This window comes from Saccharopolyspora galaxeae (genome assembly GCF_016526145.1).
Taxonomy (GTDB): Bacteria; Actinomycetota; Actinomycetes; order Mycobacteriales; family Pseudonocardiaceae; genus Saccharopolyspora_C; species Saccharopolyspora_C galaxeae.
Map to the genome: position 1 here is coordinate 172205 of NZ_JADDUE010000003.1, position 56246 is coordinate 228450.

Genomic DNA, 56246 nt, shown 5'->3' on the forward strand with positions numbered 1-56246 from the left:
CGCCGGCGGCCGCGCGCACCGCACGGTCTGCGAGCGCCGGCCCCTCCCCGACCTGGAGGCGCCCGTCCGGCGAGTACAGCGCGACCCTGGTCTGCTCGCCCGCGTCGGGCAGCGTCAGCGGCTGCTGGTGCCCGAACAGCTCGTCGGCCGCGGAGAGCGCGGCGGACTCGGCGGCCTGCTGCAGCTCGGCACGCGCGTCTTCGGCGAAGTACCGCTCGGCGCCCACCGCCAGCGGAAGGCCGAACAGCACGGTGGCCAGCACTGCGGCCAGCACCGTGAGGGTCACGATGCGTCTACGCACGGTCCTGCCTCTCCCGGGGCGACATCCCGCTCGTGGTGCTCGATCGCCGGGGCCCGACGCTCGGGGCCTTCTTACCGGAGCCTCCGCCCGCACCGCGGCAGCCGGTGGCGTGTCGCCGGGTGGGCGGATCGGCACGTTGCTCGCGCAAGGCAACGAGTTCACGCGCCGGTGTCGGTCGTCGGCGGGACGATGTGGGCATGTGCCGAAGCATCAGAACTCTCCGCCCGCCGTTCGTCGAGCAGCTGACCGAGCAGGACGTGCAGGCGGCAGCGCTGCAATACGTCCGGAAGGTCTCCGGGTTCCGCAAACCGGCCGCGCACAACGCGGCGGCGTTCGACAAAGCGGTCGAGACGATCACCGCGGCCACCGCCGAGCTGCTGGAAAGCCTGGAAGTGCGCGGTTCGCGCGGAAGCCGACCCGCTCAGGAACCGGTCGAGCCCGCTTCCAACGCCAGCAGCGAGCGCTTCGCCTCCGGCCCGCCGAGGTAACCGCCGAACGAACCGTCCGAGCGCACCACCCGGTGGCACGGCACGACGACCGGCAACGGGTTGCGCGCGCAGGCGGTGCCGACCGCGCGCACCGCCTTGGGGCTGCCTGCTGCGGCGGCGACCCGGGCGTAGCTGGCCGTCTCGCCGTAACCGATCTCCGGCAGGTGGGTGAGCACCGCCCGCCGGAAACCGTTGGCCAGCCGCAGGTCCAGCGGCAGTTCGAACCGGCGCCGCCGTCCGGCGAAGTACTCGTCGAGCTGCTCGCTGGCCGCCTCCAGCCGCTGCGGCGCGGACAGCACCCGCGGGCTCACGGTTTCGGCCAGCGACTCGAGCACCGCCGCATGGCCTTCACTCGCGTAGGCGACCCGAAGCAGTCCTTGCTCGGTCGCGGCGAGCAGCAGCGGCCCGACCGGGGTGTCCAGCGTGCGGTAGGCGATGTCCAGGACGCCTTCGCGCTCGGCTCGCGCGGCCAGCTGCGCGCGGAGCCGCTGCGGGACCTCCGGCGGTGTTGCGAACGGTGCGGTCATGGCGCTTCTCCTTCCGCGACCGGGTAATTGCTGCGCAGCTTCGCGATGCCGTCCGCGGCGGCGCGGCGGGCGGCGTCCGCGTTGCCGCCGATGATCGCGGCGACCTCGCGGTAGGGCAGCCCGGCCAGGTGGTGGTAGGCGACGGCCTGCCGTTGCCGGTCCGGCAGGTCCCGCAGCGCGTGCCACAGCTCCGGGTCGGGGTCGCGCGGAATTCCTTGCGTGCTTGGCCGTTCCGGCACGTGCTCGACGCTGACCGGACGCCGTGCCCGCGCGCGCAGCGCGTCGATGGCCTTGCGGTGCGCGATCGTGACCAGCCAGGCGCGCACGTCCGCGTCGGCGTCCAGCCGCGGGTAGGCCCGCAGCGCCGCGAGGAACGTCTCCGACCAGGCGTCCTCGGCGTCGGCCGGGCCGAGGACGGCTCGGCACACCCGCAGCACGACCGCGCCGTGCTCGCTCACCACCTGCTCGAACGGCCGCATCGGATCAGAACAGCCTGCCCGCGTCCGCAGGCGCCGGTTCCTCCAACGCCAGCAGGTAGCGCTTGCGCTCCAGTCCTCCCGCGTAGCCGGTGAGGGTGCCGTCCGCGCCGATCACGCGGTGGCACGGCACGATCACCGATATCGGGTTGCGGCCGTTGGCCGCACCCACGGCTTGCGCGTAGTTCACGTCACCGAGCATCCGGGCCAGCTCGCCGTAGCTGCGGGTCGCGCCGTACGGGATTTGCCGCAGCAGCTCCCACACCTTCAGCTGGAACGGCTCGCCGTGCGGGGCCAGCGGCAGGTCGAACTCGGTGCGCGTTCTGGCGAAGTATTCATCGAGCTGGCGGCGCGCCTCGTCCAGCACGAGTGTCGTGCCGCGCTCGCCGAGTTCTTCCGGGGCGTGCCTGCCGTCGGCGTAGTGCAGCGCCGTGAGGCCGTCGTCGCCCGCGACGAGCAGCAGCTCCCCCATCGGCGAGTCGATCAGCGTGTGCTTGGTGCTCATCGTCGGCTCCTGTCTGTCGCTTCCCCACTATGCAGACGTCTCGGGCGCCCGGAACGTGAGACCGGGCGGCGGTTCCGGCCACCGCAGTGTGGCTTGCGGGCTGCTGACCGCTGAGCTGGGCGGTCCGCAGCGCGGCCGCGCCCGCCGACGGCGCCGGGGACGGCGAGGACCGGCTGGAATACTCCTGACCATGACGACGGCACCACCAGCCCGCCCGGCCAAGCGCGGCAGGCCCGGCTACGACCTGGAGTCCCTGCTGGCGGTGGCGGTGCAGCTGTTCAACGAACGCGGGTACGACGGGACCAGCATGGAGGACCTCTCCCGCAAGCTCGGCATCAGCAAATCCGCGATCTACCACCACGTGCCCAGCAAGGAGGAACTGCTGCGGCTGGCCGTGGACCGGGCGCTGGACGGGCTGTTCGCCACCGCCGCGCAGGCGCGCGAACTGCCGGGCAGCGCGCTGACGCGGCTTGAGCACCTGGTCCGCGGCAGCGTGCTGGTGCTGGTCGAGCGGCTGCCGTTCGTCACGCTGCTGTTGCGCGTGCGGGGCAACACCAAGGTGGAGCGGGCGGCGCTGGCGCGGCGGCGCGAGTTCGACCAGCTCGTCACCGACCTGGTGGCGGAGGCGGTGCACGACGGCGAGCTGCGCCCGGAGCTCGATCCGGCGACCACCAGCCGCCTGCTGTTCGGCATGGTGAACTCGTTGATCGAGTGGTACCGGCCGCAGGGCGGCTCCGGCGGTGAGGAGCTGGCGGAGGCGGTGGTCGCGGTGGCGTTCGACGGGCTGCGGGTGCGGCCGCAGAATCCCGCTTGACGGCAACGATTTTCAACAGCTCGAGGTCGGATTCCGGAGGTGGGGGCCGGATTTCCCGGCCCCCACCTCCGCCCCCAAGGGGAAAGCGGGTCGGCGGCCGGTTCGGGGTCTCCGGCGCCGGTCGCGGCCGCGTGCGCGCCGATTCGGGGTCAGGCGCAGCGGCGGATCCAGCGATCCGCTTTCCGCATCGGCAGATCGTCGCTCCGGGACTGTCCACTCGCAACACGCAACGGGTGTGTCCGGCGAAAATTCCCCCGCTCATCACACCAGCGAGCGTCGCGAGACCGAATTGGGGCGCGCACACTGGGACCTGGGACGCGTACAGCCGGTTCTTGGAGCTGTGATGGGAAGGTTGCGCCGGAGTTCCGTCCGGGACTGCGCCATCGCGCTGGCGGTCGCGGCGATGACCGTCCAATGCGGCACGCAGCCGCCGCCTCCGGAACCGGCTTTCACCGCCGGCGTGGGGGAAGTGACCGCGCAGCGGCTGGGACCGAGCTGGCGGCCCGGGTGCCCCGTGCCGCCGGAACAGTTGCGGCTGCTGACGCTCACGCACGTCGGCATGGACGGCCGCGACCACATCGGAGAGCTCGTGGTGCACCAGGACCGGGTCGGGCCGACCATCGACGCGTTCCGGGAGCTGCACCGGATGCGGTTCCCCATCGAGCGGATGCGCACGCCCGAGCACTACCCGGGCGCTGACGATGAACTGTCCATGCGGGACAACAACACGTCCGCGTTCAACTGCCGCGAGATCAGCGGCAGCGGCAACTGGTCCAACCACGCCTACGGCCGTGCGGTGGACATCAACACGCTCATCAACCCGTACGTGAGCTCGGACGGACTGGTGCAGCCGGCGACGGCCGGGCCGTACCTGGACCGAACCCGGCGCGATCCCGGGATGTTCCACGCAGGCGACCCGGCCGTGCGGGTGTTCACCGACAGGGGCTGGACTTGGGGCGGCTCGTGGCACGATCCCAAGGACTACCAGCACTTCGAGCTGGAGTGACCGGCTTTCCGCCTCGATCCTCCGGATAGGACTCGCGGACCGGCGGGGGAACTACTTGTTCAAGTGCGGTTCGAGCTGCTCGGTCACGTAGTCGATGGCCGTCGTGCCCCCGGGCAGGAAGCCGACGAACTGGAAGAAGCCGTGCATCTGCCCGGAGAACCGGCGCAACTGCACCGCAACGCCCGCCGCGCGGAGCTTTTCCGCGTACGCCTCACCTTCGTCGCGCAGCACGTCGTGCTCGGCGGTGAGCACGATCGCTGGAGGCGAGCCCGCCAGATCCGCGCACCGCAGCGGCGAAGCGTCCGGCTCGGCGCGCGCCGCGATGTCCGGCACGTAGTGGTCCCAGAACCAGACCATCGTGTCCCGGGTGAGCATGAGCTGGTTGTCCGGATCGGTGTAGGAAGCGTTGTCCAGATCCGCATCGGTGACCGGGTAAACCAAGACCTGTGCGGCGATCTGGGGGTCTCCGGCGGTTTTCGCCCGGTTGGCCAGCACCGCCGCCAGGTTGCCGCCCGCGCTGTCTCCGGCCACGACGAGCGGACCGCCCGCGCCACCGGTCAATTCCGCCACGTGCTGCGCGCTCCAGCGCAGCGCCGCCCAAGCATCGTCGACCGCAACCGGGTACCGGTGCTCCGGCGCCAGCCGGTATTCCACCAGCACGACCGTGCACCCGGTCCGCTGCGCCAGCACGCGACCGAGGGTGTCGAACTGGTCGACCGACCCGATGACCCAACCGCCTCCGTGCAGGTACACCAGCACACCGCGACTGCGTTCGGCCGGTCGCAGGACGCGCACCGCGATCTTCGCGCCGTCCGCGGCGAAGACCGCGGTGTCGCGAACCTCGTGCAGTTGCGGTCCGGGACCGCTGAGGTCCGTCATCGCCGCGGACATCTCCCGCGCCTCCTGCGGCTGAAGGGTGTGCATCGGTGCAGCACCGGTTTCGGCCATTTGGGCCAGGAAATCCGCCGTCGCCTTGTCCAGCGCCATGTTGTCGCTTCCCCTTGTCCGTTCGGATGTGCGTTGGTGGCTATTTGACGACGAAGCCGCTGTAGCCCGCGGCCGCGACTTCCTCGCACTTCTGCTCGTACAGCGTCAGACCACCGACGTAGGGCATGAAAACCCGTTGTTTTCCGGGAACGTTCGCACCCAGGTACCAGGAGTTCGCCCGCGGGAACAAGGTCTCCGCGGCCATCTCGTTGACGTGCGCGACCCACTCGCGCTCGGCTTCCGCCTCGGCCTCGATGGTGCGGTAGCCGTTGGTGTCCAAGTACTCGATGCAGCGGGCGGTCCACTCCACGTGCTGCTCGATGGAGGTGACCATGTTCGTCAGCACCGACGGGCTGCCCGGCCCGGCCAGGATGAACATGTTCGGGAATCCCGCGACCCCGAGCCCGAGGTAGGTGCGCGGGCCCGCGTCCCAGCGCCGCGCGAGTTGCTGCCCTCGCCTGCCGCGCACGTCGATCCGGTTGAGCGCACCGGTCATCGCGTCGAACCCGGTGGCCAGCACCAGCGCGTCCAGCTCGTGTTCGGTGCCGCCCGCGCGCACACCATCGGCGGTCACCGTCTCCAGTGGACTTTCGAGCAGGTCGACCAGGCTCACGTCGTCCCTGTTGTAGGTCTCGAAGTAGCCGGTTTCCACGCAGATCCGTTTCGCGCCCAGCGGGTGATCACGCGGTAGCAGGCGTTCTGCGGTGTCCGGGTCGTCGACCACCTCGCGGATCTTGTCGCGGACGAACCCGGCGACCGCGTCGTTGGCGCGCTGGTCCAGCATCAGGTCGGCATAGGCACCGAGCAGGCTGAATCCGCCCTTGCCCCAGCGGTTCTCGAACTCCTGCCTGCGCTCGTGCTCGTCCACGTCGACCGCGTTCTGCTCGGTGTCCCCGCGGTCCACACCGGACGGACTGGCGCGAGCCTTGCGGCGGCGTTCCGGGTACGTCTCCTTGACCTGGCGCAGCGTCTCGGGATCCAGCGGCCCGTTCACCGCCGGGACGGAGAAATTGGGCGTGCGCTGGAAAACCGTCAGATGCCGAGCCTGCTCGGCGAGCACCGGGATGGCTTGGATCCCGGAGGAACCGGTACCGACGACACCGACCCGCTGACCGGAGAAGTCCACACCGGACTCCGGCCACGTCCCGGTGTGGTGCACCGGACCGCGGAAGTCCGCCAAACCGGGCAGGCGCGGGGTTTGCGGTACCGAAAGACAACCGGTGGCCATGATGCAGAACCGGCTGACCAACGGGTCTCGACCTTCGCGGTGCACCGTCCACCGCGCGGTGTCCTCGTCGTAGTGCGCCGCGGTCACGCGCGTGTCGAAGGAGATGTCGCGGCGCAGGTCGAACCGGTCGGCGACGTGCGCGAGGTAGCGCTGGATCTCCGGTTGCGCCGGGTAACGCTCGGTCCACTCCCATTCCTGCTGCAGCTGTTCGTCCCACGAGTAGGAGTAGTCCACGCTCTCCACGTCGCAGCGGGCGCCGGGATAGCGGTTCCAGTACCACGTCCCGCCCACGTCGGAGCCGGCTTCCAGGACCCGTACCGACAGCCCCTGCGCGCGCAGCTTGTGGAGCATGTACAGCCCGGAGAATCCGGCGCCCACCACGACGGCGTCGAGGAGTTCCGGAGCGGTCGAAGGGGAGTTCGTCATCGCATGTCACCCGTCCACGCTGTTGACCGAAGGAGCCGGATTAGTTGGGAGCCGCAACTAAAAATCTAACGCAGCCGTCGTTCGGCAGCGATGAATGTCACTGACCTGGCCGAGTCCGCACAACTCGGCGTGATCAGCTCCCGCCAGCCGTCTGCGTCCTTTTCCGGTGCCGCGCGCAGCGCTTCCAGATCCGGGAACCACAACTCGCGCGCCGCGTCGAACTCCGGTCGCGCACCATCCACATAGGACTCCGGAATGCTCCGGGAACGGACGTGCCGCAGCGCCCCGACCGCACGCCCGCGGTCGCGGTCCGCGGAGTCGGCGAATCGCCGGTCGAAATCGTCGCCCGACAGCCCTTCGTCCGCGCGCAGCAGCCGGACCAGCTTCACACCGGTGGCCTCGCCGGGGCCGTCCGAACCGTCCACCGCGGACTCGGCGGTGATCAGGAAGCGCAGCTTCGGGATGTCCATGAAGTGCACCTGGTCCGCATCCGCCTCGGCGTAGGCCGGATCGTCCTGCAACGCCAGCGCGGATCCCGGATCGTCCAGCCACACCTCGGGAATCCCGTGGTACGGCGCGTCGATGAGGTCGTCGGCCGCTGCCAGCCGGGAGTTCTGCACCGCGTGCCGGACGATCGAGATCGCCAGGGTGAGCGGGTCGCCGTGTGGGCGGTGCCAGTGCGCGTCGAACTCGGCCAGCGACAGGTCCGGCCGCTTGGTCAGCAGTGCCATCGTTTTGATCACAGTTCGCTCCCCTGTGGAATCGCGCGAGCGCGCGTCGTCGGATTCCGCTGCTCATGCGCGGATCGGGCGTGCTGCGGCGGATCAGGCGTATTGGATGAGCTTCGGTTCCAGGTAGGCGCGCAAGCCCTCAACGTTGCCTTCGCGGCCGATTCCGGACTGCTTGAACCCGCCGAAGGGCTGCACGACGCACATTTCCCAGCCGTTGATGGAGATCTGGCCGGTGCGCACCCGCCGTGCCACGCTTTCGGCGAGCTCGCCGTCGGCCGCGTAAACCGCGCCGGAGAGCCCGTAGTCGGAGTCGTTGGCGATGTCGACCGCTTCGTCGATGTCGTCGAACGGCAGCACGCACAGAACCGGCCCGAAGATCTCCTCGCGCGCGATGCGCATGTCGTTGCGCACGTCTGCGAACACGGTCGGCTGCACGTAGAAGCCCTTGTCCAGACCGGGCGGACGGCCACCCCCGGTGACCAGCCGCGCGCCTTCCGCGCGGCCGATGCGGATGTAGTCCTCCACCCGATCCCGCTGCCGTTCGGCCGCCAACGGACCGAGCGCGGTTCCGTCGTCCGTCGGGTCGCCGATCGCCATGCCTTCCAGCGCGGGAACCATCGCTTCCAGCAATTCCTGTTGGCGCGCACGAGGGACGAGGATCCGGGTCAGCGCCGCACAGACCTGCCCCGAGTGCCCGACCCCGGCGGGCAGCAGCGAGGGCAGCACCTGTTGCACCGGGATGTCGTCGGCGATGATGCCCGCGGATTTCCCGCCCAGTTCCAGCGAAACGCGGGTGACCCGCTCGCCGCACAGGCTCATGATGCGACGTCCGGCCGCGGTGCTGCCGGTGAAGGCGACCTTGTCCACGCCCGGGTGAGTCACCAGGTGTTCACCGGCTTCGCGCCCGGCGGGGAGCACGCTGATCACCCCTTCCGGAAGCCCGGCCGCTTCCAGCGCCTCGGCGAGCAACAGCGTGCTCAGCGGGCCTTCCGGGGCGGGTTTCAGCACCACCGTGCAGCCGGCCGCGAGCGCCGGGCCGATCTTGAGCGAGGCGGTTGCGACGGGACCGTTCCACGGGATGACGCTGGCGACCACGCCGACCGGTTCGTGCACCAGCTTGCCCCGCCCGCCGTTCCAGTCCCGATCCTCCTCGAAGCCGAAACGGGTGTGCAATGTGGACACGTCGTCCCACATCTGCAGCGCGTTGTGGTGGAAAGCGCGGCTCACCGCGAGCGGCGCGCCGATCTCGGCGGTGAAGGCGGCGACCATGTCGTCGTAGCGGGCGGCGACCTCGCGCCCCACCCGCGCCAGCGCCTCGCCGCGCTCGGCAGGCGTCATCCGCGGCCACGTACCGTGATCGAACGCCGCGCGTGCCGCGGACACCGCAGCGTCCACATCGGACTCGGTGATTTCCGGAACCGTGGCCAGCACTTCCTCGGTGCTGGGCGAGACGACTTCCAACCGGCCGGTGCCGCCGGGTTCGACCCACCGGCCACCGACGAACACCTGCGAGTAGCTCTTCAGCGCGGTACCGCCGAGCGCGGCGCTGCTGCTCATCCGGGCCTCCTGTCCCACCACCGGGCAACGGCGTCGGCCGGAGCGCGCGATCCGCGGTGACCGGCGACACAGTCACCTTGGCGGCGGGACATCCCCGCAGTCAATGAATTCCCTTATATTCATGCTCATCAATACGGAGCGTGATGCCACTCCGGGCCTGCGGGCGGACCCGGCGGGCTCACGCCGCGGAAGCCGGGTCCGCAGGTCTACCGCGCCCCTCCTGCGGGTCCAACCCCAGCATGTCCAGCAGTTCCCGCAGCTCATCGGCGTCGCGCGCGTGGTGGCCGACCGCGCGCACCGCGTGCGCGCGCTCCTGCGGCGTCGGCTCGTGCGCGTCGGCGGACTGCGGTGTGGGTTGCGGTTGCATCGGCGAAGATCCTTTCCCCCTTGCGTGCTGTGCGGCAGCGATCCTGCCAGCCGCGCGCGAGGACACCACGGCCGAAAGTCCCGGCCCCGCCGCGGTTCGCGCCGCGACGTCGACGGCGCGGCGCCGCACGGTCCCGCCGTCGAAGAGCCGCACGAGTGAAGCCCGCGGGTGTGGTTTTACCGCCGCCGCGCCCGGGAAGGCCCCAAGGCGACCGGCGGAAGGAGATCAGGGCGTGGCGCAGCGAACGGGATCCGGACGACGGCCGATCCCCCGATTCCGGCGTCCCAGCAGGAAACGAAGCCAGGACCCGATCGTCATCGACGAGCGGAAGTCCCGTCGGGCCGTTGCCGCGGCCGCCATCGGCAACACCATGGAATGGTTCGACTTCGGCGTCTACAGCTACCTGGCGGTGACCATCGGCCAGGTCTTCTTCCCCTCGAACAGCCCGACCGCGCAACTGCTTTCGACGTTCGCGACGTTCGCGGTGGCATTCCTGGTGCGGCCGCTGGGCGGGTTCTTCTTCGGACCGCTGGGCGATCGCATCGGCAGGCAGAAGGTGCTGGCCACCACGATGATCACGATGGCGGCGGGCACGGTGGCGATCGGGCTGCTGCCCGGCTACGCCCAGATCGGGATCTGGGCGCCGATCCTCCTGCTGCTGGCGCGGCTGGTGCAGGGCTTCTCCACCGGCGGGGAGTACGGCGGGGCGACGACCTACGTCGCGGAGTTCTCCCCGGACCGCAGGCGCGGTTTCATGTCGAGCTGGCTGGAGTTCGGCACCCTGGTCGGCTATTCGATGGGCGCCGGCAGCGTCACGGTGCTCAGCGTCGCGCTGCCGGACGGGGCCTTGAGCTCCTGGGGCTGGCGGATCCCGTTCCTGGTGGCAGGCCCGCTGGGACTGGTCGGGCTGTACCTGCGGCTGAAGCTGGAGGACACCCCCGCCTACCAGAAGAGCTCCGAGGGCGAGCAGCCGCAGCAGGCGGCGACGCTGCGCAGCCTGGGCACGTTGTTCACCCGCTGCTGGCGCCCGATGCTCAAGTGCATCGGGCTGGTCATCGCGTTCAACGTCACCAACTACACGCTGACCGCCTACATGCCGACCTACCTCACCGCCGAGCTCGGGTTCGGCCACACCAAGGCGCTCACCCTGGTGCTGGTGGCGATGTTGCTGGTGATGACGTTGATCGTGGTGCTTGGCCGGTACTCCGACAAGATCGGCAGGCTGCCGATCGCCGGTGCGGGCTCGGTGGCGCTGATCGTGCTGTCGGTACCTGCGTACCTGCTGCTCGGTCTGGGCAGCGTGCCCGCCGTGCTCGGCGGGTTGCTGGTCCTGGGGCTGACGTTGATCTGCTTCAGCAGCACGATGCCGGCGGCGCTGCCCGCGCTGTTCCCGACCGACGTCCGCTACGGCGGCGTGTCGGTGAGCTTCAACATCGCGGTAGCCCTGTTCGGCGGCACCACTCCGCTGCTCGCGGAGGCGCTGCTGGCCGGGACCGGCGTGCGGATCATGCCTGCGGTGCTGCTCATCGCGGCCGGCGTGGTCGGGCTGGTGACGGTGTACTTCACCCGCGAGTCGGCGGGGCGCAAGCTGCCCGGTTCTCCGCCCACCGCCGCCTCGGAGCAGGAAGCCGCCGAGCGGCAGCAGGAGCAGCGCGGTGAGGCTTGACGGCCCGCCGCGGACGTCGGCGGACAAGTTTGCGCAGCCGGCCGGAAGGGTTAACCAACGGACATGGCAGCGGACCGCTCATCGCAGACCCCCGGGCCGGATCCCGAGCGAACTCCGGGGCTGGAATCCGGCGGGTCGGTCCCGCCCGGCGACACACCGCCGGGCGAGGCCGGGGCCACCGACGCCGTCTCGCATCCGCAGCGCGCCGAGCCGCGTCCGGCGAAATGGCTGTGGCTGGCGGGAATCGCCGTGGTGGTCGTACTGGTCGCGCTGTTCTTCGCCGCGTATGCGGGAGGATTGCTCAGCTAAGCGTTTCCGGGCTGCTCGCCCGTCGATGCAGGCGAGCGGCCCGTGCCCTGCGAACGGGCGCGCTCGAAGATCCCAGCGGGACGATCCTCAGCTCGCCATGCGGGTGCGCAGTTCCGGGAGGAAATCCAGGTCCTCGTTCTGCACACCTTCGAGGTCGATGTCGTGCGGCAGGGCGGTGGACGGCGTGCGCTGCAACAGGTACTTCACCGATTCGACGACGAAGCGCTGCTCGTCGGGTTCGGGCATGTCCAGCGCGTCGAGCACGCCCTGCGGGTAGCTCACCCGGTGTTCGGTGGTCTGCTCGCCCTCGTGCACTTCCGCGGCGAACTCGTGCTCACCGAGCTGCAGGACCTTCACGTCCTCGGCCATGGTCGCCTCCTGCTGGGTGCGTGCTCTGCCGCACCGGTGTTCCACGTCGCTTCGGGCGGCAAACCTTCCGTCGTGGCAAGGGTTTTGCGCGGGCGTGTTCGGCTACTCGCAGCGTCAAGTCGGCGTCTTCGCGATAGGCGCGGGGAAATCTCTCGTCGAGCGTCGATCAATGCCGCAGGCCGATAAGCCATTTCCGCTGTGATCCACCACGCGTCCGCGAGGCTCGTCGTGCAGTTCTCCCGGCTGTCGTCGGGATGACGACGGCGCGATCCAACGTGCTCACCAGGCGATCGCTGCGCGACGCACCACGAACGGGCCGAGAACGAGCAGATCGATCGGCGAGGAACCGAAGCACTCCAAGGCGTCCGCGGGCGAGTCCACCATCGGCCGCCCTGCGGTGTTGAAGCTCGTGTTGATCACTGTGGGCAACCCGGTCCGTTCCGCGAATTCCCCCAGCAACCGGGCGAGCAACGGCTCGTCGGCCCGGTCCACGGTCTGGATGCGGGCGGTGCCGTCGACGTGCACCACCGCCGGGATCCGTTGCCGCCAGTCGCTGCGCACGTCGTGCACGAACAGCATGAACGGGCTCGGCACCGGGCCGCGGTCGAAGATCTCCGCGGCTCGCTCGGCCAGCACGACCGGAGCCACCGGGCGGAACCGCTCACTCCCTTTCACCTCGTTGAGCCGTTCGGCGTTCTCGGCGTGGCCGGGATGGGCCAGCAGCGAGCGGTGGCCGAGCGCGCGCGGGCCGAACTCCGCCCGGCCCTGGAACCAGCCCACGATCTCGTTGCGCGCCAACGAGTCCGCCGCCGTCGTCGCCACGTCGTCCGGGCGCTCGTAGGGCAACCTCGCGGCTTGCAGCGCCGATTCCAGTTCCGCCTCGCCGAAACCGCGGCCGAGGTCGGCGGCGGGCATCGGCCGCACCCGCTCGCCGGCTTGCGCGGCCAGGTGCATCGCAGCGCCCAGCGCGGTCCCGGCGTCCCCGGCCGCGGGCTGCACCCAGACCTCGTCGAACGGTCCTTCGGCGGCCAGCCTGGTGTTGGCCACGCAGTTCAGCGCGACCCCACCGGCAACGGCCAGCTCCGGCTGCCCGGTCTCGCGGTGCAGCCAACCGGCGAGTTCCAGCAGCAGCTCTTCCAGCCGCGTCTGCACGCTGGCGGCGAGCTGGGCGTGCTCGTCGAGCAGTTCCCCGTCCGGTTCGCGCGGTGGTGCCCACCGAGACCAGTCCAGCCGGTCGATCCGGATCTGCGCGTCGTCACCCACGCGTACCAGGTCGGTGAGATCCGGCAGGTACGTCGGCTTCGCATACCCGGCCAGCGCCATGACGTCGTACTCGTCGCTGCTGCGCCGGAAGCCCAGATGCGCCGTCAGGCTCTCGTAGAGCAACCCGAGTGAACCCGGCAAGGACTGCTCGGCCAACACTTCCAGCCGGCCCGAGCGGTATTGGCCCAGCAGCCCACAAGTGCTCTCCCCGCGCCCGTCCGCGGTCAGCACCGCGCAGTCGCCGAACGGCGCGGCCAGCCCGGCGGAGGCGGCGTGCGCGACGTGGTGCGGCACGAACCGCACTCCGTCCGGGTCCAGCCCGGGCAGCGCCGAGCGCAGCAACCACGGAGCGCGACCGGCGAATTCGGTGCGCAGGTGTTCCCATTCCGGATCCAGGCCGGAGAGTTCGTGCTGCACGAGCCCGGGATCGTAGGAGAATCCCACTATGTCCACATCGGACGGTCGAAGGCCCGCTTCGGCGAGGCACCACGCTGCGGAGCGCTCCGGCTGCTCCCAAGCGGCGAACGGAACCGGTGATTTGCCGTGCTTTCGCCGGGTGAACCGCTCCTCCTCGGCAGCGGCGACCGGCTCGCCGTCCACGACCAGCGCCGCCGCCGGGTCGTGGAACACGGCGTTGATCCCGAGAATGCGCACCAGCGCCTCCAGCATGGTCGATTCCGGCGAATCGACGGATCCCCCCGAATCCGCTACTACTCCGCTACCCTGCGCAGCGGCTCTCAAACCCCGGCCGAGCGCGCGACGGCACGCGTGAACCGGCGCCGCCGCGGAAATCCCGCGGAGAACCACGTTTCCGCGTTCACCCGGGAGGTTCCGGTGCGCGTGCTGATCGTCAGCTGGGCGAGCTTCCTGCACGGCGAGGCCGCCGCGGGTGACGTGGCGAGCATGTACCGGGTCGCGTCGGCACTCGAAACCGCGGGAATCCCGCACGATTCGGCGTGGAGCCCGATGTTGCGCCCGGCGGCGATGTCCTTGGCGGACGCACCGGCGCAGAACTACACCGACGTGGTCTTCGTGTGCGGGCGGCTGCACGGCTGGCAGGTCGAGCAGCTGCACGACCGCTACGCCTCGTGCCACCGCGTGGCCGTGGGAAGTTCGGTGACAGACCCGCATTCGCCCGCCTACACCAGGTTCCACGCGGTGCTGGCCCGCGATTTCCCCGGTGCTCCGGCGATTCGCGATCTGTCGGCGGGTGTGGCGTACGCGCGGACGCCGGTGGCGGCGCTGGTGCTCGCACCCGGCAGGTGGGAGCACGGCGCGCACCTCCGGAAGGAGCGGGTGCACCAGCACCTGCTGGACTGGTTCGCCGGCGTCGACTGCGCCACGATCGTCGCCGATTCCCGGCTGGACACCGGAGATTCCCGGAGGTGCGCGACGCCCGACCAGTTCGCGGCGCTGCTGGACCGGTCCGACGTGGTCGTCACGACCCGCCTGCACGGTCTCGCGTTCGGACTCGCCTGCGGCGTGCCGGTGCTGGCGGTGGACACCACCGCCGGTGGCGGCAAGCTCAGTGCGCAGGCGACGGCTTGGGAGTGGCCTGCGCTGTTGTCCGCCGAGGACGTCCACGTCGGCCCGGAACACGCCCACCCGCGCCTGCAACGCTGGTGGGAGTGGTGCCGCACCGCGGAGGCCCGCGTGCTGGCCGAAGCTCGCGCCGCAGAAGCACCGGCAGCCGGGCGGAAAACGATGTCGCGGCTGCTCGACGATCTGCACAGCCGCGCGTCGCAGCCGGAGGGGACATGAGCAGCACCGTCGTGAGCACCACGCGGAATCGGGGCGAAGAAGCGCAGTGCCGGGCCGCCGCGGTGGCCGCGGTCGTGATCGCACCGGCCAGCACCAGCGCGTGCTTGTGTTCGAGTTCTCGGTTCTTAGCCCGACCAGACGAAATCGATGCGAAGCGGCACCTCTGCAGGCAACGCGACTGCGGTTTCGTCGCCGAACCGCTCGGGCAGCACTGAGTCATGGCGGAATTGAGATGCCGAGTTCCGAGAGGCGCGTTCATGCGGCGCCGCGGATGCCACTTGCACCACGCTCTGCGCGGCGCTCTCGCCGGCGCCGCAGGCACGACCGCCCTCAACGCGGTCACCTACCTGGACATGGCGCTGCGCGCCCGGCCGGCGAGCAGCAGCCCGGAGCAGACCGTGCGCCAGGCCGAGCGGCACACCCGGCCGCTGCCCGGCGACGAGTCCAGCGCGGGCAACCGCCGCTCCGGGATCGGCGCCCTGCTCGGCATCGCGGCCGGAGTGACCAGCGGTGTCCTCTACGGCTGCGCCCGCACCTGGTGCCCGCGCACACCGGTGCCGCTGCTGGCGATCGGTGCGGGCCTTGCCGCGAACGCGGGCAGCACCGCTCCCATGACGGCGCTCGGCGTGACCGACCCGCGCGAATGGACCGCCGAGTCGTGGCTGATGGACCTGGTGCCGCACCTGGCATTCGGTGCGGTGACCGCGCTGGCCTACGAGGGCTTCCGGCGCTGATCGGCCGGACCAGGCCGACGATCGGTGCAACTGGCGGTCGGGCGAGCTCGGCGATCGGGCAGGCTCGATGATCGGGTGAGGCGGCCGGTCAGTCCAGGTCGCCCTCAGTCCAGGTCGCCGTCAGTCCAAGTCGCCGGGCCGGACGCGGTACACGTGCAGCGTCCGGTCGTAGTACTTGCCGGTCTCCCCGACCCAGTCCATGCCGATCCGCTGCGCGGTGGCGTGCGCGCGGTCGTTCGTCGGGTCGATCACCGCGAACAGCTCCACCGCCTCGTGCTCGAACGCCCAGCGGATCAACGCGCGGGTCGCTTCCACCGCGTAACCGTGACCCCAGCAGTTCGGCCGCAGGTGCCAGGCCACCTCCACGTCCTCGTGGTGCGGCGGGAGCAGGCGCAGCTCGGCGCCGCCGACGATCTCCCCGCTGTCGCGGTGCACGACCGCCCAACGACCCTGCGGCGGTTCCAGCTGCTCCTGCTCGGCGATCCACTGCTCGAGCACGCGGCCCATCGCGGCCAGGTCGGCGACCCGGGGCATCGACGGCACCAGCCAGTCGGTCACGGTCGCGGTGCCGTAGACGGCGAACGCGCCCGCCACGTCGTCCGGTCGCCACTCCCGGATCAGCAGGCGCTCGGTGACCGGCATCGAGGACATGCCGGAAACGTTAGCGGTCGCGATGCCCGCGGGCAGCCCGCCGTCCGCTCAGCGGACCAGATGCCGCAGGCGCCGGGTCCGCGCTCGAGGAACTCCGCGCCCGGCGCCTGCACCGCAGGGATCAGCGCCGCGGAGTGCCGCGATCACGCGATTCAGCCCAACGGCACGTCGAACCGTCCGGGCCCGCTGAACGAGACGGCCCCGCCGGGCTCGCTTTCCCCGCCATAGCGGGGATCGACGGTGTCGGCGACCAGCACGAGCCGGTGTCCCGCGGGCAACTGCCACACCGCGGGCTCCAGCGCGAGGTCGACCTGCTGCGGCTCGCCGGGCTCCGCGTCGCGCAAGGTGATCGGCTTGTGCGTGATCAGGCGGCCGCCACCTGCCGGATCCACGTCGTAGAGGTAGGCGAACAGCGAAGTCGTGCCGGACTCCGGCGTGACGGTGGTGCGCAGTTTCGGCGCGCCGGAAACGGTGACCGAGCTCGGGTAGGGCTCGGTCCGCCAGACCCCGGCCGCGCGGCGGTCCACGAGCGGCACGGAAGTCGCCACCGGGATCTGGAACTGCTGCAGGACACCGCTCACGATCGCCGCGCCGCTGTCGGCGACCGTCGGCGACCCGGTGCCGATCCGGTGCTGCCAGGCCGGTTGCGGGTCCGGAGCGAGCGTCCCAGTGGCGGGGGTTGCAGGCGCGGGCGCCGGGCCGCCGAGGTGGCGGGTGTCGACCGCTCCGGTCACCGATTCCCAGTCCGGGTATCCGCGCCAGTTGCCCCCGCTGACCGGCTTGAGCTGCACGGGATTCTCGGTGTCGATGCCGTTGGGCACGCCGCGCAGGTGGTGGTCGAACCAGCGGCGCGCGGCGTCCCAGCTGTCGTTCGGCAACCCGGCGGCGCCGAACAGCTCCGGACCCGCGTGATCACCCGGCGCGAGCATCAGCCGCTTCGGCCCGGTCAGCTTCCGGTAGAGCTCGGTCATCTGCTGCGGCGGGAACAGCGAGTCCTCCCAGGAGTGGGCGAGCAGCACCGCGGTCCCGTTCTTGTTGAGCTCGTCGGTTTCGGCCAGCGGCGAGCGGTCGGCGGCCAGGTGCAGCGCTTGCTCGATGCGGCCCTCGCGGTAGGCGCGTTCGAGCGCCCGGAGGTCTGCGCCGAAGCGGCCGGTGGGGTGCCCGATCGCCAGCAGCATCTCCACGGCTTGGGTGCTGACCGTGCGGTTCGGGTACAGCGAGGTGACCAGGTCGGACCAGCCGCTCATCGAGGCCACCGCCCGCACCCGCGGATCTTCGGCGGCGGTGAGCGCGCTGATGCCCGCGCCGTAGGAGATGCCGCCCATGCCGATCCGGCCCGGGTCGGCGGCGGTGTTGGCCAGCGCCCAGTCGATCACCTTGGAGGCGTCGGCGCGGTCCTCGGGTCCGCCGACCTCGATCTCGCCGCCGGAGGCGTAGAAGCCGCGGGCCGTGTAGGTGACCACGACGTAACCCGACTCGTAGGCGAGCCGCGCGGCCGCGCCGACGTACTCGATGTTCGGCACCGCCCAGCTCGCGGGCATCACCAGCAGCGGGAACGGGCCGTCGCCCGCCGGTTCGATCACCTTGGCGTCCAGGGTGACGCCGTCGGCGCCGGGCACCGTGCGGTGGCTGATCGAGACGCCCGGCGCGGCGCCATCGGCACCCGCGGGCCGAGCGGCACCGGCGGGCGGGGCGAACGCGGCTCCCGCGGGCGGCGCCAGGAACAGCACGGCGAGCAAGGCGGTGAAGAGGACGAGCAGGCGGCGCACGACGATCTCCTGTCCGTGATCCACAGCACTGGGGACGCAGGAAGTGAACATCGTTTTACTCACCGGTAGCAACACTTCCTCGGTTCAGCCGCCGCCGATCACCGCGGCCACCCCCGCGACGGCCGAGCCCCGCTGCGACCGGCGCGAACGGACCGCCCGTTCGCACCGGGCCCGCCGCCGGCCCACCGACGAATGCGCGGCGGGAAATTCGCGACTTTCGGGGAAAGTCGATTTACCGCGCGGGAAACGCACCGATAACAACAACAAGCGGAAAGTTTCCATCGCGAACGTCGGCCGAAGCCCGAACGCAGCAGGAAACGGCCGCTAACCCGGTCGCAGCCGGTCACCGCGGACTCCACTCGAAGGGTGACCAACCGGTGACCACCGGAGTCCTCGCCAATCGGCCCCGCGACGTGACACCCTCGGCAACAACCCCTGCCAAACACGAGAGAAAGTTGGGTTGGCAAGATACGGAGTCCGGGTGACGGCCTGGATCGCACCGGAGCACGACAGGAAGGAACCAGGTGAACGCCGACACCGCACAGGTCGACGACCTGCGACTCATCGCACTGCCCACCGCGTTGAACTGCACCGACATCTTCGTGCGGTTCACCCTCAGCGAGTGGTCGCTGCGCCCGCTGGCCGACGAGGCCGCGCAGACGACCGGGACGATGGTGGAGGCCGCCGTGGCCGCGGCCGACCAGAGCTCGCCCGGTTTCCTCACGATCCGATTGCGATTGCGCGGCGATTGCCTGGTCATCGAGGTCGAGGACGAGATCGCGGGCGGGCCGCCCGCGCCGCTGAAGGAGCTCGAAGGAATCCGCACCGGCGTCGAGCCGCTGGAGGGCCGCGGGCACCGCAGGTGGTGCGAGCTCGCGCTGCCGTCGGGCATGAGCGCCTCGGCGGTGCCGCTGCCGCGCCGGGAGAAGCGCCGCTCCCCTGCCGCCGAGGCCCTCGGCGACGAGCCGGACGAGCTGGACCCGCAGGTGATGCAGCGACTGCTGACCGGGCTCAACCGCGCGGGTGGCGGCGGGCACGCCGCGGAGTGAGCACCGCGCCGGCCGGTCGCGGCGAACCGGTCGGCGTGCGGGCCCGCCGCGCGCGATGGCTCCTACACAGCGAGCACGTGATCAGCGGCCGCGCAACCGAGCGAGCACGGCGTCCGCGGACAGCCCGGTGAGTTCCCGCTCGGCCGGCCAACGCGCCAGCACCGCTGACGCGGCCCGCGTCGGCTCCGCGGGCAGCCCGGCAGCGTCCAGCGTCCGCGCGATCTCGTGCATCTCCGGCCCCACCGCCAGGCGCGTTCGGAGACGCTCGGCAGGTAGTCGCGCGCGAGCACCACAGCAAGGTGTGTCCCCTGCTGCGCAGTTGAGCGCCGACCGCGGCACCGGTCTCGCCGGGTGCAGCAGCCCCACGGTGCTCGGTTCGGCGGGGGTCATCTCGTGCGCTCCGGAGGCCGCGCGGACTCGCAGAACGACGTGATCCGCTCGCGCAGGTCCAGCGCCAGCGGCGTGCTCTGCAGGTTGGGCCGGTGCAGCACGTTCGTCAGCTGCCGCAACCGGCGCAGCACACTGTCGGTGCGACGTTGCCCGGTCACCTCCAGTACGGCCTGCACCTGCTCGGCGGCACCTTCCAGGTCGTCCCGGCCGAGCCGGGCGATCGCCAGGTCCAGCCGGGTCAGGCTCAACTCGCCGAGCCTGCGCAGCTCCGGCGGATCCTGCCCGTAGAGCTCGACCGCTTCGACCGCGGCGCGTTCGGCGCGCTCCAGGTTCGCCCGCTCACCCAGCCACAACCACGCCGAGGCGCTGTAGAAGGTCTGCTTGGCCATCGGGAACGCCATCAGACCGCCCGGTTCGTCCTCGCCGATCACCTGCTCGCGCGCCTTGTCGGCACGCCTGAGCGCGTCCTCGGCGGCGCGCTGATCGCCCAACCGCGCGTGCGCGCGTGCCTCGATCGCTGCCAGCCGCACCCGCGGTGTACCGGTCTCCGGCACGTAGTCCCAGCCCTGCCCGGCGAGTTCCACCGCGTCCCGCGGACGCTCGTCCCAGTAGGCGATCAAGCTCTGGGTGCCGCGGATCCAGGAGCGCAGCGAGTCGTTGCCCGCCAGCTCGGCGCACAGGAACGCGGTGCGCGCCTGGGTTTCCGCGGCAGGCAGCTCGCCCAGGTCGAACGACGAGTTGGCGAGCACTCCGCACACCACTGCGCCGACGAGGTAGAGGTGCCGGGTCCGCGCCGGGGGCTGCCTGCCTTCGAGCAGCTCGAACACCCGGTCCCGGAGTTCCCGCAGCTCCACGAACAGCGGGTACACCGGCCGATTCGGGTAGGTGGTGACGATCCGGTGCACATCGGCCTGGAACTGCTCGACGGTGTGCGGGCCGATGTTGCTCTGCTCGGCGAACTGCCCGAACCGGGCGGATTCGACGGCCGCCATGGCGACCTCGCTTTCGTTCGACGCGTCCGGACGGTCGGCATCGCGCTGCGCCGGAGGCCGGTCCTCGGCCGTCCGGACCGCGTCCTCCTGCCGCGCTTCTTGCGACCGCGCTCGTTCCGACAGCGGTGGGCCGAACAGTTCCTCGGCGGGTGCGTCGAACATCCGCTCCAGCACCCGGCAGGTCGCCGGGTGCGGCAGTCCGCCGAGCAGCCCGCCGAGCCACCGCCCCGCCTGCCGCTGGGACACGACGGTGCGCTCCCCGAGCTCTTCGGCTGCGGCCTGGAAATCGGCGCAGAACTCCCGCACGGTGCGGCGGTGCTGCCGCAGCACCTGTTCCAGCCGGGTACGCGCGGGCGGTTGTGCTGCGAGCACTTGCGGCCTCCGATCACCTCGGCGATGCCGTCCGCTGAATTGCTCCGGCCGGTCCGGCCGTGCGAACAGCCTATGAAGTGAACGAGATGTTCCACACCGATGTCAGGCAAATGTCGGACTGGCGCGGGCGAGGTGTCGTAGCAGTGTCCGGCGCGTTCGCCGCAAACTGAATTGTCGAGATCGGCGGAGGTGATCGCGCGTGTCGATCCAGCAGGATCTGATCGAGTGGCAGGTGCAGGACGTCCGGTGCCATCGCGGGGGCAGGATGCTCGTTCCCGCGGAGCAGGCACCTTTCGGCCGGACACTGCCATATCGCAGATTCGCGGGGGAACGGCCGAATTCCGGTTGTGCGGAAATCGTGCGTTCCCGGGGCTGGATCGCGGACCTCGGCCAGCGCGGTCTCGGTGATCTGCTGCTGGGACTTTCGGCGGTGACCGCGCTGCGCGAGGTCAGCGGGGACGTGCCGCTGCACTACAGCGGTCCGGAAGCGCAGCTGCTGCGGCGCTGCGCGGTGCCGCTGGCATCGGCCGAGCACACCACGGGGCCGCACGTGGTGCGCACCGGAACCCGCTCGCCGGTGCGGTTCCGGATCGATCCGCAGGAGCATCCGACCTGGCTGGACCGGCTCGGATCGGGCCAGGTCGAGGTGCATGCCGCGCTGCCGATGCGGCAGTACCTCGCGGTGGAGCAGAGCCTCGGCCAGCGGCTGTCCGCCGAGACAGCGCCCGCTCCCGGCTTCCGCTCCGCGCGGGCCGCGCAACCGTGGCACGTGGTTTTCGTGGCCGTGCCAGGCAGGCTGCGGCACCTGGAGTTCCAGCTGTCCGGTTTCGCGGCGGTGGCCCGGGAATTGGTCGGCATGGTCGCAGCGCCCTGGCGGTTCACGGTGATCACCGCGCGCAACACCGCCGGCGCGGACGACTTCGACGGACTGCCCGCCGACGTGCTCTGCGAGCCGGATGCGGCCGAGTGCGTGGACCTGTTCGCCTCGGCCGAACTCGTGGTGGGCACCGACTCGGAGCGCACCCGGCTCGCGGCGTTGACCGAGCGCGCCGACGGGCACGGGCCGCAGGTCGTGGGGTTGTACTCACGGCACGCGCACACGAAGTGGACCACCGGCCGAGCCGGCCACCACGCGATCGCGACCCGGTTCGCCCAGCTGCTCGCACTGGCCGATCGCAGCGCCGAACCGGCAGAGCTGACCGACGAGACCTGGGCTGCGCAAGCGGATCTGAGCCCGGTGCCGCCCGCGCTGGTCGCCGAGTTCGCCGCGCGCTGCGCGGGATGGTGCTGACCGGCAAGAAATCGGTTGCCGGAACCGGCCGGGGCGGCGCACCGCAGTGGTACGTTCACCGCGATGTTCACGGGGAGAGGACGTCGCGGCCGCGCGCGTGCGCTGCGGCGATTGCTGCGGGATCCGGCTTTCCCGCGCCCGTTCTCGATGGACGCGTTCTGCGAGCTGATCGCCGAGCGCCGCGGGCGGCCGGTGCACCTGCACCCGTTCAGCCCCTCCGACACCGGCACCCCGAGCGGCATGTGGTGGGCCACCGCGACCGCCGACCACCTCTTCTACGACGCGGGCACCAGCCGCTACCAGCAGCACCTGATCATCTTCCACGAGATCGGGCACATGCTGCTCGACCACGACTGCCCGAGCCTGGAGGACAACCGGGCGGTGACGTGGCGACCGGATCCGGAAGATCCGGAGTCGCTGTGCGGCGGAATGTCCCGCATCCGCTACACCTCGCGGGAGGAACGCGAGGCGGAGTGGGCCGCGACCCGCATCCGCCGGATGATCGGCACGGCTTCCGCGCCGTCGCCGCACGGCGGCGTGCTGGGCCGGTTGGAGTCGGCGGTGGGTTTCCACCGGGAACACGAGGACCGGTGACGATGACGCTGGAGACCGCGGGCATCGCGGTGCTGTGGATCGTGCTCGCGCTGCGGCTGCCCGGCGCCGTGCGGCACCGCGAACAACGCGCGTTGTGGGCGGCCGTCGCGCTGCTGGGCTTGCTGACCACGTTGTACGTGGGCGCGGTGCAGGACGGCTTGGCCGACCGGGCCGGGAAGTACTACGTCTACCTCGGCACGCACCTGGTCAGCGTCGCCACGGCAGCGGTGACGCTGCACTTCCTGCTCATCGCGGACGGGCGGCGACGCCGAGCCGGGTGGGTCTACGGCTCGGCCGGGGCGACGATCGCGGTGCTGATCGCCGTTTACGCCGCCGCTTCCCCGGAGCACCCGGAACCCGGCAACGCTCCTGAGCTGCCGCTGGCCTACTTCTTGCTGGTGTCGCTGTTCAGCGTGGTGGCGTTGGGGATCTGCGCGGCCGTGTGCGGGATCAGCGCGCGGCGAGCGGATCACTGGTCGCTGCGCTGGGGACTGCCGCTGCTGGCGGCCGGGTGGTCGCTGAACGCGCTGCCGTGGCTGCTGAACATCGCGTGGCTGCTCACCGAGGACGACCGGTGGATCGCCGGTTTCGCCTCGATCGACGGGGTCAGCGCGCTGTGCCTGGCGGCGGGTACGGCGTTGCCGGTGGAGACCGCGGTGCGCGCTCGGATCCGGGACGGCCGCGATCATCGCAGTCTCGGCCCGCTGTGGCGCTCGCTGACCGCAGATGCGCCCACCGTCGTGCTGCGACGTCCGCTGCTGCCGATGCGCTGGCGCCTGGAGCGCCGCCTCGCCGAGATCCGCGACGCGATGCTGGCGCTGCGCAACCACGTAACCCCGGAGGAACTGGCGGATGTGCGCAGGCACGCGGAGAGCGAGGCCGCTGCGGTGGCCGCGTGGCTGCACACCGCTCAGCGGCGCAAACGCGCGGGTCATCCGCCGCAGCCGCACGTGATCGACCTGTCCGCGACCGGTGACGATCGCGCCTCGGAGATCAGGTTCCTCCGGCAGGTCGCCGAAGCCCACCGCAACGCCGCCGTCCTAGGCGATGTTTCATAAGCGGCGTCAGCCGCTTGCCGGTGGTCGAGGACTAAGCCGGACCACCGGCGGGTTCTCAGGCGTCTTCTGGCGAGGACAGCGGCCCGGACCTATGAAGACGCCGAGTAGGGAGCTACTTAAGGATGAGATCCCGGAGCCAGCAGGCGTCTGAGGTTCCGCTACCTGACCCGCTACGCAAACCCTTTTAAAGCACTCCGTCGAGGAAGGAAGCCGCTCATGACCGGTTTCGTGCAGCTGATCGAGTACCGCACCGACCACCCCGAGCAGGTCGACGAGCTGCTCGACGAGTGGATCAGCACCAGCGAAGGCACCCGCACCGCCACCCGCACCCGGGTCTGCCGGGATCACCACGACCCGGCGCGGTTCGTGGAGATCCTGGAGTTCCCGTCCCGCGAGGTCGCGATGGCCAACTCGGAACTGCCCGCCACGAACGCGATCCACGAGAAGTTCGCGCTGCTGTGCGAGGACGGGCCGCACTTCACCGACCTGGAGGTCCGGCGCGATCAGCCGTTGTGAGACGGCGGTCCCTCGCGCTGCTCCTGCTCGGCGATGGCGCGCAGCACCCGGTCCACGTCGTTCGACGAGGGACCGTCCTGCCCGCCGCGAGCGGCGATCAGCCGGGCGGGGACCGGCTCGTCCCGCCCGGCGGGCGGCAGCGCGGGGTCGTGGCCGCAGCGCTCGTCCTCGCACCCGGTGAGGTAGTCCGCGGTGGTGTCCAGCAGCACCGCGAGCCCGTCGACGATCTCTTCGCGCGGGTTGGTGTTGCGGCACGAGGCGAGCTGCTGGAGGTACTGCGCGGAGACCTTCACGTGCCAGCGGCGGTAGAGCTCACCGGCCAGCACGGCCAGCGAACAGCCCCGCTGCCGGTACAGATCGCGGAACCGCTTGCCGAGGAACTGCCGTTCGTGCCCGGTGAGGTAGCCCACCGTCGACTTCAGGATCCGCGCGAGCTCCGCGGCGTAGCAGGGCAGCGGCTGGTCCGGTTCGCGGCCGAGCCGCGCGAGCCCGGCCCTGCTCACCGGGATGCCGCGCTTGCGCAGGTCACGCGCCAGTTCGGGATAGGTGTAGGAACGCTGCCTGCACAGCAGCCGGAACCGCTGCGCGCTGATGCGCTGATCGCCCGGCACGACGAACACCCCCACGCGGCACTCCGGCCGCATCCCTCGGCCTGTTCCTGCTGGCACCACTCTAAGCGCTGATCCCCTTGTCTCCGGGTGGATGCACACTTTAGGCTGCTCACCAGCAGGAATCAACTCAGTTTCAAGTGACCGCTGGAAGCTGGCCGGACGCGAGCCGGAGTCCTGCTGATCGACCGGAGGGGTCGGGTGAGCACCGCGCAGCGGTGCGCCGGATGCCGGCCTTGGGGGTGCACGACATCCGGCAGCGGTCCGGTGGGCGTTGCGGCGCCCACCGGACCGAATCCGCTGCATGTCCATTGTGGATAGCTCGGGCCGGAGGGGACGCGCTCGCTGCGGCCCGGAGCGCACCGACCGCTCGCCCGCTCACCGCAGCCGCGAATCCGATGCCGCCGGCGGCACGAGCCGCCCGCCTGCGTCGAGATCGATCCGTTCGGCGCGGCACTGATCACACTCGGCTACGCCAACCGGAATGGAGCGTTTACAGTCCGTGCCCGGGCGCACCATAGTCAGTAGGCGGACGCGGCCATCGACCCCGTGGGAGAGATGATCATGCCGAACAGGCTCACCCGCACCGTGCGAACGCTGCTGCTGCTCGGCGCGGGCATCGCGATCACGCTGGTCCTGGTGCCCACCGCGATCAGCATCGGCACCGGTGGCAGGCTTCCGGACGTGCTGCAGCCGCTGGCGGACCTGCTGTGGCCGCTGGCCGGCGCGTTCGTGGTCTTCGCCGCGGCGCTGGCGCTGTGGGAACGCGCCACCAACTCGGACAAACCGCTCATCGCTCGGCGGCTGAACAACACCGCGAATCGATCACGTTCGGTAGTGGATTCCGAGCACTACGCCCGCGAACGGCTCAAGGGCTCGCTCGGAGAGCACGTGCGGCTGTCACTGGAGCTGGACGAGCTGCCGCCTTCGATGGCCCGACCGGCGGACCGGCTGCTGCAACCGGGCAACGGCAAACCGAGCAAACTGCCCGCGGACGCGGACCTGGCCGCCACCCTCGACCAGGCGCACGGCGCGATGCTCGTGCTCGGCGGACCGGGTGCGGGCAAGACGACGCTACTGCTGGAGCTGACCCGGGCGCTGGCCCGCCGCGCCGCGGCCGACACCGGGCGGGCCATTCCGGTGGTCGTCGACCTCGGCTCCTGGGCGATGTCCGGATGGCGCGCCGACGAGCGCAGGCCCGCACCCCCTGGCGAGTTCCAGAAGTGGCTGCTGCGCGAGATCGAACGCCGCTACACGATCCACCCGTCGCTGGGCCGGATCTGGCTGGAGCAGGGCAAGCTCTCCCTGATGCTGGACGGACTCGACGAGGTGCCGGCGGACTACCGGCAGCGCTGCGTCCGCGAGATCAACGCGGTGCGCGACGAGTTCCCCATCCCGGAACTGGTCGTGTGCTGCCGCGACGAGCACCACGAAGCGCTGACCGAGCCGCTGGAACTGCACACCTCGGTGACGGTCAACCCGTTGACGCGCAGGCAGATCGTCGAATACTTCACCCGCGGCGGCCCGCGGCTGGACGGGGTGCGCACCGCGCTGCGCCGCGACCCGGAGCTGTGCGGACTGCTGGACACGCCGCTGATGTGCAACGTCGTGGCGCTGGCTTTCCGGGACCGTCCGGCGAACGAACTCGCCGTCCGCGGCACCGACGCGCAGCGGCGCGCCAAGCTGATCGACGAGTACTTCTCGGCTGCGCTGAGCACGGGCCGAGGCTCCGAGCTGCCCTATCCGCCGGATCGCGCGCTGCGCACGTTGCGGTTCCTGGCACGGGTTTCGGCGAGCCCGCTGTGCAACGACCTCACCGCGCGCACCCGGTTGCCCACTCTGGTGTCCTGGGCGCGGTTCCTGCCCACCACCACCGTGGCGCACGTGTTCGCGCGCGGGCTGCCGGGACTGCTGGCCGGGGCGACCACCGGTGCCACGCTGGCGACCGGGATGCTGCTCGGTCCCGCCGCCGGGCTGATCGCAGTGCTCGTGCTGGTCGGCTACGTGCTCTACATGGACTACCTGGCGACGCTGCCTTGGCTGCGCCCGGCGGGCAAGGTCGGGACCGTGCCGCAGGGCTGGATCACCGCGCTGGGCGGCTATGCGTTCGGGCTGGTGGTGAGCCTGGCGCTGAGCGGGCTGATCTCCCCGTGGACGACCGCGCTGGCGAACGCTCCGAATTGGGTCGGCGTGATCGCAGTGGTGCTGGTGTCGTTCCTGGTCATCCTCGGTGCGGTCGAGTCGTGGTCGAGGATGCCCGGCAACAGCGCCACGATCGGGCTGCTCGGCACGATCGGCGTCGGGGTGCTGATGTTCTGGACCGGGCCGGGGGAACTGGTCAAGTCGATCGGCATCGGGCTGGTGCTGGGCATCTGCGCGGGTGTGGCCACCGCGGCCCGTGACGAGGTGTGGTGGGCGTTCACCGAGGAGCACTACGAGACGTTCGAGCACCCGGCGCCTGCTTTGCTGCGCAGCTCGGCACCGCTGGTCGCGGTGGCCGGGCTGGTCGGCGTGCTGCCGACGCTGCTGCTGGGCCGCCCGTTCGACGTGGAGGCGCTGACGGCGGGCGTGGGACTGCTGATCGGCGGGCTGTCCGCGCCCGCGGTGTGGCACAGCGACGTGTTCCCGTTCGACACCTTGAAGAACGCCGTGTCCGAGTGGCTCGGCCGGGCGCTCGCGCTGACCGAGCTGCCGCCGCGGCGCTACGCGCTGCTGCGCGGGCTGGCCGAGCGCAGCTTGCTGTCCAAAGTGGATGGCGGCTACCGGTTCACCCACCTGCGGCTGCGGGATCACCTGCTCGGCTACGAACCGAAGCGGAACCGGGCGAAGCCGGTGGCGACCGGAGCAGCCACCGACGCGGAGTCCACATCGGACTCCGCAGAGCCGGTGCAGGGGGCGGAGCAAGCGCAGGCGGACGGCGGGAGCAAGGCGGACTCCACGGAGCAGGCGAAACCAGCCCAGCAGCCGGAAGCGGCGGAGCAGAGCGCACAGCCGAAGCAGGCGAAGCAGCCGAAGCCCGCCGAGAGCTCGCAGGGCGATTCGGACGCCGAACCGCCGAAGTCCACCGCTCCGGCGCTGTGACCACCGGGCTCAGCCGCGCGACGCCGTGTCCAGATGCGACTTGGCGACCTGCTGGAGGTGCTCGACGTCGCTGGAGACGCTGGCGAAGGTGAACCCTTCCGCCAGCCGCCGCGCGGCCGTCGCGCCGTCCGGGGTGTGCATGCCCACCGCGATCCCCGCGGCGTCGGCCGCGGTGCGGATCCGGGCCAGCGCCGCGTCGAAATCCCGTTGCACCGCGGGATCACCGGGGTACGCGGCACCGACGGCCAGCGACAGGTCGGCCGGTCCGATGTAGACGGCGTCGAGCCCGGGCGTGGCGCAGATCGATTCCACGTTGGCCAAGCCCCGCGCGGTCTCCACCATGGCGAGCACGGCCACGCTCTCGTCCGCTTCCGCCGGTTTCGGCCCGATCCGCAGTCCCGAGCGCATCGGTCCGTAGGAGCGCACGCCGTTCGGCGGGTAGCGGGTCGCGGCCACCGCCGACGCGGCCTGCTCGGCGTCGTCGACCAGCGGCACGATGATCGCGTCCGCCCCGGCGTCCAGCGCACGGCAGATCGAGGTCGGGTTGTTCGAGTCCACCCGCGCCACACCGGCCGACCCGCCCGCGGCTTGCACCGCGATCAGCCCGTTGAGCAGCCCCTGGTAGCCGAACAGCCCGTGCTGGCCGTCCAGGCAGACGTAGTCGTAGCCGACCAGCGCGAGCCTTTCGACGGCCGCGGGCGCGTCCAGCGTCACCCAGTAGCCGAGCGCGGGCTGCCGGGAACGGATCTTGCGCACGAAGTCTGCGGCGGCCATGCGGTCCCCTCCATGTCGAGTCCGGCGCTGCTCGCCGATTGTAGGCACGGCGCGCGGGATGTGGCGCTGCTCCGAACCGGTTGAGCTTAACGTCCAAGTTGGACAGTCGGTTTCGCTAGCCTGCGGCGGACGCCGGTCCGCACCCGGTGACGACCGCGCGCTCGAACCCGCAAGCCGGACACATCAATTACGTCCACAAAGGACACTTTTTCCGATGTGCGGTGCCGCTGCGCCGAACGCCCGGGTCACAGCAGCCCGAGCAACGCCCACAACGCCGGGTTGTCGTTGGCCCGCCGCCACCCGAGGTGCAGCTCCACCGGCTCCGGCTCGGGCAGCCGCACCGGCCGCAGCACCACCCCCTCGAACCGCAGCAACGTCGCCGTCGATGGCACCAGCGCCAGCCCCAGCCCCGCGCGCACCAGCGCCAGCACCGTGTGCACCTGGCTGACGTGCTGGGTGTAGTGCGGCGTCACGTGCGCCTCGCGGAAGATGCTGACCAGCAGCTCGTGGAAGTAGCGCGCTTCGGTCGGCGAATACATCACCACGTCCGCGCCGTCGAAATCAGCGGGGCTCAGCGGTTCCGAACCGTTCGCCAGCGGGTGACCGGCGGGCAGCGCGGCCAGCAGCGGCTCGGTCACCACCCGGCGCGAGTCGAGTTCCGGCCGCGTGATCGGCGGTCGCATCAGGCCGAGGTCCAGCGCTGCGGAGGACAGCATGTCGAGCTGATCGCGCGTGACCAGCTCCCGCAACGCCACGTCCACGTGCGGCAACCGGTCCCGGGCCGTCTCCAGCACGCCGCCGAGCAGGCCGTACGCGGACGTCGCGGTGAACCCGATGCGCAGCGAACCGGCCTCGCCCGCAGGAACCCGCCGCACCGCCAGCGTCGCGTTCTCCGCCTCGTGCAGCAGCCGCCGCGCGTCCCGCAGGAAAGCCTTGCCCGCCGGGGTCAGCCGCACCGCGCGGCCGCCGCGGTCGAACAACCGCACCCCGATCTCGCGTTCCAGCAGCTGGATCTGGCGGCTCAGCGGTGGTTGGGTCATCCGCAGCCGCTCCGCCGCCCGGCCGTAGTGCAGTTCCTCGGCGACCGCTACGAAGCCGGCGAGCTGGTTGAGCGTGAACATGCCTTGCCGCCTCACTGATGCGCATTCCGCAAGAGTCGATGCGCGGTGGGAGTTGGACACGCATCAATACCCGAATCTAGTGTTCGGGTCGACATCGACTGCGCGCGGTCGGCGCTCGTGACGGATCAAGAGCTGTTTCACCAGCGGCGTCAGCCGCTTGTGGTTCGGGACTCGACCGGACCGCCGGCGGGTTCCGCCAGGTGACCCGCTACGCAGACCATGTTCGAACACTTCTTGGGAGGACTCACCGCATGACCACGGTCGGCACCGAACTCACCGGGCGGATGCTCATCGCGGGCGACCCGGTGCCCGGCGGCGGCGAGCAGATCCGCGCCGTCGACCCCGGCACGGGTGCTCAGCTGGACCCCGCCTACGGCTGGGGCGGGCCTGCCGAGGTGCAGCGCGCGTGCGCCGCGGCGGAAGCCGCCTTCGACACCTACCGCGCCACCACCCTCGAGCAGCGCGCGGTGTTCCTGGAGACCATCGCCGAGAAGATCGAGGCGATCGGCGACGCGCTGCCCGAGCGCGCGCACGCCGAAAGCGGCCTGCCGATGGGCCGGGTGACCGGCGAACGCGGCCGCACCACCGGGCAGCTGCGGCTGTTCGCGCAGGTCGTGCGGGAAGGCGGTTTCCAGGGCGCGCGGGTGGACCCTGGACTGCCGGACCGCTCCCCCGCGCCGCGCCCGGACATCCGGCAGCGCAAGATCGCGCTCGGCCCGGTCGCGGTGTTCGGCGCGAGCAACTTCCCGATGGCGTTCTCCGTCGCGGGCGGCGACACCGCTTCCGCGCTGGCCGCGGGCTGCCCCGTGGTGGTGAAGGCGCACGACGCGCACCCCGGCACCTGCGAGCTGGTCGGGCGGGCGATCACCGAGGCCGTGTCCGCGTGCGGGCTGCCCGCCGGAACGTTCTCGCTGCTCTACGGCTCCGGGCCGGAGCTGGGCACGGCGCTGGTGAGCGATCCGCGGATCCAGGCGGTCGGCTTCACCGGCTCGCGCACCGCGGGTTTGGCGCTGCTCGCCGCTGCGCAGCGGCGGCCGCAGCCGATCCCGGTCTACGCGGAGATGAGCAGCATCAACCCGGTGTTCCTGCTGCCCGGCGCGCTGTCCGAGCGTGCCGCCGAACTGGGCAAGGAGTTCGTCGGCTCGCTGACGCTGGGCTCCGGCCAGTTCTGCACCAACCCCGGCCTGGTCATCGCGGCCGACGGCCCGGAACTGAAGAACTTCCTGGACGCGGCGGCCGAAGCGGTCGCGGCTTCGGCGCCGACCCCGATGCTTACTCCCGGCATCGCCCGCTCCTACGCCGAAGGCGTCTCCGCGCTCGCCGACCGGCCCGAGATCCAGGTGCTCGCGCGCGGGCAGGAGTCCGACGCACCGCAGTCCTGCCGGGCGGCGCTGCTGGTCACCGACGCCGATGACTTCCTCGGCGCGGACGGGCTGGGCGACGAGGTGTTCGGCTCGTCGTCGCTGGTGGTGCGCTGCCGCGATGCCGAGCAGGTCCGCGCGGTGGCCGCCGCGGTCGAGGGGCAGCTGACCGCGACGGTGCACGCGAGCGCCGCGGACTCCGCGCAGGCGGGCACGTTGCTGTCCACTTTGGAGCGCAAGGCGGGCCGGATCCTGTTCAACGGCTGGCCGACCGGCGTCGAGGTCGGGCACGCCATGGTGCACGGCGGACCGTATCCATCCACTTCGGACTCACGGACGACCTCGGTCGGCACGCTGGCGATCGATCGCTTCCTGCGTCCGGTGTCCTATCAGGACGTTCCGCCGGAGCTGCTGCCCGGCGTGCTCGCCGACGGCAACCCGCAGGGCGTCTGGCGCCGGGTCGACGGCGAGCTCGGCAAGCACTGAGGGGTGCTCCGGCAAGACCCGCGGTGGCGGAACCGCAGCGGCTCCGCCACCGCGCGTCGCGCCGGTGGCGGGCGAAGAGCTTCGTCGACATCCCGCTCGGCTCAACCGCCACATGCACATCGGTGCGCCCCGGGGAACACATCTTCCGGCGCCGGGAATTCCCCGGCCCGCTGATGACGTTGACCGGGACAGGCGGTTGAGTGCACAGCGGCCTGACGTCAGATTTTGGCGGCGTTCGCCGTCGCCGGAAAGCACGTTAGGAGGTCGCAATGGCCTCGCGAACCCATCCCGCCGACCCGCAGCTGGCCCCGACGCTGAGCTTGGAATCGCAGCTGGCCTGCGGCGTCTGCGGTCACCACGCGCTGACCGAGTCCGCCGACCACGACCGCGCCGACGATCCCCGCGACCGCTTGATCTGCCAGATCTGCGGCGCGCATCGACTGGTGTGACGCGCGGGCGTGACGTGCTGGGATGAGTTCAATTGCTCTGCGGCCGGGAGGCGCCGCCCGGGTTCTCGTGCTCGGCCACGACCCAGGCGGCGACCTCGGTCAGCTTGATGTTGGACTGCTGCGAAGCCCGCACTAGCAGGTCGAACGCCTGCTGCGCACCGAGGCGGTGCTGGCACATCAGCAGCCCCTTGGCCTGTCCGATGGCGTCCCTGGACGCCACCGACTCGCTGAGCTGCCGATGGTGCCGCGCCCCGGACAGGGCCAAGGCCGCGTGGGCGGCGAAGACTTCGCCGATGATCTGGGCCTCGTCGCCGAACCGCACTTCGTGGTCGCCGTAGAGGTTCAACGCGCCGAGCGTGTCCTCCTGGACGAACAGCCGGAACGAGATCATGCTGCCGATCCTCAGCTCAGCGGCGCGAGCCGCGAACCGAGGCCAGCGCGTTTCGGCGTTCATGTCATCGACGACGACGGTTTCGCGCTGCCAGATGGCGTCCACGCACGGCCCCTCGCCCAGCTCCTGCTGCGCCTCGTCGCACTGGCGCACCATTTCGTCCGTCGGCACTCGCGCGCTCACCTGCTTGCGGTAAACTTGCGTGATCCCTCCGGCCCAGACGCCCGGCACGGTGTTGACCGCGGTCTGCACGATCGCGCCCAGCGTGTCCGTCTCGTTCGTCTCCGCTTCCAGATTCCTGGCCAGCGTGCTCATCACGCTCGCGAGTTCGTGGCGCTGACCATCCCCGTAGTTCATGACCCGGTTCCTTCGCGTGCAAACGGCCGAGCGAGCACGTGGTGCCGAACCCGCACGACCTTGGCCGAGCCGGCGTCCGGATGCGCGACTCAACCCAACCGACGGTTCGCCACAACACTCTCGGTCAACACCTGCGACCGCAACAGTGCAGGACTCCGCGTAGTCGAAGTCGACCACTGATCGCGACTCCGGGCGACGCAGCGAGCACGCTGCGCTATCGGTTGCTCAGGACGTCAGGTCGCGGATGCGGGGCACGACCTGCTCGGTGAAGGTCCGCAGGAACCGCGACTGGTCCGAGCCCGGCGCGTGGAACACCAGGTGGTCGAAACCGGCATCCAGGTACGCCTTGATCTGGGTCAGCGCGTCCTCCGGGTCGGAGGCCACGATCCACCGGCTCGCCACCTGCTCGATCGGCAGCTCGTTGCCCGCGCGCTCCATCTCCGCCGGATCGTCCAGGCTGTGCTTGACCTCGGCGGGCAGCGCCAGCGGCGCCCAGAACCGGGTGTTGTGCAGCGCGGTCTCCGGGTCCGGGTCGAACGAGAGCTTGATCTCGATCATCTTGTCCAGCGCCGCGGAGTCGCGGCCGCTCTTGGCCGCCCCCTCGGAGACCGCGGGCAGCAGCTTGTCGGTGTAGAGGTCCATGCCCTTGCCGCTGGTGCAGATGAACCCGTCGCCGACGCGGCCGGCGTACTTCGCCACCATCGGCCCGCCCGCGGCCACGTAGATCGGCACTCCGCCGTCCGGCGCGTCGTAGATGGTGGCGTTCGCGGTGCGGTAGTACTCGCCTTCGTAGCTGACCCGCTCCGAGTTCCACAGCGTCCGGATCAGCTCGACCGATTCCTTGAGCCTGCGGAAGCGTTCCCTGAACTCCGGCCATTCGCGGGCGGTGACGGCGGTCTCGTTGAGCGCCTCGCCGGTGCCGATGCCGAGCATCACCCGGCCCGGGTAGAGGCTGCCGAGCGTGCCGAACGCCTGCGCCACCACCGCGGGCTCGTAGCGGAACGTCGGGGTGAGCACGCTGGTGCCCATTTGGATGCGGGAAGTGCGCTCGCCGACCGCGCTCATCCAGGACATCGCGAACGGCGCGTGACCCTGGTTGTGCCGCCACGGCTGGAAGTGGTCGCTGACCATGACGCTGTCCAGGCCGCGCTGCTCGGCCTCGACGGCGAACTCGACGAGGTCGCGCGGCCCGAACTGCTCGGCGGACGCCTTGTACCCGATCTTGATGCTCATGTCTGGTTCGCTTACCTCACCCATCAAACGGTCGCTGGGACGTCGTGGCGCTCGTCGTCGCAGGGCGCGTCGGCGCACCCGGGCGGAGGCGATCCACCGGCGGCGCCGCGATCGTGCGCACCGCGGCTCGTCGCACCGTGCCGGTGCGCGCCAGTCGTCCCCGCACAGTCGTACCGGATCGGTCTAGATGCCGGCCGCGCGGGTCGGCTTGCGCGGCGGCGGCCGTAATCGAGCGAGCACGCACCGTGCTGCGCGGGCGTTCGGCTAAACTCCGGCCGGGGACATTCGACCGTCCATTTCGGATTATTCGACGGAATTCCGGACGGTTTCGGCAATACCGGCTCTCGACGACGTGAGGTACGGCTACATGGCGGCCAGCGACAGCACCGAACAGCCCATCGGCAGGGTACTGGTGGTCGGCGCGATCAATGTGGACTACGTCGTGACCGCGCCGCGCCTGCCGCGCCCAGGCGAGACCGTGGTCGGCGATCAGGTCGAGCACTACGGCGGCGGCAAAGGCGCGAACGCGGCGGTGGCCGCGGCCGCAGCGGGCGCGCGGGTGCGACTGGCGGGCGCGGTCGGGGCCGACGACGCGGGCAGCGGAACGCTGCGCGATCTGCGCGAGCACGGCGTGTCCGTGGACGACGTCGCGGCGCTCGACGACCGCACCACCGGCTCGGCGCTGATCGTGGTGGACCACGCCGGGGAGAACCAGATCGCGGTGGGCGCCGGGGCGAACTACGGCGTCACCGCCGAGCACGTCGGCAACGTACTGGACTCGGCCCTGCCCGGAACCGGATGCCTGCTGGTGAGCACGGAGATCCCGGCGGAGGCGATCCGCACTGCGGTGCGGCGCGCGGCGAGCGCGGGTGTGCCGTGCGTGCTCAACCCGGCACCGGTCGTGCCGGAACTGGCCGAGCTGCTGGATGCCGCGCCGCTGCTGACGCCGAACGCGAGCGAGCTGGGCGAGCTCACCGAGCTGTGCTCGACCTCCCCGGAGGGCGACGACACCAAGGATCACGCCCGGGCGCTGGCGCGGCTCACCGAACGCGAAGTCGTGGTCACCCTCGGTGGCGAGGGTTCCATGCTGGTGCACCCCGATGAACGGGTCCGGCGTCTTCCCGCGCCGGAGACGACGGTTCGGGACACGACCGGCGCGGGTGATGCGTTCAACGGCGCGCTCGCCGCGCACCTCGCGGCGGGATGGGAGGTCGCGGCCGCGGTGGAGCTCGCGACTGCGGCGGCTTCCCGGTCGGTGGCGACGGTCGGTGCGCGGCCGCGGACTTCCGGGTGAGAGAGCCGGAGCGCCGCGTCTTCAGCTGAGGTGCCGCGGGTTCAGGACCCAGCGGGTTCGGGACTGATGCTGAACCGTGCAGCCGCCGCTGCTCGTTGCGGCTCTGCGAGCGCCGGGCTGCTCACCCGGCGCGCAACGCTTCGGCGAATTCGCTCGCGCTGCCACCGTTCCCGAGTGCGAGCACGTGCCGCATCGTGTCCTTCGCGTCCGCGCCGAAGTTGTCGGTGAACTTGGCGCGGATGTCCTCGTGGGTCAGCGGGCGTTCGGCGTGCCCGCGGTTGACGTCCTCGCGCCGGGTGAGCTTGCGGCCGTCCCGCAGCAGGATCTCCACTTCGCCCGAATATGCCTGCGGGAAACGGCTTTCCGGGTCGTCGGCGATCTCGACCAGCTGCGCGAGCCGCAGGATCTCCGGGTCCGCCAAGGAATCCGCGGCGAACTCGGCGAGCGTGAGCCGTCCGCGCGCCAGGCAGGCCCCGGCGATGAACGGGAGGCTGAACTTCGCGTCGTAGTCGTCCTGCGGGCGGCGCTTGCGTTCGATCGGATCGCAGACCGCGGCGGCGGGCGTTTCGTGGATGCGGCAGCGCACCGAGTCCACTTCGGACGCTTCGATGCCTGCGGACTCGCGCAGCGCCAGGATCGCGTCGGCGAAGGCGTGCGTGAAGTGGCAGCTCGGGTACGGCTTGACCGCGGTGTCCAGCAGTTCCCAGCGCTCGCCCAGCCCGTCGAGTGCGTCTTGCGCGTCCCACTCGGAAGTCTGCAGGTGCGTCGCGTACAGGCCGTGGCGGCCTTCGTAGACCTCGGGCGGGCCGGGCCAGCCGGTCGCGGCGAAGGTCGCCGCGGTGATCGCGCTGTTGGCCGCCCAGCCCGGGTGCAGCCGCTTGGTCCACGCGCCGTCGGCCAGGAACTCCAGCAGGCCCGAAGCCATCGAGCCGACGATGCGCTGCGACTCGGCGATTCCGTCCGCGCCCGCTCCGGCCAGTTTCGCCGCGCTCACCGCGGAACCGAACGCCCCGGCCACACCCGTCGGGTGGAACCCGGCGGCGTGGAAGCCGCCGCGGGCGACCTTGCCGACGCGGGCGCTGATCTCGACGCCGAGCACGTAGGCCGCGAGCAGCTCCTCGGCGCTGCGGCCGTGCTTGATCGCGGCGGCGATGCTCACCGGCAGCGCGGAAGCCGACACGTGGGTCACCGCGGGCATGTGCGTGTCGTCGAAGTCCAAGCCGTGCACCAGGATCGCGTTGAGCATGGCGGCTTCCCGCGGGGCGAGCCGGTCCGGCAGGCCCAGCACCGGCTGCTCGCCGGGGCCGAGTTCGGCGACCGCGCGCCGGGCGTTGCGGGCGAAATCGTGCTCGGTGGCGGCGAACGCGACGCCGACCGAGTCCAGCGCGAGGTGCCGCGCCCGCTCCAGCACCTCGTCCGGGATGTGCTGGGCAGTGGTGCGGGCGGCGAAATCGCCGAGCACGTCCGCGATGGCGGGCATGGCGCCTCCATGGCTGTCGGACCAGCGGGCCGGACCGGGTGGTCTCGCCGTTGACGACCGCCGGACACCATCAGTCTGCAAGCCTCGCCACGACACCCACAAGACAAACGTCAGACTTTTCCGAGCGAGCTTTCCGAGTGAACGGCCCGCTCGTCCAATCTATTCAGTCGAACAGTCCGTTCACTCGGGAAGGAACCGGGAGACGGGGAGGTCAGTCCTCCATGCGCTCGTAGAGCGGGCGCAGCGCGAGGAGGTGTTCGCGCACCAGCTCCTCGGCCGCGTCGGCGTCGCCCGCGGCGACCGCCTCGTGCACGCGAGCGTGCTCGGCGTCGATGTCCTCCCACACCTCCCGCGCCACCCGATCCCGGTGCAGCCGCGTGCGCAGCACCGCGTTCACCGGCTGGCACATCATCCGAAGCAGCGGGTTGCCGCTGGCCGCCACCAGCGTGGTGTGGAAGTCCCAGTGCACCGCGAAGCCCTCGTCCGGATGCAGGTGCCCGGTCTTCTCCGTCGTTTCGCGGAGTTCGGCGAGATCCGCGACGTCGGCGCGCTCGGCGGCGAGCCGGGCCGCGGGCGGTTCCAGCAGCAAGCGGGCTTCCAGCAGGTTGTCCACGCTCATGTTCCGCGCGTTGACCAGCAGCCCGAGCGTGCCGCCGAGGTGCTCGGCGACCGCTCCGGCGTCCGGGGCGGCGACGAAGCTGCCACCGGTCACGCCGCGGGCGGTGTCGATCAGGTGCTGGCTGGCCAGCAGCCGCAGCGCCTCGCGCACGGTGGAGCGGCTGACCCCGAACATGCCGCCCAGCTCGGATTCGCTCGGCAGCTTCGCCCCGGAGGGCAGCGCGCCGCTGACGATCTGGTCCCGCAGCTGCTCGGCCACCTGCCGGTAGGCGGCCTGCACCGGGCGCACCCGCAGCTTCGCGCCGTCGTCCGCCGTCATCTCCGCCCCCCGGTCGGTCGGTGTCGACCCAGCGTACGACAAACCGGACCGCTCGGAGCAGACCACGGCAGCAAAATGTCAGACGTATTGCGTGGCGAGTTCGCCCGGACGCATACTCCGGGAACTCCGGCGAATCGGGGGGAACTCCGGCGAATCGGGGGAACTCCCGGCGGCGCACCGGCACCGCCGGGCGGGCGAAGGGCGAACAGGAGGTGCGGCGGTGACCGTGCACGAAGCTCAGCAAGGGCGCTTCTTCGAGGACTTCGCCGTCGGCGACGTCTACCGGCATCCGCTGGGGCGCACCATCAGCGAAGCGGACAACACCTGGTTCACGCTGCTGACGATGAACACCCACCCCGCGCACTTCGACGCGAACTACGCCGCGCACACCCCGTTCGGCAAGGTACTGGTCAACTCCGGGCTGACCATCGCGATGCTGCTCGGGCAGAGCGTGCGCGACATCAGCCAGCGCGCGGTGGCCAACCTGGCGATGACCAACGTTGCGCTCACCCACCCCGTGTACGTGGGCGACACGCTCTACGGCGAATCGATCTGCACCGGCAAGCGGGAATCCAAGTCCAAGCCGTACGCGGGCCTGGTGAACGTGCACACCCGCGGGCTCAACGCCGAAGGCGACGAGTGCCTGTCGTTCGACCGCACGGTGTTGATCTACAAGCAGGCGCACGCCGCGGAGATCGACTCCTTCCCCGCGGCCAAGAACGGCCCGCTGTCGCTGGAAGCCGGAGGTGCCGAATGAGCGGGCTTCCGTTGCAGGACGTGCGGATACTGGCCGTCGAGCAGTACGGAGCGGGACCGTTCGGGTCGGTGCACCTCGCCGACCTCGGCGCGGAGGTCATCAAGGTCGAGGACCCGCGCTTCGGCGGCGACGTCGGCAGGCAGACCCCGCCGTACGCCGAAGGCGGCGACTCGCTGTTCTTCGAGGCGTTCAACCGCAACAAGCGCTCCGTGCTGCTGGACCTGACCAATCCGCAGGGCCGGGAGGTCTTCGAGCGGCTGGTCGCGGTCAGCGACGCGGTCTACTCGAACCTGCGCGGCGACGTGCCGGAGAAGATGCGCATCCGCTACGACGACCTCAAGCACCTCAACCCGCGGATCGTGTGCTGTTCGCTGTCCGGGTACGGGATGACCGGGCCGCGCAGCGAGCAGCCCGGCTACGACTACATGTTGCAGGGCCTGGCGGGCTGGATGTCGGTGACCGGTGAGCCGGACGGGCCGCCCACCAAATCCGGACTGTCCATGGTGGACTACTCGGGCGGACTCGTGGCTGCGCTGTCGATGCTCTCGGCGATCCACGGCGCGCGGCGCGACGGTGTGGGCTGCGACTGCGACGTGAGCCTGTACGACACCGCGATCGGGATGCTGACGTACTTGGCGACCTGGCACCTCAACCGCGAATTCGAGCCGAAGCGCACGCACCACTCGGCGCATCCGAGCCTGGTGCCGTTCCAGAACTTCCCGACCGCGGACTCGTGGATCGTGATCGGCTGCGCGAAGCAGAAGTTCTGGGAGAAGTTCGTCGAAGCCATCGGTTCTCCGGCGTGGGCGGCCGAATCCCGCTTCGCCACCCCGGCCGAGCGCTACGAGAACTCCGCCGAGTGCGTCCGGCTGATCGAGCGGGAACTGGCCGGGCGAAGCACCGCGGACTGGCTCACGGCCCTGGAAGCGGCCGGTGTGCCGTGCGCACCGATCAACACCGTTCCGGAGGCGCTGCGCGAAGAGCACACCGCTGCGCGCGGCATGGTGGTGCGGACCGAGCATCCGAGGTTCGGGCAGGTCGAGCAGGTCGCATCTCCGGTGCGCGCGGGCGAACCGCGCGCCGAGCACGACCGCGCGCCGCAGCTGGGCGAGCACACATCATCCACTTTGGACGATCTGATCGGCGTGGACGCGGCGGAATTCCGCAGGCTCGCCGCCGGAGGCGCTTTCGGAGCGGAAGGAGACGCGCCGTGGACTTCGAGCTGAACGAGGAACAAGCCCAGTTCCAACGGGTCCTGCGGGACTTCGTGGACGCCGAGATCGTGCCGGTCGCCAAGGAGTGGGAGCAAGCCGACCGCTACCCCGCCGAGATCATCGACAAGATGGCCGAACTCGGGCTGTTCGGACTGCTGGTGCCCGAGGAGTACGGCGGGGTCGACGCGGACTTCGTGACGTTCACCCTGGTCTTCGAGGAGATCGCGCGCGGCTGGATGGGCATCGGCGGCATCCTCGGCAGCCATTCGGTGTCCACCTGGATGCTCGCCAGGCACGGCACCGAGCAGCAGAAGCGGAAATACCTGCCGGAGCTGGCGACCGGCGCGCGGCGCACCGGCATCGCGCTGACCGAACCCGACGCGGGCACCGACCTGCAGGGCATCCGCAGCACCGCCGAGCGCGACGGCGAGCACTACGTGCTCAACGGCAGCAAGATGTGGATCACCAACGCGCGGCACGCCGACCCGCTGCCGGTGCTGGTCAAGACCGACCGCAGCGCCGAGCCCGCGCACCGCGGCATGAGCGTGCTGCTGGTGGACGCCGATGCGCCCGGTTTCACCGTCACCAAGGACATCCCGAAGCTCGGCTACAAGGGCACCGAGTCCTGCGAGGTGGTGTTCGAGGACGTGCGGGTGCCCGCGGAGAACCTGCTCGGCGGGGTGGAGGGGCGCGGTATGCAGCAGGCCCTTTCCGCGCTGGAGACCGGCCGGTTGAACATCGCAGGGCGCAGTCTCGGCATCGCGCAGCGCTCCTACGACGAGGCGGTGGCCTACGCGGGCGAGCGCGAAGCGTTCGGCCAGGCCATCGGGCAGTTCCAGGCGATCCAGCTGCGGATCGCGGAGATGGCCACCCGATTGCAGGCCGCGCGCCTGCTGTCCTACTGGTCGGCGAGCAAGCTGGACCGCGGTGAGCGGGCCGACCTGGAGACCGGCATGGCCAAGCTGCACGCCTCCGAGGTCGCGTTGCAGGCCGCGCAGGAATCGATGCGGGTGCACGGCGGGTACGGCTACTCGAAGGAGTTCGAGATCGAGCGGCTCTACCGCGACTCGATCCTGATGACCATCGGCGAAGGCACCAGCGACATCATGCGCACGGTGATCGCGAAGTCGCTGCTCGCGGGCAAGGGGAAGGTGGGCTGGTGACGGTCGGGCGCCGTCCGGTCCGACGGGTTGCGCCAGGCGGTCGTTAGGCTGGGAGGCGTGCGTGGTCGGTCAAGCCCCGGCCGGTGGGTGCTGCTGGTCGGGCTCGTGCTCGGAGTGTTGCTGATGCATCACGTTCCGGCGGGGCACGGTGGGCACGGCCAGGTCGACGGGCATGCCGCCACGGCTTCCCAGCAACCCTCGGCTCCGCAGCAACCGTCGGCTTCCCAGCAGCACACCGTGACTTCGCAACAGCACGCCGTGGCCGGTGCGCACGCTCGCACAGCCGCTGAGCACCGAACCACGGTCAACGCCGCGACCGATCAGCACGGCCTGCACGATCCCGCGGCTCGCGCCGGATCGATCGATGCGATCCCGGCGCCGCAGCACGATCCGCTGCACCTGTGCCTGGCGATCCTCGCGGGGATCGCCTCGGTGTTGCTGCCGCTGCTGGGCAAGGTCTCCCGTCCGGTCGTGCCCGTTCCCGCGCCGCGGCGGGGAATCGTGCGGGCGCGGCCGCGGGCGCCGCCGAGTCCGGTTCCGCGGCGCCTCGCCGTTCTGTGCGTGCTCCAGCGCTGATCAGCGCCGCCTCCTTGGAGAGGTTCCGCGAGCCGCAGCAGATCGACGAACGAGGAACACCATGAACAAGCGAAAAATCGCCGCCGCACTCGGCGGCCTGGCCGCTGCCGCCGCGCTGACCGGCTGCGGCGGAGGCGCTGAGCACGCGGGTCACGGTCCCGCCCCCCAGGGCCCTTCTGCGCAGCAGGAGCATTCCGGGCAGCAGGACCACTCCGCGCAACAGGCGGCCGCCGCGCCCGCGGACATCACGTTCGCGCAAGGCATGATTCCGCATCACCAGCAGGCGGTGGAGATGTCCCGGCTGGCCGAGCAGCGCGCAGGCGCACCCGAGGTGCGGGAGCTGGCAGGCAAGATCGAGGCCGCGCAGGGCCCGGAGATCGACACGCTCACCGGATGGCTGCGCCGGTGGGGCGCTCCGGAAGGCGGGCATTCCCAGCACATGGGCGCTTCCGGGCACGCCGGGATGGGCGGCATGATGTCGCCGCAGCAGCTGGACGAGTTGGCGGCGACCAACGGCGTCGAGTTCGACCACCGGTTCCTGGAGCTGATGATCGCCCACCACGAGGGCGCGGTGCGGATGGCCGAAACCGAACTCGCCCGAGGCAGCGCGCCGGAGGCGAAGAAGATGGCCGAGAACATCGTGCGCACCCAGCGCGAGGAAATCGACACGATGCGCGCCTTGATGGGCCGCTGATCACCCGAGGCCGGTGCGGGTCCTGCCCGCACCGGCCAATCGGTGGACTAGCGGACCCGCGCGGTGCAGAGGAAGAACGAAGCGCTCACCGGACGCGCGTAGTCCGGCAGCAGCGGGTCGAACCACTCCCCGACCTCGAAACCGCCTGCGCGCAACAACTTCTCGGCCTTCTCGGCGGTGAGCCCCTGCCAGTTCGGCGTGGCGCGCCCGATTTGGGCGTAGTCCCGTGCGAGCCGCCGGAGAAAACCGTGGTCCGCGCCCGGTTTCAGCGAGTTGAGCGCGCGCCGCGCGTCCATCCCCCACGTGTGCCATACGCCGTCCGCCAACAGCACGGCACCGTCCGGGCGCAACACCTGCCGCCAAGCGAGCAGCGCGCGCACCGGCTCCGGCAGCGTCCAGAGCACGTATCGGGAGGTCACGAGGTCGAACTCGGTGCCGAGCCGGGTGACGTCGTGCCCGCCGCACTCCTCGAACCGGATGTCGACCCCGCGCCGATCGGCGGCTTCGCGGGCGTGCCCGAGCATCGCCGCGGTCGGATCGACCGCGGTGACCTGGTGGCCCAGCTCGGCGACCAATGTGGACAGGAAACCGGTTCCGGTGCCCACGTCCAGCACCCGCAACGGTTCCTGCCGGTGCGGGAACGCCGCGCGCAACGCCTTGTCGCACACCGACTTCCACGCCGCGCGCTTGTCCTCGGGGTAATGCCGGTAGAAGTCGTCGTAGGCGGCGGCCCGCCGCGTCCAGTTGCCGCGCACCGCTTCGATCGCCCGTTCACCGGTCACCGGTACCTCCCTCGTCGTGGCGGTGACCAGCCTGAGCGTTCTCGCCAGTGATGTGCAACTGCGCGGATGTCACATGTTCTCCGCCGCGACATCGCAACTTGCGCACGCGGTGATCTGCGTGCGGCGGCCCGCCGCGGTCGGTTCGCACGCATGACTTCGACCGCCAGATCGGTGACGCCGGCACCGCTTTCGTAGCAACCGGCACAGCCGGACCGCTGACGCCCAGTATTCGCAACTGCCCCGCACGCGGGTTCTGCCCCGACGGTTGCCCTTTAGGACATGCCCCGGCAGGTCCGTTGGTGTGAGGCTCGATCCGATGGGCAATGCGCGGAGCAACGAACCGGAGCGCGAACGGCAGCACGAACGGCCCGGATCCGCCCGCACGGCCCAGCCGCGGGCGATCGGGCCCCCGCGGCCGTCTGCGGAGCTCTCCCCGCCTGACGTCCTCGCGCTGCAACAGCGGCTGGGCAATCGCACCGCGACGGCGGCCGTGCAACGAGCGAGCGCGGTACCGGTGCAAACCGCCGGAGAAAAGCGGAAGGGCGTGGCGGCACCGACAGGTGCGCGGCGGCTTTTGGGAGACCGGCTGAACGCGCAGCAGCTGAAGTCCGATCTGCTGAAACGGCTGAAGAAGGGACCGCTGTTCGACGAGCAGGAGCTCCGGGACATCGAGCAGCAGGAAGCGAACTGGCTGGATGCCGCGGGGATCGGGACTTACCAGGCGGCCCTGGAGTACACGTCCAAGGCCGACTACCACGACTGGCTCCAGCTCGAACCCGGGCAGCGACTGCTCATCGCCACGCTGGAGTTCCGCGGCCGGGTCCGCGACGGCGAGCAGGACAGCCCCGCCTACACCCTCGGCCGCACGTTGCACGCGAACAAGCTGCCCGCGGAGGAACGGGCGCCGCTGCACGCCGAACGGGACCAGCAGATCCGCGAATCCTTCGTGAACACGCTGAACCCGCGGGAACCGTCGGGCGCCACCGCCAGCGACGAGGAGAAGAACCAGGCCCGCGCGCAACAGCTGCTCACCCGGATCTTCTTGATCTTGCAGAACGGTCTGCAGATCAACACCGAGCAGGGGCACATCGACTTCCGCGACGGCGACGTAGCGCGGGCGCTGGCGCACGGGGGACGGGTGAACATCCGCATTCCGTCGCTGTCGACCGGCGGGGCCGGGCGCTTCGAGCTGACGCAGTGGCTGGAGTTGACCGACGAGCAGGGTGAACTCACCAACTCGGTCACGGAACGCGATTTCGCCACCCACTACATGTCGATCAGCAACGACACGGACAAGGGCCAGGGCGCGTTCAAAGAACGCGGCGGGCCGATCGCCTCGCTGCGCAACAAGGTGCCCAGAGACCCCGACGAGCAGGTCAGGCTGATGGGCGTGAACGGGGGTATGGGCGGCTTGCGGCGCTCCGACTGCAACGGTGACGTGATCTTGCCCAACGGCGCGCACGGGCACCTGCTGCTGATCTACACCCCGCCGCGGGAAAAGCGGGCGGGATCCCTCGAAGTCGGGCTGGAAACGCTCGCGCCGCACAACGAGGACAGCCCGGTCGGATACGTGCACAACTGGCGTTCCACGGAGAAGACGAGCAACCCGGAGTCCAGCGTCCACGGCCACAAGCAGGACAAGATCGGTTCGGGCAAGTTGCGGGACAACCAGCGCTACGTGGACCTCGGTGCGTTCCCCCACCCCTGGGCGGAGTTCCTGCGCAAGGTGGAAGAGGATTGGAACGCACTGATGAACGCTGCTCCGCACCCGCAGCAGGAGCGGGAACTGGTCGAACGCCTCGTCGGACCGCGCGGCGAAGGCCGGTTCCCGCATGCGGCGGGCTCGGGCTCCTGAGAGGTTCCGGTCGGTCCGGCGGTGCTCGCGGCCGTTGATCCCTCCTGACGGGGAGCCGCTCCCGCCCGCACAACCGCAGGCGGGAGCGCAACAGCACCCGGGGGTCGACTGCACGCCCGTCGTTCGCAGCCGATGCCGCGATCACATGTTCTGCGCCCCGGACTTGATCGCTTCCCGGATGCGGGTGTAGGTGCCGCAGCGGCAGATGTTGCGGATCTCGTCCAAGTCGGAGTCGGTGATCTCGCGGCCCGCGGCGCGGACCTGGCGGACCTTCGCCACCGCCGCCATGATCTGGCCCGGCTGGCAGTAGCCGCACTGCGCCACGTCCTGCTCCAGCCACGCCTCCTGCATCGGGTGCAGGTCGGCGCCCGCGGTCTCGGGTAATCCTTCGATGGTGGTCACCTCGTCGTCCGGGCCGATCTCGCCGACCGGCACCGAGCACGGGTTGAACGCCTTGCCGTTGATGTGCGAGGTGCACGCCTTGCAGACGTTGATGCCGCAGCCGTACTTCGGCCCGTAGAAGCCGAGCACCTCGCGCAGCACCCACAGCAGCCGCACGTCGTCCTCGATGTCCACTGTGACCTGTTCGCCGTTCAGCCGGAAAGTCTGCTGTGCCAAGGGATTCTCCTCAAACGTGGTGGGGGCGTCGGTTCGTGTGCTGAGAAACCGGGCACTCAGTAGGCGAAATCGAGGCCGTTCGTGGGTGATTGCGGCAGCGGCGGGACCGTGGGCTTCGGCTCGAAGCTCAGCTTGTCGTGGTTGATCGGGAAGCTCGTCGGCATCGTGCCGGTGGCTCGCGCGTACGCGCAGGCGGTCGCGGCCATCGAGGAGGGAACGCCGAATTCGCCCGCACCGCCCGGTTTTCCGGTGGTCGGCGGCATGACGATGATCTCCACCTCGGGTGGTGCGTTCCACTGCCGGGTGTAGAAGTAGTCGTCCCAGCTGCCTTCCAGGAAGGTGCCGTCCTTGAGATGCAGGCTGGAGGTCAGCGCCTGCGCGATGCCGTCGCTGATGCCGCCCTGCATCTGCGCTTCCAGACCGCGCGGATTCAGCGCGAGCCCGGCGTCCACGGCCAGCACGACCTTGGTCACGCGGGGTCCGGTGACGGCGCTGCGAATCTTGCGGTTGACCGTCTCCGGACGGCAGTCGATCTCCACCAGGGTCGCCGTGGCGCCCTTGTACTCCTTGTGCACGGAGATGCCCTGCGCGGTGTCCGGCGCCATTTCCCGGCCCCACTGACCGGCTTCGGCGACCTTGTCCAGCACGGCCAGCAGCCGCTCGTCGTCGATGAACTCGCGCCGGAACTGGTAGGGATCCTTGCCCATCTTCGCCCCGAGCTGGTCGACGATGAGCTCCTGCGCGGTGCGCACGTCCGGGTTGAACAGGTTGCGGTTGCTGCCGGTCGGGAACGTGTCGTACTGCATGATCTCGTTGAGCAGCTGCGTTGTCGCGCCGAACTTGTAGGGCACGCCGACGGTCAGCTCGAACACCGGCACCGAGAACCCGGCGAAGTTGCCCAGCCCCAGCGGTGGCAGCCGGGCTGCCATCGAAGTGATCGCCTCGGCGAAGCCCATCGTGTAGTCGGTGGCCACGCTGGTGTGCCGCTGCTCGAAGGTGAGCACCTTGTCGCCGGAGTAGCTGGCGCGGATGCGCGAGGTGCACATCGGGTGCGTGCGGCCCTGCCTGCATTCGTCGGTACGGTGCCACATCAGCTTCACCGGCTTGCCGATCTCGCGAGAGATCTCGACCGCTTCCAGCACGACGTCGTTGAACATCCGGCGCCCGAACGCGCCGCCGCCCTGCTGGACGTGCACGGTGACCTTTTCCTGCGGCAGCCCCAGCTTCTTCGCCACCTCCTGCTGGCACAGGATCGGCGACTGCAGGCAGGACCAGATCTCGGCGCCGTCCGCGCGCACGTCGGCGACCGCGGTGTTCGGCTCCAGCGCCGCGTTGTTGCGGAAGTGGAAGGTGAACTCGCCCTCCACGGTCTCGCCGACGTCCGGCACCACCAGCGGGATCTCCGCGGCCTTGATCTTCTCCAGCACCGTCTCGTCGGACTCGCCGTCCACAGTGCCCGGTCCCCAGCGCACCGACAGCGCGTTCACCGCGTCGATGCACTGGCCGAAGGTCGCACCGCGCACCGCCACGCCGGTGGAGATCTGCGCGACGTCGGTGATGCCCGGCATCCGCCGCACCTCGTCCAAATTGGACACCGAGTCGACGGTTCCCTTGATGGTCGGCGGGCGGCAGACCATCGTGGGCAGCGCGTCGGGCACGTCCAGGTCCATGCTGAAGCGCTTGCGCCCGGTCACCGCGTCCCTGGCGTCGATGCGGTCGTGCGGCTTGCCGACGACGCGGAACTCGGACTCGGGCTTGAGCACCGCCTCGACCTGCTTGGTGACGTCGCTGGCCGCCTTCTCCGCCAGCTCGCCGTAGGGCAGCTGGGTACCGGCCACCGAGGTGATCAACCCGGCCTTGCTGCCGAGCAGCCCCACCGGTTCGCCCAGCTCCGCCGAAGCCGCCTGCAACAACCGGCCGCGGGCGATGGCCGCGGCCACCCGGATCGGCGTGTACATCGAGATCACCGTGTTGGAACCGGCGGTGAACTGGTTGAACAGCAGCTCCGGACGGGCGTCGGCCAGCGTGACCCGCACCTTCTCCACCGGCAGGTCCAGCTCCTCGGCGATGAGCATCGCGGCCGTGGTGGTGACGCCCTGGCCGCTTTCCACCCGCGGCATCTCGAACGATGCGGTGCCGTCCTGGTGCACCTGCACCGAGATGAGGTTCGAGGTCGGCATCGCCGCCTCGGTGAGCAGGTCGTTGAGGTCGTAGGCGTCGGAGGGTTCGGGCAGCGCAGCGGCCGCCTCGGCCGGCGAGCCCAGCTGCGCGGCAGCCGCCACGGTCGGCGCCGCCAGCAGCAGCCCGAGGAAGCGGCGGCGGTCCACCTGGCCGGCGGATTGTTGCGAACTTCGTTGTTCCATCGGTTTTCCCCGCGCCGACAGCCCCGGCCGCTGGCCGGGCCGATCGGCGTTGATCGGCGGCTGGGTCAGTGCCTCATCTTGAGCACGACACCGGTGCCGATCGAGGACAGATCGCCCACCGATCCGGCGCGGATCTTGTGCGGATTGCTCCAGACCGGCGCCCGGACGGCTCAGCCGGCGTTGGCGCGAGTGGTGGACTCGACGCTGATCACGTGACTAGCCTCTCCTGGACAAGTGCCGCCGAGGGTCGCAAAGGAGCGCGCTCATGGTCGACACAGCCGATCGCACGCTCGCCGCCTTGGCGAGCACTTCGCTGCCGCGTGCGCCGCACCTGGCCGACGACCTGGTGGAACAGGTGTGGGGCGATGTCTACACCCTGGACGGCCCGGTCCCCAAGGACGACCTGCGGCGTTCCTGCCAGGACAACATCGAGGGCATCCTGACGACGCTGGCCGGCACCGGCCCCACCCCGGAGCAGCTGATGCGCGCCGCGCGCGCCACCGGGAGTCGCCGCGCCCACCAGCACTGCCCGCTGGAATGGGTGCTGCACGCCTGGCGGCTCGGCGGGCAGGTGATGTGGTCCGACCTGGCCGAACGCACCGGCGCGGAAGGCCCGGAGCAGCTGCGCGGACTGCTGGACTCGGCAGGGCGGCTGTGGAGCGTGACCGAGCGCTTCTGCACCGAGATGGCCGTGAGCTACCACGCGCAGGAAGCGCACGGCGGCACGGACCTGCGGATGGCGACCATCATGGACGCGCTGCTGGACGGCCGGGCCTCCGAGGTGCGCACCGAGGCCGAACACCTGCTGGACCTGGGGCGCGGGCGGCGGTTCGCGGTGGCGGTCGCCGAAACCTCCGGTGAGCGCCCGGTCTCGCCGCAGCGGATCACCAACGCGTTGCGGCGGCGCGGCATCACCTCGGCCTGGCGGCTGCGCACCGGCTGCCAGGTCGGCATCGTGGCGTTGCACGACACCGAGCCCGGCGAGATCGCCACGATGCTGCGGGAGTTCGCGGTCGCACGCGTCGGCATCTCGTCCGCGCTGACCGCGCTGCTGGAGGTCGGCGCCGGTTACCGGATGGCGATGCTGGCGCTGAGCACGCTGCCCGCGGACCGGCCGGGCACGGTGGCGCTGGACGAGTGCCTGCCGGACGCGCTGGCGCTGAGTTCGCCGGAGCTGGCCGACCGGATGGTGGACGTGACCTTCGGGCCGGTGCTGGCGCTGCCCGCGGCCGAGCGGGACGAGCTGCTCACGGCCGTGTCGGTGTGGATCCGCTCGGCCGGTTCCACGCTGCGCGCCGCGAAGTCCCTGTTCTGCCACCGGAACACGGTGCTCAACCGGCTGCGCCGGATGGAGTCGCTGACGCACCTGGACCTCAGCGACGTGACGGTGTGGCCGCAGGTGCTGCTGGCGCTGTCGATCCTGCGCCGGGAAGGCCGCGTGCCGGAGCAGCTCGACACGCGCTGAGCAGGCCGCTCGGCGCACGCCGGTGCCGCCTTCGGGAGCGGTTCGATGCCAGTGCCGCGGGCCCACTCACCAAGCAGCCCGTTCCAGCGGACGATGGTCGTCGATCGTGGCCGAGGGGCGCGCGAGGTTCCGGACCCGGCGCTGCGGCAGGGTGTAGCGGTCCCAGCCGGGGTCGCCGGTGGCCGCGAAGCGAACCCATGCCGAGTGCACCTCCCGAGCCAGCTCCGGCGAGAAATCGTCGCCCAGCAACGAGTTCGGGCCGTGCAGCCGCGGTTCGCCCGCCGAGTCGAACACGAACGGCAGCTCCACCTCGTGCGCCGCACCGAGCGCCCCGCCCAGCGCCGATGACCGCCAGGCGAACTCGTAGCGGTAGGTCGGCTGCCCGCGTCCGGCGTGCGCGTCGGCGAGCGCCCGGGTTCCGGCACCGAACAGGCCGTCGCCGAGCACTGCCGCGCGCAGCTCACCGGCGGTAGCCGACGGGCGCTGCTGCCGGTAGGCGGCCACCAGCCGGTCCGGCTCCGGATGTGCTTGCACCGCAACGTCCCCCACGTCGTCCATTGTGGACGAATCCAGTCCGCCGCCGGGGGCCAAGTACAGGTTGCCCTCCGCAGCGTTGTTCCCGATGAGCAGATCGGCGTCGGCACCGGCGCCGGCCGCGACCGCCACTGCCGGCTGCCTCTCCAGCACCGGACTGAACCGCGCCAGCCGCAGCAACGGATCGCGGTGCCCGTCCAGCCCGAGATCCATCGGGCCGAGCTGCTCCACCGCGTCGACCAGCCGCTCGTCCGGCACCTCCGGCAACGACCCGACCGGCACACCCAGCAGCTGACCCAGCCGCTTCATGACGAGCTCGGATTGCGCGGGTACGAACGCGCCGAGTCCGTTTCCGCTCTGCGAGATCACCTTGCGGAACAGCCCGCGCGCCGCCGGATCGGCCAACGCGACCGCGACGATGGTCGCCCCCGCGGACTGGCCGAACAGGGTGACGTTGGCCGGGTCGCCGCCGAACCGGGCGATCTCCTCCTGCACCCAGCGCAGCGCGGCGAGCACGTCCAGCAGTCCCCGGTTGTCCGGTGCTCCCGGCAGCGACAGCCAGCCCGGTGCCCCGATCCGGTAGTTCAGCGTCACCAGCACCACGCCGTCCCGGGCGAACCCGGTGCCGTCGTAGAGCGCCGCCTGGCCGGAGCCGGACACGAAGGCGCCGCCGTGCACGAACACCATGACCGGCAGGCCGCGCGTCGCGGTGTCCGGGGTCCACACATTCACCGTCAGGTAATCCGCGCCGCGGACCCAGCCGGGGCCGAAGAACGGGCCCATGTCCAGGGCACCGAATTCTCGCCGCGGTGCCGGAACGGTGGGGCCGGGCATCGCCGCATCCCGCTCCCCTGCCCATCTCGGAGCCGGCCGGGGAGCGGCGAACCGCGCGGGCCCCGTCGGGGCCGCTGCGTAGGGGATGCCGGAGAAGACCAGGCCGGTGCGGCTGCGCCTGCCCCGGACCCGGCCCGCGTTCGTGCGCACCACCGGGTTCTGCTCCGCCGGGCTCATCGGTTGATCCGCTGCGGACGGTCGAACGCGGCCCAGTTCGTGATCTCGAAGCGGTCCCCGGCCCGGCGGACCTCGGCGGCGCCGTGACCGCCGAAGTGCGCGGGCACCACCAGCGCGGTGTTGTCGGCGGCGAACTCCAGCAGCCGCCTGCGGGACGCGCGGGCGGCCGCGGGGTCCTCCTCGAAGTCGCAGTTGTGCACCGGATCTTGCAGTTGCAGCGGGGTGTGCAGCAGGTCGCCGATGAACACCGCGCGATCCCGCCCGGAGCGCAGCTGCAGCACCGACGATCCGGGCGTGTGCCCGGGAGCGGGCTGCAAGCGCAGGTTCTCGTCGATGACCCGTTCGCCATCCCACAGCTCGGTCAGGCCCGCCTGGTGCACCGGAGCGACGCTGTCCTCGAACACGTTCTGGTGGCTCAGCGCCCGCTTCGGCCGGTGCTCACCCATCGGATTCCAGTACTCGAAGTCGGCGCGCGGCAGCAGGTAGGTGGCGTTCGGGAACGTCGGCACCCAGTCCCGGCCGACGAGCCGGGTGTTCCAGCCGACATGATCGACGTGCAAATGCGTGTTGACCACGATGTCGACGTCTTCCGGGCGCACCCCCGCGCGGGCCAGGTTGCCGAGGTAGTCGGTGTTCAAGTGCCGCCAGTGCGGCGAGTACGGCCGTTCCTTGTGGTTGCCGACTCCGGTGTCCACCAGGATCGTGCGGCCAGCGCTGCGCAGCACCCAGGTCTGCACGGCGGAGACGAACCCGTTGTCGGCCGGCGACCAGAAGTCCGGATCCAGCCAGGACCGCTCGGCCTCGAATTCCTCGGCGGGGATTTCCGGGAAGAACTCGTCCACGGCCATCGCGCGCCCGTGGAACTCCAGCACTCGCGTGACTTCGACGTCTCCCAGCGTGATGCTCTGCATGGGTCGAATATGCGCGGCACCGCCGATCGCGCGGTATCCGTCACGTGACTGCACCTGTCCCCGCGCGGCTACAGTCGATGGCCGGGAGGCGGCAGTGCGGGAGATCATCGGACGGCAGGCCGAGCTGGCTCAGGTGCGGCGAGCGGCGAGCGGCACCGGGCGGGTCCTGGTCATCACCGGCGACGCCGGAATGGGCAAGACGACGTTGCTGGACGCGGCGGCAGCGCAGGGCGCGCTGCGGGCCTCCGGCAGCGAGAGCGAGGCGAACCTGGCGTTCGCGGGGCTGCACCAGCTGCTCGCGCCGGTGCTGCGGCAGGCCGCGGGCACGGCTGAGGCGTCGCGGCTGCAGTGCGCGTTCGGGATCGGCGACGGGGAACCCGACCCGGATGTCATGGGCCTGGGGCTCGCGGCGCTGCGCCTGCTGTCCGATACCGGTGGGCTGCTCGTGATAGACGACGCGCACTGGCTGGACCGGGGCACCCTGGACGTGCTCGCGTTCCTCGCGCGCCGGATCGAATCGGAGCCGCTGAACCTGCTCATCGGTGCCCGCGATGATCGGCCGCTGCCCGGACTGGACCGGCTGCCCACCTTGCGGCTGGAACCTCTCGACGACCTCTCCGCGAACCAGGTCCTCGACGCGCTGCCGCAGGCACCGGCCGGGGCGCGGCGACTGCGCGTGCTCGCCGAGGCAGGCGGCAATCCGCTCGCACTGGCCGAACTCGCCGCGGTGCCGCAGGAAACCGGGCCGGGGCCGCTTGCCACCACCGAACGGCTGGAGAAGATCTTCGCGGCCCGGGCGCAGGAACTGCCCGAACGAACCCGCGAACTGCTGCTGGAACTGGCCGCCGCCGACGCCCCGGACGCGGTGCACGCGCCAGGCGCGGGCTGGGAACCCGCCGAACGGGCCGGGCTGGTGCGCTGGACGGGATCCCGGTTCCGCTTCCGGCACCCGCTGGTGCGGTCCGCGCTGTACCACTCGGCGCCTTTCGAACACCGCCGCCGGGCGCACCTCGCACTGGGCGAAGCGACCAGGGACGAACCGGACCGGCGCGCTTGGCACCTCGCGGCGGCCGCCGGTGAACCGGACGAGGACGTCGCCGCCCTGATGGAGAGCACCGCCGAGCGGGCCCGCCGCCGCGGCGGTTACGTGGCCGCCGCGACCGCGCTGGAACGCGCCGCCGACCTCAGCCCGGACCGCGGCGAGCGCGCCCGCCGACTGGTGCTGGCGGCGAACTCCGCGCTGTTGACCGCCCAAGCCGGTTGGGTCGAAGACCTGGCGGCGCGGGTCGTGGAACTGACCGACGACCCGGAACTGCTGGCGTCGGCCGAACTCCGCGCCGGGCAGGCGCTGACCGTCACCACTCGTCACGATGCCGCGTTCGCACAGCTGTCGCGCACCGCGAGCGCGTTGGCGCAGCGAGATCCGGACACCGCGCTGAGCGTGCTGGCCACCGCCGCCGTGGTCGGTTACTACTCGGCGGAACCCGGCCGCAACGATCGGGTGCTGGCCGCGCTCCCGGAGATCCCCGGTCCGCATGATCCGGTGACCAGGGCGTGGGTGCTCGCGGTGGCGGACCCCGCGGGCAGCAGGGACGAAGTGCTCCCGCAGCTGCCCGACCTGACCGCCGCCGAGTCCGGCCCGGGCCGGGCGATCGCGGTGGCGACGATCGCCTGGCTGCTCGACGAGACGTCATTCGCGGTGCGGCTGTTCGAGCAGGCTTTCGACCGGTGGCGGGTGCGCGGGCCGCTACCGGAAGGGCTCGGCTGCGCCCAGGGATGGGCGCTGTTCGAGTACGGCGCCTGGGCGCGGACCAGGGTGGTCGCCGCCGAGTCGGTCAGCAGCGGAGCCCGCGCGGAACTGCCGCACGTCGTCGCCGGGGCCAAGACGATGGACGGGGCCGTGCTCGCGTTGCAGGGCCAAGCGGGCCCGGCCCGGGAGCTCGGCACCGCAGCACTGTCCATGGTGGACCCGGCTAGTAGCCGGATGGTGGCCGTTCGCGCCAGGTACGTGCTGGGCATCGCAGCCGCCTCCGAAGGCGACCACGCGACGGCCTACGCGCAGCTGCGCCGGGCGTTCACTCCCGATGGCGACTTCCTGCACCACCACCAGTCGGCCGTGGCGCTGCCGGAGCTGGCGGCGGCCGCGGCCCGGCTCGGGGAACCGCACGACGCGGAGCGCATCGTGCTGCGCGCGGCTCGGCGGCTGGGCGACGACGCATCACCGAGGCTGCGCGCGCTGGTCGAGCATGCTCGCGCCTTGCTGGCCGCGGAACCGGAACAGCACTTCACCGCCGCCCTCGCCGATCCGCGCACCGAGCAGTGGCCGTTCGAACGGGCACGAACCTTGTTGCACCAGGCCGAATGGCTGCGCCGAGCCCGACGCATCGCCGAAGCGCGCGCACCGCTCTCGGCGGCGCTGGAGACGTTCCGCAGGCTCGGCGCCCACCCGTGGGTGGCCAGGGCCGAAGCGGAGCTGCGGGCGGCCGGAGCGGCCGAGCCCCGCGAGGAGCACGCCGCACCCGACGCGCTGGCCGAGCTGAGCCCGCAACAGCAGGAGATCATCCGGCTCGCCGCCAGGGGCTTCACCAACCGCCAGATCGGCGACCGGATGTTCCTGTCACCGCGCACGGTGGGATCGCACCTGTACCGCTCGTTCCCGAAGCTCGGCGTCAGCACCCGCAACCAGCTGCGCGACCTGTTGCAGAGCGCTCGGTGACCGGCTCGGCACTCGTTGCTCAGCAGGTCGGCTTGCTCGCGGCCCGGTGCGACTGCGATCGCCGACGTGGTCACCTGCTCGCCGAGCCCCGAAGCGCAGCCCGGCAGTTCCGGTAGACGCGCCGCACCCGCGATCGTCCCGGTGCGGGGTCTCCCCGGACGACACGGTCACCTCCGAATCGCGGTACCCGGCGCCGGGCGAACCGGGCAGACTCCGATCACGACGGGCGATCTTGTCCGCGATGGGGAGGACGAGCGTGATCAGGACACCTGCGCTGCTGCTCGGCGGACTGCTGGCCGCCGCGATGCTGCCCACCGCGACGCCCGCCGATGCCGCGCAACCCGCGCCCGGCGCTGCGGAGCCCACGCCCGAAACCGCCCGACCGACGCCCGAGGCGACCGGAACGCCGCTGTCACCGGACAGCGGCCTCTACCCCACGTCGGTCCGGTTGGCGCACGCGGGCGAGGACAACGGCGCGGTGCTGACCGGAACCGTCAGCTTCGGCGCGGACGGCGGCTCCGCCCGCTTCTACGAGAGCACCGACGAAGGCGCGACGTTCGACGAGGTCGGCCGGATCACCGACCCGGCCTTCGCGGGCGGCTTGTGCTGCGGCAGCATGCTCGAACTCCCCCGCCAGGTCGGCGATCTGCCGGAAGGCACGCTGCTGTGGACCGCGAGCGTCGGCGCCAACCCCGAAGACCGGCGGATGTCGCTGCCGGTGTGGCAGAGCCAGGACCGGGGGCGGACCTGGTCGTACTTGTCGACCTGCGCGACCGCGCCGGGCACCGGAGGCCATTGGGAACCGGAGCTGTTCGTCGACGACGCGGGCGCGCTGGGCTGCTACTTCGCCGACGAGAACGACCCGGAGCACAGCCAGAAGTTGCAGCGCGCGGTCTCGACCGACGGTGTGAACTGGGCCGCCCCGGAACCCGTCGTGGAACTGGCGGATCCGGCGCTGCGTCCCGGGATGCCGGTGGTCCGACGGCTGCCGGACGGTCGCGCCTACCTGTCCTACGAGATCTGCGGCGCCGAGGGCCCGCACATCTGCGCCGCGCACTTCCGGCTCTCCGACGACGGGGCGGACTGGGGCGATCCCGCCGCGCAGGACCCGCTGCTCACCTTGGGCGACGGCCGGTATTTCGCACACGCGCCGAAGATCACCGTCATCGACGACGGCACATCCGACGGGCGGCTGATCACGGTCGGCCAGGAGTTGCGCAACGCCGACGGAACGGTCGCCGAAGGCAACGGCGCAACGCTGTTCGCCAGCGACGAGCCCGGCGCCAACGACAACGTGGCACTGCCCGCTCCGGTCGAAGTACCGGGCGCGCGCGACGAACCCTGCCCGAACTACAGCTCGTCGCTGGCTCCACTGGCCGATTCCGGCCGGATCCTCGAAGTCGCCACCGACTACGACGAGAACGGAACTTGCCGCGCCTACTTCGCCACCGGAGACCTGACCGGCTAAGCGGGCTGGCCCGTCCGCGCCTACTTCACGGGGCCAACTGTCCGAGGCTCCGCTGACGTTGCCGCGGAGACCAGCAGGCTCGTGTCCGCCGAACTGCTCGATCTCCGCACCCGCGTCCACGCCCACATCACCGCTGTCATGAACGAAACGTGACCTCGAAGCGCACGATTGCTTCGTTGCACGGTTCGATGTAGGTGGTCGCGTGCACGGCTGCTCGCCGTGGACGGTTCACTCGCCGGTTTGCTGCGCGATCTGGATCAGGTTGCCGCAGGTGTCGTCGAGCACGGCGGTGGTCACCGGGCCCATGTCGGTGGGTTCTTGGGTGAAACGCACGCCGAGGTCGCGCAGCC

General features: G+C 70.9%; 53 protein-coding genes (2 of these 53 running past the window's edge). 25 read left to right on the forward strand and 28 right to left on the reverse strand.

Translation table 11 applies throughout. The features are described from left to right. Nucleotides 1-301, reverse strand: the 5' portion of a protein-coding gene (locus INP57_RS08490) for a sensor histidine kinase (RefSeq protein ID WP_200069549.1). It extends 989 nt beyond the left edge of the window; 301 of the gene's 1290 nt are visible here — the first part of the coding sequence; the start codon lies at nt 299-301; its stop codon lies off the left edge, out of view. 197 nt (nt 302-498) lie between these two features. On the opposite strand from INP57_RS08490, the gene INP57_RS08495 reads away from it, so the two are divergent. Further along, nucleotides 499-789 carry a DUF2277 domain-containing protein gene (locus tag INP57_RS08495; protein WP_200069550.1) on the forward strand — a complete coding sequence of 97 codons (291 nt, stop codon included), beginning with the start codon at nt 499-501 and terminating at the stop codon, nt 787-789. On the opposite strand, the gene INP57_RS08500 is transcribed toward INP57_RS08495, so the two are convergent. From INP57_RS08500 to INP57_RS08510, 3 genes are read right to left on the reverse strand one after another with little or no spacing between them, the layout of a single operon-like run. Beyond that, nucleotides 723-1316 (reverse strand): methylated-DNA--[protein]-cysteine S-methyltransferase, encoded by a 594-nt coding sequence (locus INP57_RS08500; protein ID WP_200069551.1) that lies wholly within the window; start codon nt 1314-1316, stop codon nt 723-725. The genes INP57_RS08495 and INP57_RS08500 overlap by 67 nt on opposite strands. After that, nucleotides 1313-1795, reverse strand: a complete 483-nt coding sequence (locus INP57_RS08505; protein WP_200069552.1) for an RNA polymerase sigma factor — start codon at nt 1793-1795, stop codon at nt 1313-1315. The genes INP57_RS08500 and INP57_RS08505 overlap by 4 nt, the downstream gene beginning before the upstream one ends. Before the next feature lie 4 nt (nt 1796-1799). Continuing rightward, entirely contained in the window at nt 1800-2297 is a 498-nt protein-coding gene (locus INP57_RS08510) for a methylated-DNA--[protein]-cysteine S-methyltransferase (protein WP_200069553.1), read from the reverse strand. A 190-nt stretch (nt 2298-2487) separates the two neighbouring features. Between INP57_RS08510 and INP57_RS08515 the strand changes: the two genes are divergently transcribed. Further along, the gene (locus INP57_RS08515) at nt 2488-3111 is read left to right on the forward strand and encodes a TetR/AcrR family transcriptional regulator (protein WP_200069554.1); all 624 of its coding nucleotides are present in this window, start codon (nt 2488-2490) and stop codon (nt 3109-3111) included. A 352-nt stretch (nt 3112-3463) separates the two neighbouring features. Continuing rightward, nucleotides 3464-4117: a M15 family metallopeptidase gene (locus tag INP57_RS08520; protein WP_233627183.1), complete on the forward strand. Its 654-nt coding sequence runs from the start codon at nt 3464-3466 to the stop codon at nt 4115-4117. A gap of 51 nt (nt 4118-4168) precedes the next feature. Here INP57_RS08520 and INP57_RS08525 read toward each other — a convergent pair whose 3' ends face one another. The 5 genes from INP57_RS08525 to INP57_RS08545 all read right to left on the reverse strand — a co-directional run bounded on the left by INP57_RS08525 (nt 4169) and on the right by INP57_RS08545 (nt 9413). Then, on the reverse strand, nt 4169-5104 hold the full coding sequence (locus tag INP57_RS08525; RefSeq protein ID WP_200069556.1) for an alpha/beta hydrolase: 936 nt from the start codon (nt 5102-5104) through the stop codon (nt 4169-4171). Nucleotides 5105-5144: 40 nt separating this feature from the next. Beyond that, the gene (locus tag INP57_RS08530; protein WP_200069557.1) at nt 5145-6758 is read right to left on the reverse strand and encodes a flavin-containing monooxygenase; all 1614 of its coding nucleotides are present in this window, start codon (nt 6756-6758) and stop codon (nt 5145-5147) included. 65 nt (nt 6759-6823) lie between these two features. After that, a complete protein-coding gene (locus INP57_RS08535) occupies nt 6824-7501 on the reverse strand; it encodes an EthD domain-containing protein (protein ID WP_200069558.1) in 678 nt (225 codons plus the stop codon). An 81-nt stretch (nt 7502-7582) separates the two neighbouring features. After that, nucleotides 7583-9046 carry an aldehyde dehydrogenase gene (locus tag INP57_RS08540; RefSeq protein ID WP_233627184.1) on the reverse strand — a complete coding sequence of 488 codons (1464 nt, stop codon included), beginning with the start codon at nt 9044-9046 and terminating at the stop codon, nt 7583-7585. Nucleotides 9047-9224: 178 nt separating this feature from the next. Continuing rightward, the gene (locus tag INP57_RS08545; protein WP_200069559.1) at nt 9225-9413 is read right to left on the reverse strand and encodes a hypothetical protein; all 189 of its coding nucleotides are present in this window, start codon (nt 9411-9413) and stop codon (nt 9225-9227) included. 232 nt (nt 9414-9645) lie between these two features. Here INP57_RS08545 and INP57_RS08550 point away from each other — a divergent pair, with 232 nt between their 5' ends. Continuing rightward, nucleotides 9646-11079, forward strand: coding sequence for an MFS transporter (locus tag INP57_RS08550; RefSeq protein WP_200069947.1), 1434 nt, complete (start codon nt 9646-9648; stop codon nt 11077-11079). A 63-nt stretch (nt 11080-11142) separates the two neighbouring features. Beyond that, nucleotides 11143-11388, forward strand: a complete 246-nt coding sequence (locus INP57_RS08555; protein ID WP_200069560.1) for a DUF6480 family protein — start codon at nt 11143-11145, stop codon at nt 11386-11388. 87 nt (nt 11389-11475) lie between these two features. Here the strand turns inward: INP57_RS08555 and INP57_RS08560 are convergent, their stop codons facing one another. Both INP57_RS08560 and INP57_RS08565 read right to left on the reverse strand, forming a co-directional pair. Beyond that, entirely contained in the window at nt 11476-11757 is a 282-nt protein-coding gene (locus INP57_RS08560) for a hypothetical protein (protein WP_200069561.1), read from the reverse strand. Nucleotides 11758-12036: 279 nt separating this feature from the next. Beyond that, a complete protein-coding gene (locus tag INP57_RS08565; RefSeq protein WP_200069900.1) occupies nt 12037-13674 on the reverse strand; it encodes a carbamoyltransferase family protein in 1638 nt (545 codons plus the stop codon). Between the two features lie 180 nt (nt 13675-13854). On the opposite strand from INP57_RS08565, the gene INP57_RS08570 reads away from it, so the two are divergent. Both INP57_RS08570 and INP57_RS08575 read left to right on the forward strand, forming a co-directional pair. After that, entirely contained in the window at nt 13855-14781 is a 927-nt protein-coding gene (locus tag INP57_RS08570) for a polysaccharide pyruvyl transferase family protein (RefSeq protein ID WP_200069562.1), read from the forward strand. Between the two features lie 278 nt (nt 14782-15059). Continuing rightward, nucleotides 15060-15515 (forward strand): hypothetical protein, encoded by a 456-nt coding sequence (locus tag INP57_RS08575; protein ID WP_233627186.1) that lies wholly within the window; start codon nt 15060-15062, stop codon nt 15513-15515. A gap of 120 nt (nt 15516-15635) precedes the next feature. On the opposite strand, the gene INP57_RS08580 is transcribed toward INP57_RS08575, so the two are convergent. Further along, a complete protein-coding gene (locus INP57_RS08580; protein ID WP_200069564.1) occupies nt 15636-16166 on the reverse strand; it encodes a GNAT family N-acetyltransferase in 531 nt (176 codons plus the stop codon). Nucleotides 16167-16318: 152 nt separating this feature from the next. Continuing rightward, a complete protein-coding gene (locus INP57_RS08585; RefSeq protein ID WP_307849969.1) occupies nt 16319-17998 on the reverse strand; it encodes a CocE/NonD family hydrolase in 1680 nt (559 codons plus the stop codon). Between the two features lie 461 nt (nt 17999-18459). Here INP57_RS08585 and INP57_RS08590 point away from each other — a divergent pair, with 461 nt between their 5' ends. Then, complete coding sequence (locus INP57_RS08590; protein WP_200069565.1) at nt 18460-18984, forward strand: ATP-binding protein; 525 nt, start codon at nt 18460-18462, stop codon at nt 18982-18984. An 81-nt stretch (nt 18985-19065) separates the two neighbouring features. Here INP57_RS08590 and INP57_RS08595 read toward each other — a convergent pair whose 3' ends face one another. Both INP57_RS08595 and INP57_RS08600 read right to left on the reverse strand, forming a co-directional pair. Continuing rightward, on the reverse strand, nt 19066-19215 hold the full coding sequence (locus INP57_RS08595; protein WP_200069566.1) for a hypothetical protein: 150 nt from the start codon (nt 19213-19215) through the stop codon (nt 19066-19068). 155 nt (nt 19216-19370) lie between these two features. Continuing rightward, a complete protein-coding gene (locus INP57_RS08600) occupies nt 19371-20738 on the reverse strand; it encodes an NsdA family TPR-like regulatory protein (protein ID WP_200069567.1) in 1368 nt (455 codons plus the stop codon). 199 nt (nt 20739-20937) lie between these two features. Between INP57_RS08600 and INP57_RS08605 the strand changes: the two genes are divergently transcribed. The 4 genes from INP57_RS08605 to INP57_RS08620 all read left to right on the forward strand — a co-directional run bounded on the left by INP57_RS08605 (nt 20938) and on the right by INP57_RS08620 (nt 24197). Continuing rightward, nucleotides 20938-22029, forward strand: coding sequence for a glycosyl transferase family 9 (locus INP57_RS08605; RefSeq protein WP_200069568.1), 1092 nt, complete (start codon nt 20938-20940; stop codon nt 22027-22029). Nucleotides 22030-22092: 63 nt separating this feature from the next. Continuing rightward, on the forward strand, nt 22093-22623 hold the full coding sequence (locus tag INP57_RS08610) for a hypothetical protein (protein WP_200069569.1): 531 nt from the start codon (nt 22093-22095) through the stop codon (nt 22621-22623). 2 nt (nt 22624-22625) lie between these two features. Next, nucleotides 22626-23681 carry an MAB_1171c family putative transporter gene (locus INP57_RS08615; protein ID WP_200069570.1) on the forward strand — a complete coding sequence of 352 codons (1056 nt, stop codon included), beginning with the start codon at nt 22626-22628 and terminating at the stop codon, nt 23679-23681. 216 nt (nt 23682-23897) lie between these two features. After that, on the forward strand, nt 23898-24197 hold the full coding sequence (locus INP57_RS08620) for a hypothetical protein (RefSeq protein WP_200069571.1): 300 nt from the start codon (nt 23898-23900) through the stop codon (nt 24195-24197). Here INP57_RS08620 and INP57_RS08625 read toward each other — a convergent pair. Continuing rightward, entirely contained in the window at nt 24185-24823 is a 639-nt protein-coding gene (locus INP57_RS08625) for a helix-turn-helix domain-containing protein (protein WP_200069572.1), read from the reverse strand. The genes INP57_RS08620 and INP57_RS08625 overlap by 13 nt on opposite strands. Before the next feature lie 546 nt (nt 24824-25369). Here INP57_RS08625 and INP57_RS08630 point away from each other — a divergent pair. Beyond that, the gene (locus tag INP57_RS08630) at nt 25370-27886 is read left to right on the forward strand and encodes a UbiA family prenyltransferase (RefSeq protein ID WP_200069573.1); all 2517 of its coding nucleotides are present in this window, start codon (nt 25370-25372) and stop codon (nt 27884-27886) included. 9 nt (nt 27887-27895) lie between these two features. Here INP57_RS08630 and INP57_RS08635 read toward each other — a convergent pair whose 3' ends face one another. Next, the gene (locus tag INP57_RS08635; protein ID WP_200069574.1) at nt 27896-28660 is read right to left on the reverse strand and encodes an HpcH/HpaI aldolase family protein; all 765 of its coding nucleotides are present in this window, start codon (nt 28658-28660) and stop codon (nt 27896-27898) included. A gap of 245 nt (nt 28661-28905) precedes the next feature. Continuing rightward, the gene (locus INP57_RS08640) at nt 28906-29781 is read right to left on the reverse strand and encodes a LysR substrate-binding domain-containing protein (protein ID WP_200069575.1); all 876 of its coding nucleotides are present in this window, start codon (nt 29779-29781) and stop codon (nt 28906-28908) included. A 251-nt stretch (nt 29782-30032) separates the two neighbouring features. Here INP57_RS08640 and INP57_RS08645 point away from each other — a divergent pair, with 251 nt between their 5' ends. Next, entirely contained in the window at nt 30033-31628 is a 1596-nt protein-coding gene (locus tag INP57_RS08645; RefSeq protein WP_200069576.1) for an aldehyde dehydrogenase (NADP(+)), read from the forward strand. A gap of 269 nt (nt 31629-31897) precedes the next feature. Further along, nucleotides 31898-32077 carry a hypothetical protein gene (locus INP57_RS08650; protein WP_200069577.1) on the forward strand — a complete coding sequence of 60 codons (180 nt, stop codon included), beginning with the start codon at nt 31898-31900 and terminating at the stop codon, nt 32075-32077. A 28-nt stretch (nt 32078-32105) separates the two neighbouring features. Here the strand turns inward: INP57_RS08650 and INP57_RS08655 are convergent, their stop codons facing one another. Both INP57_RS08655 and fgd read right to left on the reverse strand, forming a co-directional pair. After that, nucleotides 32106-32825 carry a GAF and ANTAR domain-containing protein gene (locus INP57_RS08655; RefSeq protein ID WP_200069578.1) on the reverse strand — a complete coding sequence of 240 codons (720 nt, stop codon included), beginning with the start codon at nt 32823-32825 and terminating at the stop codon, nt 32106-32108. A 225-nt stretch (nt 32826-33050) separates the two neighbouring features. After that, nucleotides 33051-34058 (reverse strand): glucose-6-phosphate dehydrogenase (coenzyme-F420), encoded by a 1008-nt coding sequence (gene fgd, locus INP57_RS08660; protein WP_200069579.1) that lies wholly within the window; start codon nt 34056-34058, stop codon nt 33051-33053. A 367-nt stretch (nt 34059-34425) separates the two neighbouring features. On the opposite strand from fgd, the gene INP57_RS08665 reads away from it, so the two are divergent. After that, the gene (locus tag INP57_RS08665; protein ID WP_200069580.1) at nt 34426-35352 is read left to right on the forward strand and encodes a PfkB family carbohydrate kinase; all 927 of its coding nucleotides are present in this window, start codon (nt 34426-34428) and stop codon (nt 35350-35352) included. 121 nt (nt 35353-35473) lie between these two features. Here the strand turns inward: INP57_RS08665 and INP57_RS08670 are convergent, their stop codons facing one another. Both INP57_RS08670 and INP57_RS08675 read right to left on the reverse strand, forming a co-directional pair. Then, complete coding sequence (locus INP57_RS08670) at nt 35474-36832, reverse strand: MmgE/PrpD family protein (protein ID WP_200069581.1); 1359 nt, start codon at nt 36830-36832, stop codon at nt 35474-35476. 211 nt (nt 36833-37043) lie between these two features. Beyond that, nucleotides 37044-37769, reverse strand: coding sequence for a FadR/GntR family transcriptional regulator (locus INP57_RS08675; protein WP_200069582.1), 726 nt, complete (start codon nt 37767-37769; stop codon nt 37044-37046). 220 nt (nt 37770-37989) lie between these two features. Between INP57_RS08675 and INP57_RS08680 the strand changes: the two genes are divergently transcribed. From INP57_RS08680 to INP57_RS08700, 5 genes are all read left to right on the forward strand, one after another. After that, entirely contained in the window at nt 37990-38526 is a 537-nt protein-coding gene (locus INP57_RS08680; RefSeq protein WP_200069583.1) for a MaoC family dehydratase, read from the forward strand. Continuing rightward, nucleotides 38523-39752, forward strand: coding sequence for a CaiB/BaiF CoA transferase family protein (locus tag INP57_RS08685; RefSeq protein WP_200069584.1), 1230 nt, complete (start codon nt 38523-38525; stop codon nt 39750-39752). Before INP57_RS08680 ends, INP57_RS08685 begins: the two co-directional genes overlap by 4 nt. Continuing rightward, a complete protein-coding gene (locus INP57_RS08690; RefSeq protein WP_200069585.1) occupies nt 39737-40903 on the forward strand; it encodes an acyl-CoA dehydrogenase family protein in 1167 nt (388 codons plus the stop codon). The genes INP57_RS08685 and INP57_RS08690 overlap by 16 nt, the downstream gene beginning before the upstream one ends. Before the next feature lie 57 nt (nt 40904-40960). Beyond that, a complete protein-coding gene (locus INP57_RS08695) occupies nt 40961-41479 on the forward strand; it encodes a hypothetical protein (protein WP_200069586.1) in 519 nt (172 codons plus the stop codon). A gap of 61 nt (nt 41480-41540) precedes the next feature. Beyond that, nucleotides 41541-42173: a DUF305 domain-containing protein gene (locus INP57_RS08700; RefSeq protein ID WP_200069587.1), complete on the forward strand. Its 633-nt coding sequence runs from the start codon at nt 41541-41543 to the stop codon at nt 42171-42173. A gap of 47 nt (nt 42174-42220) precedes the next feature. On the opposite strand, the gene INP57_RS08705 is transcribed toward INP57_RS08700, so the two are convergent. Next, nucleotides 42221-42955: a class I SAM-dependent methyltransferase gene (locus INP57_RS08705; protein WP_200069588.1), complete on the reverse strand. Its 735-nt coding sequence runs from the start codon at nt 42953-42955 to the stop codon at nt 42221-42223. A 316-nt stretch (nt 42956-43271) separates the two neighbouring features. On the opposite strand from INP57_RS08705, the gene INP57_RS08710 reads away from it, so the two are divergent. Then, nucleotides 43272-44810 carry a hypothetical protein gene (locus INP57_RS08710; RefSeq protein WP_200069589.1) on the forward strand — a complete coding sequence of 513 codons (1539 nt, stop codon included), beginning with the start codon at nt 43272-43274 and terminating at the stop codon, nt 44808-44810. A 141-nt stretch (nt 44811-44951) separates the two neighbouring features. On the opposite strand, the gene INP57_RS08715 is transcribed toward INP57_RS08710, so the two are convergent. Both INP57_RS08715 and INP57_RS08720 read right to left on the reverse strand, forming a co-directional pair. After that, entirely contained in the window at nt 44952-45428 is a 477-nt protein-coding gene (locus INP57_RS08715; RefSeq protein ID WP_200069590.1) for a (2Fe-2S)-binding protein, read from the reverse strand. Nucleotides 45429-45484: 56 nt separating this feature from the next. After that, nucleotides 45485-47791 (reverse strand): molybdopterin cofactor-binding domain-containing protein, encoded by a 2307-nt coding sequence (locus INP57_RS08720; protein ID WP_200069591.1) that lies wholly within the window; start codon nt 47789-47791, stop codon nt 45485-45487. Nucleotides 47792-48056: 265 nt separating this feature from the next. On the opposite strand from INP57_RS08720, the gene INP57_RS08725 reads away from it, so the two are divergent. Then, nucleotides 48057-49256: a PucR family transcriptional regulator gene (locus INP57_RS08725; RefSeq protein ID WP_200069592.1), complete on the forward strand. Its 1200-nt coding sequence runs from the start codon at nt 48057-48059 to the stop codon at nt 49254-49256. Nucleotides 49257-49322: 66 nt separating this feature from the next. Here the strand turns inward: INP57_RS08725 and INP57_RS08730 are convergent, their stop codons facing one another. Further along, a complete protein-coding gene (locus tag INP57_RS08730) occupies nt 49323-50801 on the reverse strand; it encodes a carboxylesterase/lipase family protein (RefSeq protein ID WP_200069593.1) in 1479 nt (492 codons plus the stop codon). Continuing rightward, nucleotides 50798-51712, reverse strand: a complete 915-nt coding sequence (locus INP57_RS08735; protein ID WP_200069594.1) for an MBL fold metallo-hydrolase — start codon at nt 51710-51712, stop codon at nt 50798-50800. The genes INP57_RS08730 and INP57_RS08735 overlap by 4 nt, the downstream gene beginning before the upstream one ends. Before the next feature lie 94 nt (nt 51713-51806). Between INP57_RS08735 and INP57_RS08740 the strand changes: the two genes are divergently transcribed. Both INP57_RS08740 and INP57_RS08745 read left to right on the forward strand, forming a co-directional pair. Next, complete coding sequence (locus INP57_RS08740; protein ID WP_307849970.1) at nt 51807-54428, forward strand: helix-turn-helix transcriptional regulator; 2622 nt, start codon at nt 51807-51809, stop codon at nt 54426-54428. 256 nt (nt 54429-54684) lie between these two features. Further along, nucleotides 54685-55896 (forward strand): exo-alpha-sialidase, encoded by a 1212-nt coding sequence (locus INP57_RS08745; protein ID WP_200069596.1) that lies wholly within the window; start codon nt 54685-54687, stop codon nt 55894-55896. Nucleotides 55897-56124: 228 nt separating this feature from the next. Here INP57_RS08745 and INP57_RS08750 read toward each other — a convergent pair whose 3' ends face one another. Next, nucleotides 56125-56246: the final stretch of a VOC family protein gene (locus INP57_RS08750; RefSeq protein ID WP_200069597.1), read on the reverse strand. The gene runs 271 nt beyond the window's last position; 122 of the gene's 393 nt are visible here — the last part of the coding sequence; the start codon falls outside the window, past its right edge; it ends in the stop codon at nt 56125-56127.

Excerpts from the sequence above, each read along its gene's own strand:
- INP57_RS08545 (WP_200069559.1), bottom strand. The coding sequence starts at position 9,413 with ATGCAACCGCAACCCACACCGCAGTCCGCCGACGCGCACGAGCCGACG.
- INP57_RS08640 (WP_200069575.1), bottom strand. The coding sequence starts at position 29,781 with ATGTTCACGCTCAACCAGCTCGCCGGCTTCGTAGCGGTCGCCGAGGAA.
- INP57_RS08655 (WP_200069578.1), bottom strand. The coding sequence starts at position 32,825 with ATGAACTACGGGGATGGTCAGCGCCACGAACTCGCGAGCGTGATGAGC.
- INP57_RS08725 (WP_200069592.1), top strand. The coding sequence starts at position 48,057 with ATGGTCGACACAGCCGATCGCACGCTCGCCGCCTTGGCGAGCACTTCG.
- INP57_RS08675 (WP_200069582.1), bottom strand. The coding sequence starts at position 37,769 with ATGACGGCGGACGACGGCGCGAAGCTGCGGGTGCGCCCGGTGCAGGCC.
- INP57_RS08700 (WP_200069587.1), top strand. The coding sequence starts at position 41,541 with ATGAACAAGCGAAAAATCGCCGCCGCACTCGGCGGCCTGGCCGCTGCC.
- INP57_RS08615 (WP_200069570.1), top strand. The coding sequence starts at position 22,626 with ATGACGCTGGAGACCGCGGGCATCGCGGTGCTGTGGATCGTGCTCGCG.
- INP57_RS08560 (WP_200069561.1), bottom strand. The coding sequence starts at position 11,757 with ATGGCCGAGGACGTGAAGGTCCTGCAGCTCGGTGAGCACGAGTTCGCC.
- INP57_RS08620 (WP_200069571.1), top strand. The coding sequence starts at position 23,898 with ATGACCGGTTTCGTGCAGCTGATCGAGTACCGCACCGACCACCCCGAG.
- INP57_RS08530 (WP_200069557.1), bottom strand. The coding sequence starts at position 6,758 with ATGACGAACTCCCCTTCGACCGCTCCGGAACTCCTCGACGCCGTCGTG.
- INP57_RS08635 (WP_200069574.1), bottom strand. The coding sequence starts at position 28,660 with ATGGCCGCCGCAGACTTCGTGCGCAAGATCCGTTCCCGGCAGCCCGCG.
- INP57_RS08500 (WP_200069551.1), bottom strand. The coding sequence starts at position 1,316 with ATGACCGCACCGTTCGCAACACCGCCGGAGGTCCCGCAGCGGCTCCGC.
- INP57_RS08645 (WP_200069576.1), top strand. The coding sequence starts at position 30,033 with ATGACCACGGTCGGCACCGAACTCACCGGGCGGATGCTCATCGCGGGC.
- INP57_RS08505 (WP_200069552.1), bottom strand. The coding sequence starts at position 1,795 with ATGCGGCCGTTCGAGCAGGTGGTGAGCGAGCACGGCGCGGTCGTGCTG.
- INP57_RS08735 (WP_200069594.1), bottom strand. The coding sequence starts at position 51,712 with ATGCAGAGCATCACGCTGGGAGACGTCGAAGTCACGCGAGTGCTGGAG.
- fgd (WP_200069579.1), bottom strand. The coding sequence starts at position 34,058 with ATGAGCATCAAGATCGGGTACAAGGCGTCCGCCGAGCAGTTCGGGCCG.
- INP57_RS08580 (WP_200069564.1), bottom strand. The coding sequence starts at position 16,166 with ATGTCCTCGATGCCGGTCACCGAGCGCCTGCTGATCCGGGAGTGGCGA.
- INP57_RS08540 (WP_233627184.1), bottom strand. The coding sequence starts at position 9,046 with ATGAGCAGCAGCGCCGCGCTCGGCGGTACCGCGCTGAAGAGCTACTCG.
- INP57_RS08610 (WP_200069569.1), top strand. The coding sequence starts at position 22,093 with ATGTTCACGGGGAGAGGACGTCGCGGCCGCGCGCGTGCGCTGCGGCGA.
- INP57_RS08595 (WP_200069566.1), bottom strand. The coding sequence starts at position 19,215 with ATGCACGAGATCGCGCGGACGCTGGACGCTGCCGGGCTGCCCGCGGAG.
- INP57_RS08720 (WP_200069591.1), bottom strand. The coding sequence starts at position 47,791 with ATGGAACAACGAAGTTCGCAACAATCCGCCGGCCAGGTGGACCGCCGC.
- INP57_RS08730 (WP_200069593.1), bottom strand. The coding sequence starts at position 50,801 with ATGAGCCCGGCGGAGCAGAACCCGGTGGTGCGCACGAACGCGGGCCGG.
- INP57_RS08710 (WP_200069589.1), top strand. The coding sequence starts at position 43,272 with ATGGGCAATGCGCGGAGCAACGAACCGGAGCGCGAACGGCAGCACGAA.
- INP57_RS08525 (WP_200069556.1), bottom strand. The coding sequence starts at position 5,104 with ATGGCGCTGGACAAGGCGACGGCGGATTTCCTGGCCCAAATGGCCGAA.
- INP57_RS08685 (WP_200069584.1), top strand. The coding sequence starts at position 38,523 with ATGAGCGGGCTTCCGTTGCAGGACGTGCGGATACTGGCCGTCGAGCAG.
- INP57_RS08495 (WP_200069550.1), top strand. The coding sequence starts at position 499 with ATGTGCCGAAGCATCAGAACTCTCCGCCCGCCGTTCGTCGAGCAGCTG.
- INP57_RS08515 (WP_200069554.1), top strand. The coding sequence starts at position 2,488 with ATGACGACGGCACCACCAGCCCGCCCGGCCAAGCGCGGCAGGCCCGGC.
- INP57_RS08555 (WP_200069560.1), top strand. The coding sequence starts at position 11,143 with ATGGCAGCGGACCGCTCATCGCAGACCCCCGGGCCGGATCCCGAGCGA.
- INP57_RS08670 (WP_200069581.1), bottom strand. The coding sequence starts at position 36,832 with ATGCCCGCCATCGCGGACGTGCTCGGCGATTTCGCCGCCCGCACCACT.
- INP57_RS08665 (WP_200069580.1), top strand. The coding sequence starts at position 34,426 with ATGGCGGCCAGCGACAGCACCGAACAGCCCATCGGCAGGGTACTGGTG.
- INP57_RS08630 (WP_200069573.1), top strand. The coding sequence starts at position 25,370 with ATGCCGAACAGGCTCACCCGCACCGTGCGAACGCTGCTGCTGCTCGGC.
- INP57_RS08650 (WP_200069577.1), top strand. The coding sequence starts at position 31,898 with ATGGCCTCGCGAACCCATCCCGCCGACCCGCAGCTGGCCCCGACGCTG.
- INP57_RS08510 (WP_200069553.1), bottom strand. The coding sequence starts at position 2,297 with ATGAGCACCAAGCACACGCTGATCGACTCGCCGATGGGGGAGCTGCTG.